At 38.0% G+C, this 57,671-nt stretch carries 58 protein-coding genes, 1 other RNA gene and 1 CRISPR repeat array (1 of these 60 running past the window's edge); of the genes, 20 read left to right on the top strand and 39 right to left on the bottom strand.

What is annotated here, in order from left to right; translation table 11 throughout:
• On the bottom strand, positions 1-518 hold a 518-nt coding region (locus tag VB711_RS12600), incomplete at its 3' end, for an Rpn family recombination-promoting nuclease/putative transposase (protein WP_323286407.1).
• 335 nt (positions 519-853) lie between these two features.
• Complete coding sequence (locus tag VB711_RS12605) at positions 854-1,213, bottom strand: rhodanese-like domain-containing protein (protein WP_323286408.1); 360 nt, start codon at positions 1,211-1,213, stop codon at positions 854-856.
• Between the two features lie 67 nt (positions 1,214-1,280).
• Between VB711_RS12605 and VB711_RS12610 the strand changes: the two genes are divergently transcribed.
• From VB711_RS12610 to cysE, 3 genes are all read left to right on the top strand, one after another.
• Positions 1,281-2,936, top strand: a complete 1,656-nt coding sequence (locus VB711_RS12610) for a DUF3352 domain-containing protein (RefSeq protein ID WP_323286410.1) — start codon at positions 1,281-1,283, stop codon at positions 2,934-2,936.
• Between the two features lie 250 nt (positions 2,937-3,186).
• Entirely contained in the window at positions 3,187-3,678 is a 492-nt protein-coding gene (locus VB711_RS12615) for a hypothetical protein (protein WP_323286497.1), read from the top strand.
• Between the two features lie 320 nt (positions 3,679-3,998).
• Complete coding sequence (gene cysE / locus VB711_RS12620) at positions 3,999-4,751, top strand: serine O-acetyltransferase (protein ID WP_323286411.1); 753 nt, start codon at positions 3,999-4,001, stop codon at positions 4,749-4,751.
• A gap of 312 nt (positions 4,752-5,063) precedes the next feature.
• Here the strand turns inward: cysE and guaA are convergent, their stop codons facing one another.
• The 7 genes from guaA to VB711_RS12655 all read right to left on the bottom strand — a co-directional run bounded on the left by guaA (position 5,064) and on the right by VB711_RS12655 (position 11,689).
• Positions 5,064-6,686 (bottom strand): glutamine-hydrolyzing GMP synthase, encoded by a 1,623-nt coding sequence (gene guaA, locus VB711_RS12625; protein ID WP_323286412.1) that lies wholly within the window; start codon positions 6,684-6,686, stop codon positions 5,064-5,066.
• A 207-nt stretch (positions 6,687-6,893) separates the two neighbouring features.
• Positions 6,894-8,000 (bottom strand): cobalt-precorrin-5B (C(1))-methyltransferase CbiD, encoded by a 1,107-nt coding sequence (gene cbiD / locus VB711_RS12630; RefSeq protein WP_323286413.1) that lies wholly within the window; start codon positions 7,998-8,000, stop codon positions 6,894-6,896.
• 10 nt (positions 8,001-8,010) lie between these two features.
• Entirely contained in the window at positions 8,011-8,310 is a 300-nt protein-coding gene (locus VB711_RS12635) for a hypothetical protein (protein WP_323286414.1), read from the bottom strand.
• A gap of 66 nt (positions 8,311-8,376) precedes the next feature.
• On the bottom strand, positions 8,377-8,970 hold the full coding sequence (locus VB711_RS12640; RefSeq protein WP_323286415.1) for a DUF3177 family protein: 594 nt from the start codon (positions 8,968-8,970) through the stop codon (positions 8,377-8,379).
• 304 nt (positions 8,971-9,274) lie between these two features.
• A complete protein-coding gene (locus VB711_RS12645) occupies positions 9,275-9,520 on the bottom strand; it encodes a Calvin cycle protein CP12 (RefSeq protein ID WP_323286416.1) in 246 nt (81 codons plus the stop codon).
• A 198-nt stretch (positions 9,521-9,718) separates the two neighbouring features.
• Entirely contained in the window at positions 9,719-10,438 is a 720-nt protein-coding gene (locus tag VB711_RS12650; RefSeq protein WP_323286417.1) for a Uma2 family endonuclease, read from the bottom strand.
• A 147-nt stretch (positions 10,439-10,585) separates the two neighbouring features.
• Positions 10,586-11,689 (bottom strand): metallophosphoesterase family protein, encoded by a 1,104-nt coding sequence (locus VB711_RS12655; RefSeq protein WP_323286418.1) that lies wholly within the window; start codon positions 11,687-11,689, stop codon positions 10,586-10,588.
• Between the two features lie 261 nt (positions 11,690-11,950).
• Here VB711_RS12655 and VB711_RS12660 point away from each other — a divergent pair, with 261 nt between their 5' ends.
• Positions 11,951-12,343: an SgcJ/EcaC family oxidoreductase gene (locus VB711_RS12660; RefSeq protein WP_323286419.1), complete on the top strand. Its 393-nt coding sequence runs from the start codon at positions 11,951-11,953 to the stop codon at positions 12,341-12,343.
• Positions 12,344-12,709: 366 nt separating this feature from the next.
• On the opposite strand, the gene VB711_RS12665 is transcribed toward VB711_RS12660, so the two are convergent.
• Positions 12,710-14,683 carry a DICT sensory domain-containing protein gene (locus VB711_RS12665; protein ID WP_323286420.1) on the bottom strand — a complete coding sequence of 658 codons (1,974 nt, stop codon included), beginning with the start codon at positions 14,681-14,683 and terminating at the stop codon, positions 12,710-12,712.
• A 309-nt stretch (positions 14,684-14,992) separates the two neighbouring features.
• Here VB711_RS12665 and VB711_RS12670 point away from each other — a divergent pair, with 309 nt between their 5' ends.
• Both VB711_RS12670 and VB711_RS12675 read left to right on the top strand, forming a co-directional pair.
• Positions 14,993-17,245 carry an amylo-alpha-1,6-glucosidase gene (locus VB711_RS12670; RefSeq protein ID WP_323286421.1) on the top strand — a complete coding sequence of 751 codons (2,253 nt, stop codon included), beginning with the start codon at positions 14,993-14,995 and terminating at the stop codon, positions 17,243-17,245.
• 97 nt (positions 17,246-17,342) lie between these two features.
• Positions 17,343-18,257: a PEP-CTERM sorting domain-containing protein gene (locus tag VB711_RS12675; RefSeq protein ID WP_323286422.1), complete on the top strand. Its 915-nt coding sequence runs from the start codon at positions 17,343-17,345 to the stop codon at positions 18,255-18,257.
• Positions 18,258-18,350: 93 nt separating this feature from the next.
• Here VB711_RS12675 and queF read toward each other — a convergent pair whose 3' ends face one another.
• The 5 genes from queF to VB711_RS12700 form a co-directional block, all read right to left on the bottom strand.
• Positions 18,351-18,767: a preQ(1) synthase gene (queF, locus tag VB711_RS12680; protein WP_323286423.1), complete on the bottom strand. Its 417-nt coding sequence runs from the start codon at positions 18,765-18,767 to the stop codon at positions 18,351-18,353.
• Positions 18,768-18,841: 74 nt separating this feature from the next.
• Positions 18,842-19,237, bottom strand: coding sequence for a hypothetical protein (locus tag VB711_RS12685; RefSeq protein WP_323286424.1), 396 nt, complete (start codon positions 19,235-19,237; stop codon positions 18,842-18,844).
• Positions 19,238-19,400: 163 nt separating this feature from the next.
• Positions 19,401-19,775, bottom strand: coding sequence for a hypothetical protein (locus tag VB711_RS12690; RefSeq protein WP_323286425.1), 375 nt, complete (start codon positions 19,773-19,775; stop codon positions 19,401-19,403).
• 24 nt (positions 19,776-19,799) lie between these two features.
• Positions 19,800-19,896, bottom strand: an RNA gene (ffs, locus tag VB711_RS12695) — signal recognition particle sRNA small type.
• Positions 19,897-19,933: 37 nt separating this feature from the next.
• Positions 19,934-20,200, bottom strand: a complete 267-nt coding sequence (locus VB711_RS12700; protein ID WP_323286426.1) for a YciI family protein — start codon at positions 20,198-20,200, stop codon at positions 19,934-19,936.
• Between the two features lie 97 nt (positions 20,201-20,297).
• Here VB711_RS12700 and VB711_RS12705 point away from each other — a divergent pair, with 97 nt between their 5' ends.
• The 3 genes from VB711_RS12705 to VB711_RS12715 all read left to right on the top strand — a co-directional run bounded on the left by VB711_RS12705 (position 20,298) and on the right by VB711_RS12715 (position 22,670).
• On the top strand, positions 20,298-20,789 hold the full coding sequence (locus VB711_RS12705; protein WP_323286427.1) for a hypothetical protein: 492 nt from the start codon (positions 20,298-20,300) through the stop codon (positions 20,787-20,789).
• Entirely contained in the window at positions 20,767-21,126 is a 360-nt protein-coding gene (locus tag VB711_RS12710; RefSeq protein WP_323286429.1) for a DUF5615 family PIN-like protein, read from the top strand. Before VB711_RS12705 ends, VB711_RS12710 begins: the two co-directional genes overlap by 23 nt.
• Positions 21,127-21,551: 425 nt before the next feature.
• The gene (locus VB711_RS12715) at positions 21,552-22,670 is read left to right on the top strand and encodes a peptidoglycan-binding protein (RefSeq protein WP_323286431.1); all 1,119 of its coding nucleotides are present in this window, start codon (positions 21,552-21,554) and stop codon (positions 22,668-22,670) included.
• 147 nt (positions 22,671-22,817) lie between these two features.
• On the opposite strand, the gene rsmD is transcribed toward VB711_RS12715, so the two are convergent.
• Positions 22,818-23,399 carry a 16S rRNA (guanine(966)-N(2))-methyltransferase RsmD gene (gene rsmD / locus VB711_RS12720; RefSeq protein WP_323286498.1) on the bottom strand — a complete coding sequence of 194 codons (582 nt, stop codon included), beginning with the start codon at positions 23,397-23,399 and terminating at the stop codon, positions 22,818-22,820.
• A 36-nt stretch (positions 23,400-23,435) separates the two neighbouring features.
• Positions 23,436-24,071, bottom strand: a complete 636-nt coding sequence (gene hisH / locus VB711_RS12725; protein WP_323286432.1) for an imidazole glycerol phosphate synthase subunit HisH — start codon at positions 24,069-24,071, stop codon at positions 23,436-23,438.
• A gap of 65 nt (positions 24,072-24,136) precedes the next feature.
• On the opposite strand from hisH, the gene VB711_RS12730 reads away from it, so the two are divergent.
• From VB711_RS12730 to VB711_RS12745, 3 genes are all read left to right on the top strand, one after another.
• A complete protein-coding gene (locus VB711_RS12730) occupies positions 24,137-24,688 on the top strand; it encodes a peptidase C15 (RefSeq protein ID WP_323286434.1) in 552 nt (183 codons plus the stop codon).
• A gap of 187 nt (positions 24,689-24,875) precedes the next feature.
• The gene (locus VB711_RS12735) at positions 24,876-26,243 is read left to right on the top strand and encodes a DUF3370 domain-containing protein (protein ID WP_323286435.1); all 1,368 of its coding nucleotides are present in this window, start codon (positions 24,876-24,878) and stop codon (positions 26,241-26,243) included.
• A 414-nt stretch (positions 26,244-26,657) separates the two neighbouring features.
• The gene (locus VB711_RS12745) at positions 26,658-27,392 is read left to right on the top strand and encodes an ABC transporter permease (RefSeq protein ID WP_323286436.1); all 735 of its coding nucleotides are present in this window, start codon (positions 26,658-26,660) and stop codon (positions 27,390-27,392) included.
• Between the two features lie 266 nt (positions 27,393-27,658).
• Here the strand turns inward: VB711_RS12745 and VB711_RS12750 are convergent, their stop codons facing one another.
• On the bottom strand, positions 27,659-28,210 hold the full coding sequence (locus VB711_RS12750) for a ferritin-like domain-containing protein (RefSeq protein WP_323286437.1): 552 nt from the start codon (positions 28,208-28,210) through the stop codon (positions 27,659-27,661).
• Positions 28,211-28,700: 490 nt separating this feature from the next.
• Between VB711_RS12750 and VB711_RS12755 the strand changes: the two genes are divergently transcribed.
• Positions 28,701-29,369 carry a HEAT repeat domain-containing protein gene (locus tag VB711_RS12755; protein ID WP_323286438.1) on the top strand — a complete coding sequence of 223 codons (669 nt, stop codon included), beginning with the start codon at positions 28,701-28,703 and terminating at the stop codon, positions 29,367-29,369.
• Between the two features lie 210 nt (positions 29,370-29,579).
• Positions 29,580-30,146: a phycobiliprotein lyase gene (locus VB711_RS12760; RefSeq protein ID WP_323286439.1), complete on the top strand. Its 567-nt coding sequence runs from the start codon at positions 29,580-29,582 to the stop codon at positions 30,144-30,146.
• Between the two features lie 307 nt (positions 30,147-30,453).
• A CRISPR array of direct repeats spans positions 30,454-32,958; the repeat unit is 37 nt; unit sequence GTTTCAATCCCTAATAGGGAGTAAGTGAAATTTCAAA.
• 212 nt (positions 32,959-33,170) lie between these two features.
• Here the strand turns inward: VB711_RS12760 and cas2 are convergent.
• The 15 genes from cas2 to VB711_RS12835 form a co-directional block, all read right to left on the bottom strand.
• Positions 33,171-33,458 (bottom strand): CRISPR-associated endonuclease Cas2, encoded by a 288-nt coding sequence (gene cas2, locus VB711_RS12765; protein ID WP_323286499.1) that lies wholly within the window; start codon positions 33,456-33,458, stop codon positions 33,171-33,173.
• 19 nt (positions 33,459-33,477) lie between these two features.
• Positions 33,478-34,479, bottom strand: a complete 1,002-nt coding sequence (gene cas1d / locus VB711_RS12770) for a type I-D CRISPR-associated endonuclease Cas1d (protein WP_323286440.1) — start codon at positions 34,477-34,479, stop codon at positions 33,478-33,480.
• A gap of 21 nt (positions 34,480-34,500) precedes the next feature.
• Positions 34,501-35,094 carry a CRISPR-associated protein Cas4 gene (cas4, locus tag VB711_RS12775; RefSeq protein WP_323286441.1) on the bottom strand — a complete coding sequence of 198 codons (594 nt, stop codon included), beginning with the start codon at positions 35,092-35,094 and terminating at the stop codon, positions 34,501-34,503.
• Complete coding sequence (gene cas6, locus VB711_RS12780) at positions 35,091-35,924, bottom strand: CRISPR-associated endoribonuclease Cas6 (RefSeq protein WP_323286442.1); 834 nt, start codon at positions 35,922-35,924, stop codon at positions 35,091-35,093. The genes cas4 and cas6 overlap by 4 nt, the downstream gene beginning before the upstream one ends.
• A 51-nt stretch (positions 35,925-35,975) precedes the next feature.
• On the bottom strand, positions 35,976-36,683 hold the full coding sequence (gene cas5d / locus VB711_RS12785) for a type I-D CRISPR-associated protein Cas5/Csc1 (protein WP_323286443.1): 708 nt from the start codon (positions 36,681-36,683) through the stop codon (positions 35,976-35,978).
• A 5-nt stretch (positions 36,684-36,688) separates the two neighbouring features.
• Positions 36,689-37,723 carry a type I-D CRISPR-associated protein Cas7/Csc2 gene (gene cas7d / locus VB711_RS12790; protein ID WP_323286444.1) on the bottom strand — a complete coding sequence of 345 codons (1,035 nt, stop codon included), beginning with the start codon at positions 37,721-37,723 and terminating at the stop codon, positions 36,689-36,691.
• A gap of 43 nt (positions 37,724-37,766) precedes the next feature.
• Complete coding sequence (locus VB711_RS12795) at positions 37,767-38,372, bottom strand: hypothetical protein (RefSeq protein ID WP_323286446.1); 606 nt, start codon at positions 38,370-38,372, stop codon at positions 37,767-37,769.
• A gap of 3 nt (positions 38,373-38,375) precedes the next feature.
• Positions 38,376-41,864 carry a type I-D CRISPR-associated protein Cas10d/Csc3 gene (cas10d, locus tag VB711_RS12800; RefSeq protein ID WP_323286447.1) on the bottom strand — a complete coding sequence of 1,163 codons (3,489 nt, stop codon included), beginning with the start codon at positions 41,862-41,864 and terminating at the stop codon, positions 38,376-38,378.
• Positions 41,865-41,945: 81 nt separating this feature from the next.
• Positions 41,946-44,141, bottom strand: a complete 2,196-nt coding sequence (gene cas3 / locus VB711_RS12805) for a type I-D CRISPR-associated helicase Cas3' (RefSeq protein WP_323286448.1) — start codon at positions 44,139-44,141, stop codon at positions 41,946-41,948.
• A 94-nt stretch (positions 44,142-44,235) separates the two neighbouring features.
• On the bottom strand, positions 44,236-44,676 hold the full coding sequence (gene hepT / locus VB711_RS12810; RefSeq protein ID WP_323286449.1) for a type VII toxin-antitoxin system HepT family RNase toxin: 441 nt from the start codon (positions 44,674-44,676) through the stop codon (positions 44,236-44,238).
• Positions 44,673-45,125 carry a type VII toxin-antitoxin system MntA family adenylyltransferase antitoxin gene (mntA, locus tag VB711_RS12815; RefSeq protein ID WP_323286450.1) on the bottom strand — a complete coding sequence of 151 codons (453 nt, stop codon included), beginning with the start codon at positions 45,123-45,125 and terminating at the stop codon, positions 44,673-44,675. The genes hepT and mntA overlap by 4 nt, the downstream gene beginning before the upstream one ends.
• 48 nt (positions 45,126-45,173) lie before the next feature.
• Positions 45,174-45,392 carry a DUF433 domain-containing protein gene (locus tag VB711_RS12820; protein ID WP_323286451.1) on the bottom strand — a complete coding sequence of 73 codons (219 nt, stop codon included), beginning with the start codon at positions 45,390-45,392 and terminating at the stop codon, positions 45,174-45,176.
• A gap of 86 nt (positions 45,393-45,478) precedes the next feature.
• The gene (locus tag VB711_RS12825) at positions 45,479-46,498 is read right to left on the bottom strand and encodes a PDDEXK nuclease domain-containing protein (protein ID WP_323286452.1); all 1,020 of its coding nucleotides are present in this window, start codon (positions 46,496-46,498) and stop codon (positions 45,479-45,481) included.
• Positions 46,491-46,700, bottom strand: coding sequence for a DUF433 domain-containing protein (locus VB711_RS12830; protein WP_323286453.1), 210 nt, complete (start codon positions 46,698-46,700; stop codon positions 46,491-46,493). Before VB711_RS12830 ends, VB711_RS12825 begins: the two co-directional genes overlap by 8 nt.
• A gap of 69 nt (positions 46,701-46,769) precedes the next feature.
• Complete coding sequence (locus VB711_RS12835) at positions 46,770-46,940, bottom strand: hypothetical protein (RefSeq protein ID WP_323286455.1); 171 nt, start codon at positions 46,938-46,940, stop codon at positions 46,770-46,772.
• Positions 46,941-47,409: 469 nt separating this feature from the next.
• On the opposite strand from VB711_RS12835, the gene VB711_RS12840 reads away from it, so the two are divergent.
• Complete coding sequence (locus VB711_RS12840; protein WP_323286456.1) at positions 47,410-48,276, top strand: WYL domain-containing protein; 867 nt, start codon at positions 47,410-47,412, stop codon at positions 48,274-48,276.
• Between the two features lie 156 nt (positions 48,277-48,432).
• Here the strand turns inward: VB711_RS12840 and VB711_RS12845 are convergent, their stop codons facing one another.
• Complete coding sequence (locus VB711_RS12845; RefSeq protein WP_323286457.1) at positions 48,433-48,975, bottom strand: DUF29 domain-containing protein; 543 nt, start codon at positions 48,973-48,975, stop codon at positions 48,433-48,435.
• A 33-nt stretch (positions 48,976-49,008) separates the two neighbouring features.
• Between VB711_RS12845 and VB711_RS12850 the strand changes: the two genes are divergently transcribed.
• The 4 genes from VB711_RS12850 to VB711_RS12865 all read left to right on the top strand — a co-directional run bounded on the left by VB711_RS12850 (position 49,009) and on the right by VB711_RS12865 (position 51,392).
• Entirely contained in the window at positions 49,009-49,200 is a 192-nt protein-coding gene (locus VB711_RS12850) for a hypothetical protein (RefSeq protein WP_323286458.1), read from the top strand.
• Between the two features lie 81 nt (positions 49,201-49,281).
• Positions 49,282-50,379: an AI-2E family transporter gene (locus tag VB711_RS12855; protein WP_323286460.1), complete on the top strand. Its 1,098-nt coding sequence runs from the start codon at positions 49,282-49,284 to the stop codon at positions 50,377-50,379.
• An 82-nt stretch (positions 50,380-50,461) separates the two neighbouring features.
• Positions 50,462-50,785 carry a hypothetical protein gene (locus VB711_RS12860; protein ID WP_323286461.1) on the top strand — a complete coding sequence of 108 codons (324 nt, stop codon included), beginning with the start codon at positions 50,462-50,464 and terminating at the stop codon, positions 50,783-50,785.
• A gap of 61 nt (positions 50,786-50,846) precedes the next feature.
• Positions 50,847-51,392 (top strand): GIY-YIG nuclease family protein, encoded by a 546-nt coding sequence (locus VB711_RS12865; protein WP_323286462.1) that lies wholly within the window; start codon positions 50,847-50,849, stop codon positions 51,390-51,392.
• 115 nt (positions 51,393-51,507) lie between these two features.
• Here VB711_RS12865 and VB711_RS12870 read toward each other — a convergent pair whose 3' ends face one another.
• Positions 51,508-51,849: a hypothetical protein gene (locus tag VB711_RS12870; protein WP_323286463.1), complete on the bottom strand. Its 342-nt coding sequence runs from the start codon at positions 51,847-51,849 to the stop codon at positions 51,508-51,510.
• Positions 51,850-52,044: 195 nt separating this feature from the next.
• Between VB711_RS12870 and VB711_RS12875 the strand changes: the two genes are divergently transcribed.
• Complete coding sequence (locus tag VB711_RS12875; protein WP_323286464.1) at positions 52,045-53,436, top strand: malic enzyme-like NAD(P)-binding protein; 1,392 nt, start codon at positions 52,045-52,047, stop codon at positions 53,434-53,436.
• 98 nt (positions 53,437-53,534) lie between these two features.
• Here the strand turns inward: VB711_RS12875 and VB711_RS12880 are convergent, their stop codons facing one another.
• From VB711_RS12880 to VB711_RS12895, 4 genes are all read right to left on the bottom strand, one after another.
• Positions 53,535-54,392, bottom strand: a complete 858-nt coding sequence (locus VB711_RS12880) for a hypothetical protein (protein WP_323286465.1) — start codon at positions 54,390-54,392, stop codon at positions 53,535-53,537.
• 3 nt (positions 54,393-54,395) lie between these two features.
• Complete coding sequence (locus tag VB711_RS12885) at positions 54,396-55,706, bottom strand: DUF3696 domain-containing protein (RefSeq protein WP_323286466.1); 1,311 nt, start codon at positions 55,704-55,706, stop codon at positions 54,396-54,398.
• Between the two features lie 2 nt (positions 55,707-55,708).
• A complete protein-coding gene (locus tag VB711_RS12890; protein WP_323286467.1) occupies positions 55,709-56,824 on the bottom strand; it encodes a DUF262 domain-containing protein in 1,116 nt (371 codons plus the stop codon).
• 322 nt (positions 56,825-57,146) lie between these two features.
• Positions 57,147-57,671 carry the 3' portion of an SDR family oxidoreductase gene (locus VB711_RS12895; protein WP_323286468.1) on the bottom strand. It continues 279 nt past the right edge of the window, so only the last 525 of its 804 coding nucleotides appear in the window; its start codon lies beyond the right edge, outside the window; the stop codon is at positions 57,147-57,149.

The following is a 57,671-nucleotide window of genomic DNA, read 5'->3' on the forward strand; positions in this document are numbered from 1 at the left end:
GAGTATACATTACTTTTTACTCTTCTATCTTCAATATTATCAATCTGTTTTGCTACTTCTGTTAAGGTTTGGATGCGGTTATCTGTTTTAGTCAAAACTGCCAGTGGTAATAGTCCTGGATATTGTTGAAATATTTCAGTTGGTTGCTCCCATAATCTAATTACATTAAACTCATGGGTGAGTTTACCTGCCTGAAAGTTGGTTTGAAATACTAAAGGTGAGTCACTTGGTGTTAGATAAATTACGAATTGCCAAATTTCTTTTTCGGGAAATTTACGGTGTAACCGGAGGCGATAGTCTGCCATGCGGAAGGGAAGGTCTGGATCTGGACGAGTTTGAAATTCTATGTGTAGTATAATTGAAATTGACTGTAAGAAGATGAGAGAATCGGCACGAATTGGCTCAACTGAGAGTTCTGACGGTTTGAGTTTTGTAAAATGAATCGGTGTGCCTAGTAGCCAGGTGGCAAAGTCGGTAGGAAATGTTTCGGCTAGGAATTTACAGGTGTTGTCGTACATTTTTAGGACTTACTTGCTGTACAAATTGTAGATGATATGTATAAAGGAAGTTGCCTAGTTTCAGGCTTTTGTCATTTCATAAGTAGTCGGACAAAATTAAATTCACTCGTTGAGAGAGGGAACAGGGAACAGAAAAATCAGTTGTGTAATTAATTATGTCCCATTCCATATTAGTGCGGTGCGTCAGATAGAGAAGGTCTGTTAGATGCTCAACTATCAGGTTTGACGCACCCTACAAGAGATAGTCATTTCATATTAGTGCGGTGCGTCAGATAGAGAAGGTCTGTTAGATGCTCAACTATCAGGTTTGACGCACCCTACAAGAGATAGTCCTATTAATATTGGGGAACTGTAGGATCAACTAATAAAGAGTATGCAGCAATGCCACCTACAATATTTTTAACATTTGTAAATCCTTGGTCTATTAGCCACTGGCACATCTGAGCAGAACGAATACCATGATGACATAATACCAGAGTTTCTGCATGGGGGTCAAAGCGATCGCTAATATTTTCATTCCATTGGGCAAATTCACTCAAAGGAAGATTGACAAAATTCTCAATTTTTGCTAATGCAAGTTCTTGCGGTTCACGAACATCCACCAATTGCAGTTGGGTGTCACCTGACGAAAGACGCTGTGCTAGTTCCTCGACGCTGATTTGGGGCATGGTTTGATTAAAAGATTTACTGAGCATGGAGTTTTTCTAAACAATCAAATCTATACTATTCATGTTGGCAGAAAAGCGATAAAATAGGTTGAATGTGAATAGAGAACGTTCTTTTTTTGGTTTTATTGTCGCTGGTGCGATCGCTCTGGTCTTAACTGGTATCATTGGTTTTTACTGGTTTTTCGTCAAAAGTCCAGTTAGTCTTGTCTTTCCTAATACTCAACCAAGGGCTGGGATTTTTGTATCAAAACTAGCTCCTGTGATGGTATCATTGCTGGTAAACCCTGACAAGTTGGAGTCACTAGATAAGAAAGGGGAAGTTTCTCAACTCAAGGCCAGTTTATTTACTAAAAGTACAATCAATTACCAAGAAGATATTAAACCTTGGTTAGGAAATGAAATTACATTGGCTGTAACTAGCCCAGACCTAGACCACGACCCGGAAAACGGTCTACAACCAGGATATTTGATGGCAGTGGCTACGGCAAAATCAGCAAAAAGCCGTGAGTTTTTAGAATTGCTATTTTCTCAAAGAGCTTTAGCTGGGTCAACTTTGGCTGTAGAAAGATACAAAGGTGTGAAGTTGATTTCTGATCAACCAGAAGCAGCTAAATTAACAAATATTCAAACTGGTTTGGCTGGTGCAGTTGTTGATAAATTTGTATTATTTGCCAATGACGTTCAAGTTTTACGAGGGGCAATTAACAACATTCAAGCCCCGGATTTAAATTTGAGTAGTGATCCAATTTATCAAAAAGCTCTTGAACAAATACCCAAAAGTTCTATGTCTGTAGCTTTTTTAAATCTGCCCCGCGTGGCACAATGGCAAGGGTTAGATTTTGCAGAAGCTACATATAACAACGAAATTATTGCTTTAATTTTAAATTCCCAAGGGTTGCTGGTTGAAAGCACATTTTTGACTAAATTGCAAGTACCACCTCCATTTTTACCGCTATCTAAACCTGTGGAGGCTTTAAAATATATTCCAGAATCGGCAAGTTTAGCGATCGCTGGGACAAATTTAAAGGATATAGGTAAAAGTGATTTAGGGCAACTGTGGAAGCAAGGAACGGGAACTATCTATGGTTCTGGGGAAGATACTCTTTCTCGGTGGTTCAAACCCTTGGTGGAACTACAAACAGCTTGGGGGTTAAATTTTGCAGAAGATATTTTTCCTTGGGTTAATGGTGAATATGCCCTAGCTTTGTTACCCAGTGGAGAAAAAACTAGCCTAGATTGGGTGTTTGTAGTGGAAAAAACGCCCCAAATATTAACAGGTATAGCAGATTTGAATGCGATCGCGATCGCTCAAGGCATTAATGTCACATCAGTGAATCTCAATCAACAGCAAATCTCCACCTGGACAGAGTTAACAGCCACCACTCAAGACAAAGCAGCCGTTACCGTAGATACAAAGATATTAGCAGCCCATACAACCAAAGATAATTATGAAATATTCACCTCGAACTTGGCAATATTAGATCAAATCCTCACAGGTCAGGCAAAATTCTTGAGCAATAATCCCGACTTCCAGGATAGTATCGCCCCAATTCCCCAACCAAATCAAGGTTATATATATCTTGATTGGAATCAAAGCCAACAAATGTTAGAACGTCAACTACCCCTGCTGAAATTCGTAGAAATGTTAGGAAAACCACTATTTAACAATCTGCGATCGCTTACAGTCAGTAACTATAGCACCGAACCAGGGACACTCAAAGGCGGTATTTTCTTCAAAATTGACCGCTAAGAGACTTCCAACTCAAAAAACATCCCGTCGTTGTGATGGCAGGGGGCAGGGGGCAGGGGGAAGAAAAGTCCCTTTGATTTGGTGAAATTAGATCATCTTTTTTGTGGAGTTCTCTAAAGAAGGTGACAGGGAAGAAATATATTTTCCCATTCTCACCTGACCTTTATTTTGCTACAATGGCTACAATATTGCCTTTTTCTTAATAAAGTTAGTTAATCATAATCAATCGAAAGTCTGTAGGAGTTCTATGATGAAATATTGTCACCTCTGGCTGCTGATTCCAGGTGGCTGGCTTTTGACTGCACTCATGCAGATGATCACTACACCCGCATTAGCACAAACGGCTAATTTTGGGACAATTAGTTTATCAGTAGGCTTTGAACCTTCACAGGGCAAGGTTTCTGGGTATATGGGTGGTTCTTATTCATTATCTACCATGAGCAACCGCGATCGCGATCAAAAAGCCTGTATTGGATTTGCAGATCCTAACCCAGACCACATCATGATCTTAGAAAAAGACTTTGAGAAGTTGAAAATTTTAGTAAACAGTGGTGGTTACGACACAACTTTATTTATCAAAGGACCCAACGAAGAGACAGTGCGTTGTGGTGATGATACGGGTAGAAGTAAAGACGCTAGTGTGAGCGATAAGGATTGGAAAAAAGGGACTTATCGCATTTGGGTGGGAACATTTAACCCTGGGGTAAAACATAACTACACTTTGACAATAGAGCAGAACTAAAATTGCTTTGAGGCAATAACCAACCCTTAAAATATGATAAATTATAGGATAGGGCGATACTTGTCCTATCCTAAAGTCCTTAGATTAGATAAATGCCATCATTCTAACAGTGAAGCAGAAACTAACTGGAAATCTTTAGGTAAATTTAACAAGACTTACGCACAGCATACAAAACATCGGGGTTGGAGATTGGGAAAGCCTACCACACCTTACCGCGTAGCTTGCTTTCCCCAGGGTAAGAAAGTCTCGCAATGACGAAAATACCTTAATCTTGTTGCGTAAGTTCTATTTGAGTAAGTTTAGTAAAGCGGTATATCTCGATGCTGTCTACATTGCGTGCCGATTTTCGCATTATCTTTGAACGTGACCCCGCTGCCCGGAATTGGCTAGAAGTTTTGTTTTGTTATCCAGGTTTGCAAGCCCTAACATTCTATCGGCTGGCTCACTGGTTGTCTAGCATTGGTCTTCCCCTAATCCCCCGTTTGATTTCTCACATAGCCCGGTTCTTAACTGGCATTGAAATTCACCCAGGGGCTACCATTGGTCAGGGTGTATTTATTGACCACGGAATGGGAGTAGTGATTGGTGAAACCGCCATTGTTGGAGACTATGCCCTAATTTACCAAGGCGTTACCCTGGGAGGTACAGGTAAAGAAAGCGGTAAGCGTCACCCCACTTTAGGCGAAAATGTTGTTGTGGGTGCAGGTGCAAAGGTGTTGGGAAATATCCAAATTGGCAACAGTGTCCGCATTGGTGCTGGTTCGGTTGTTTTAAGAGATGTTCCTTCTGATTGTACTGTTGTTGGCGTACCTGGCCGCATTATCTATCGTTCTGGAGTCCGGGTGTCTCCCCTCGAACACAACAACTTACCAGACTCAGAGGCTCAAGTTATTCGTGCCTTAGTTGACCGCATTGAAGCACTGGAAGAACAAATTCAATCTCTCCAAAATCCGACAAAAACTCCGATTTTAGTAGGTAAGTTCATGCAGGAAGATGAATTGCCCCAAGAACATATCTTCTGTAATCTCAGAGATAAAAAGCTTCAGGAATTTTTTGATGGTGCAGGAATATAGAATAGGGTTTGCTGTTCGTGTAGCGTGCCGTTAGGCATAAAAGTCCTTTCGTTAGGGCTAGGAGTCAGGAGTCAGGAGTCAGAAGTCAGGAGGAAGAATGAGAAGAAGAGAAGAATATAGTTTAATTTGGTCAAGTGATAGGTTTTTGGTAGTTTCAACGCTTATTACTTGCACCTGATTCACTTTTTTAACCTTTAAACTCTTGATATATCTAAGTTTTAGGTTTATTCAGCAAGCCCTAGAATATTTACGCCGTATTGTACTAATCGCTTTTGAGGGGCTGAAATTTTTATTCCGCGCCCCCAAGGGATATTATTCCCATTCAATAGTTCCAGGTGGTTTGGAAGTGATATCGTAAACTACGCGGTTGACTCCTTTGACTTCGTTAACAATACGGTTAGAAATAGCTTCTAATACGTCGTAAGGTACACGGGCCCAGTCTGCTGTCATTCCGTCTTCGCTGGTGACTATTCGGAGGACGATAGGGTAAGCGTAGGTACGTTGATCTCCCATGACACCAACACTGCGAATGGGTAGTAAAACCGCGAAAGCTTGCCAAAAACTATTATATAAGCCCCGTTGATTTACTTCTTGCCGCACAATTAGGTCAGCATCGCGTAAAATATTGAGACGTTCGGCGGTAACTTCGCCTAAAATCCGTATTGCTAAACCAGGTCCAGGAAAAGGTTGTCTTTGGACTATTTCTTCTGGTAATCCAATAGAACGTCCTACTTTGCGGACTTCATCTTTAAATAGTTTCCGTAAGGGTTCAACTAATTTAAATCTGAGGTCTTTAGGTAAACCACCGACGTTGTGATGGCTTTTAATTTTCACAGCTACACGTTCGCCGGTTTGAGGATCAACATTGGTGTTAGCGGATTCTATGACATCTGGATAGAGAGTTCCTTGGGCTAGGTAGTCAAAGTGACCAAGGTGTTTGGATGTTTCTTCAAAGACGCTGATAAATTCGTGACCGATACGGCGGCGTTTTTCTTCTGGATCTGTGATACCGGCGATGGAATTGATAAAGCGATCGCGCGCGTTAACATATTCAACAGGAATATGGAATTGTTCTTGGAATAACTTAACTAACCGTTCTGGTTCTAATTTCCGCATAAAACCTTGGTCGATAAAGACGCAAGTTAGCTGGTCTCCAATGGCTTTATGCAGCAAAAAGGCTAAAGTTGAAGAATCTACTCCCCCGGAAAGGGCTAGTAAAACTCGTTTTTCTCCGACTCTGGCACGAATTTCTCTGATTGACTCTTCGACAAAGGCCGCTGTTGTCCAGGTGGGTTCACATTCACAGATATGGTAGACAAAGTTGCGAATTAATGCTATTCCACCAAGAGAATGAACTACTTCTGGATGGAATTGTACACCATAAAGTTTTTTCTCATGGTCAGCGATCGCTGCACAGGGTGTATTTTCTGTGTGTGCTAACAATTCAAACCCTGGTGGCATTTGTTTTACTGAGTCTCCGTGACTCATCCACATGGTTGTCCCATCTTCGACGTTGGTTAACAAATCGGTGGGATCATCTATATATAATGATGCTTTACCGTATTCACCCCGTTCGGCTTGGACTACTTCTCCACCCAGTTGGTTAACCATTAACTGCATCCCGTAGCAAACGCCAAGGATGGGGATACCTAAATTCCAAATTTCTGGGTCACAATGGGGAGAGCGATCGCTATAAACTGAGTTTGGTCCACCGGAGAGGATGATTCCTTTGGGATTCAGTTGGCGTAGTTGTTCAGCATCAGTGCGATAAGAAAGGACTTCAGAATATACTTGAGTTTCGCGGATACGACGAGCGATTAATTCAGAGTATTGAGAACCAAAATCCAGAATAACTATAATTTGACGGTTTAGCGGCCTCAAATTTCCCTGTGTTTGAGGTGCTGGTTCGGTTAGTAGATTCACCGCTGTATTCATGATGACCTGTGTGTGTCGGTAAGGATAAATTATCAGTCTATGGTCTTAAACCATTACCAGATTATGGTAATAGATAGCTCTATAGACGCGATTTTTGCCGCGTCTGGGTAGCCAATCAATCTGACCTGGTATTACAAAAGAAAAATCTCTCTAAAGGAGGTAATGAAGAAAGTGTTATTTGATTTGTTTATGATAATTCATATTAAGTTAGCACAATTTTTCCATTAGGATACAACCAGTTTTACTTTTGACGATAATTTGGCGATCGCGATCAAACAGCAAAGAACCACAATTAGGGATTTCACTGTGATCGCTGTGACTTTTGATATATTCGCTCACACGGCTATCAATGGTTTCGGCGATCGTGTGATAAATTTTCTCAACCCAATTGCTACCAGTATTTTTGTCGAGCGATCGCAGGTGTTGGAGTGCAGCTTCGGCTGTGGGACTATCAAATATTGTTTGAATATCGTTTAAACCTAACCTAGCACAATGGGCTGTTAATATTTCCCTACGGCCATCAGCTAGGTGGTGATGGGTGTGAAAAATCCCCCCTGCTAATTTGATCAATTTACCGTGATAACCAAATAATAGAATTTCTTTAACACCCAATAAATGAGCTTCTACTAACATGGGTCCTAGCCAGTTGGCAGTTTTTACCAATTGTTCTGGGTTAATACCTAGTTTTTGGGCTAAATCCAAGCCATTTTCGCCAATACAAAAGACTAACGTTGTAAATTGACTGGCTTTATTTTGTAAGTCGGTGCGGAAAGCTGTTAATTGATCCGGTGTACTCAATGGTTGAGATATACCCGTTGTTCCGAGTAACGAGAGTCCTTCGACTACACCAAAAGCCGAGTTGGATGTCCGTACAGCGAGCGATCGCCCTTGAGGTAAAATGATAGTTACTTTGATTTTTTCCCCTGGTTCTAGCATCCGGGATAGGTTCTCTGTCAACAACCTGTGAGCGTAGGCATAAATGGCCGCCTTTCCCTCACCATTTAATTGCTTACCAATTCCCTCTCCACCTTCGATTCTAATTGTCTCTCCATCGCCCGTTACCCAGTCCACCATTGCCCAAATTGGTGTATTTTTGGTCAAATCGAGGTTATCTCCCGGATCACTGCGGGTAATCGCCAAAGCGTTATTTTCAGATAATCCGGCTACCTGTTCAATGGGAATTTCGGCTATTTGGTTTGGTTCAATTAAATCTACAGCTACCACGGTTACAGCTTGGTGATCACGTAACCAATGTAAAGCGGCTAAGGCAGCAGCACAAGCAAACACAGGTAAAGTATATCCAGAACGTGACATAAAATATTTTTCAAACGCCAACTTCTGCAAGCAAAACTTCCATAGCTTCCCTAGATATTGCTCTTTCAATATAACGGGGTGATTCTGGATTATAAGGACTAGCTATGCGATCAATGGCAATAATTTCTGCTTCATTGGGCAAAACTGGCACATCAGGATCAAAGGCAGTTGGGCGCATTAAAGAACTAGAAAACCCCTTGAAAATAGCAATTTTATCTTGTTCATCAGCGATATTGATAGTGACGATTAGGACTTCTTGAGGGCGTTTAATGGTGTATTGTTCTAGACGTTTACCTATGAAATTATTCATTTAGGACTACTATATATAATCTAAGCAGGGGAGACATAAAGATCAAGAAAATGTGAAGTTAATTCGTTAAGTTCGTGATGCGGAACGTCCTTGTTTACCTAATTTTACTAACACAAAATAGCTTAAATAAAGCACATAAATCACTAATCCAACTATTCCTAAAAACCCTAAAAATGCTGGTTTGCTGTTGGCATGAAAATAGTCCTTAAACATTAATGGTGTTTCTAACCAAACTCTACAATAAGGCGTTTTGAGGGCTTCTGTAGAAAAAGCGCAATTAACAAAAGGAGTGAAAGCGATCGCACTTAAAACACAATAAACGCTAACTGCCCATCGCCAGGAAGTAAAAATAAGTTTTAATAATCCACTAGATTGATATTCAATTTCATCATTGATATCTATCCAGAACCAAAGAGAAATAGGGATGAGGATGCGAGCCATTAAACCAGACATAAAACTCACTGCTAATCCACCAATCATCAAGTAAATTGTAATCCCTAATAAAGTTGCCACACGCCAGTAAATTATTAACAAACGTTGTATTGCTTCTGATTTTTGGACAAATGACCAAATTAGGAGGATAAGGGGAATAATTACTACAAATAATAATCCTAGTCGATAGTCCATCCAAACAAAAGGGCGAAACCAAATTTGTTCCATAAATTTTGTAAATTAATAGGGGATTGGTCTAGTAGACAAAAAGGCAAGCAACTTTGATATCTATAATTCTAATATTCAGTTAGTAGATATTGGTTGCTTGCTCAATAGTACCAATGCGTGGCAGTAAAATTTCCAAAAGCTGATTTGTAATAATAGTTTTATTTCTGCCGTGCTGTATTAGATGGATACAAAACACCAGAAATTATCGCAGCTGGCAAGGGGGTTAGGACATTGGTTTAAGCCATTCATGAACCTCTTTTCACAACAGGGTTTTACTCCTGACTCCTGACTCCTGCTACAATTTCTAGTCTTCGTAAAGCCGACACTCATCTGCATCTGGGTTAGCATCACAGTATTTTTCTAGAGAGTTCTTTGGTTTAACTTGACGCTGGTGAGAAGCCTCGGCTTGTAGTTCTTCAACTGCATCCCAAGCAGCAGCACACTCTGCGGAGTTAGTACCTGAAGTATCACAGACAACACGGGCTTCTTGGATCTCTTCTTCGATCTTTTCTTGGATGTTGGTTTCTACTTTTTCTTGGATGTTAGTCATTGATTTAATCTCGTTGTATGTTGTTTATACCAGTGTAGAAAAGTTGCAAAAATGGTAATTTTGACTCTATCGCCTACCATTCTAACCACTTAGCTGATAAGTTCATGTTAGAGCCTCATAATCTATCACTAATACAGTAAAATTCTTCACTTCTAGTAACTTACTCTTTATATTTTAAGATTTTGGGGTGTCATCCGATTACAGTATGTCTGGATTTTCCCCCAATTCTCTTAATCTAGCTGCTAAACGTGCATTTTTAGCGATCGCCGCTTCTGCCTGTTTAGCTGCCGCTTCTGCTGTCGATAAAACTACATTACCAGAGACATCGTAAAAACGAAGCCAGGGTGCAGTCTCTCTGTAGATTGTTCCTTCCCAAGTCCCCAACCAAAAACCTAACCGTTGACACCATAACCATCCCCGTTCGTCTGGGGTTAGAGGTTGATATTCTTGATTAGCATCTAAATGCCAACCTTGTAAGGAATTTGGGTCAAAGGGGTCATAGATAAAATAATCGGATGTGCGGAAAATCTGCTGATAAATATCTTTTTTGGTCGTTTTATCTACTTTTGCTGTAGATGGTGACATTAATTCAACAATTACATCAGGATAGCGTCCATTTTCTTCCCATACTACCCATCCTTGTCTGGGGGTAGTTCCATCGACGTTTAGCACAGCAAAAAAATCTGGTCCACGGAAATCTTGGTTACGAATTTGGGTGCTACTGTAATATATAAACATATTGCCCCCAGCAAAAAAGTCATTGCGATCAGCCCATGCTTGTTGCAATGAATCAATCAGGACATTCATCCCAATTCGGTGTCGATTTGATTCCAAGGGTTCACCATCATCAAATATTAGGTTTGTTGGTGGCTGGTGAGATTCCCAGTCCACAATGGCTAGATTGTTTTCGGTTGTCATTTTTCACCTTTTTGATCAAGCCTAAATTTTTATCGAAGGCATGAGTTAGGGAACTGAAAAAGAGTTCAGTGGCTTCAAATCAGGAGGGTTAATCCCTTCTGCCTTCTGCCTCCTTCATGATAGTCTAGTTTGTTGTCAGTATGGGAGTTACCTGATTAAAAGTGTACTGTTGTTATCAATTAATGTAGCACTACTACCGTGAGCTATCGCCCCATATTCTCGGATATAATGACGTACTTCTAGGGGAAATTGGGGATAGTCTAACATTCCATCTCCATCGGCTACTGTTGCCCAAAATTCCCGTAAACTGGGAGCTAGTTCTTGAGCTTGATTTAATGGTAGATTTAGGGGTGGTAAAGTCAGTAACTTGATAACAAAAGGTAAAGAGCGATCGCCCATCCACTGTTTTGAGGACTGTTGTAAGTTAGGGAAATCACTGACCGATTCAACCCGATGAGATAAAATTTCTAACCATTCTCTACCGAGGCGATCGCGGTGGAACTCTAACACTCTATAAGGATGGGGATAACTAACTAAAGAACCGGTAGTAATATCATAAATCCCTTCGGTTTCAGCCACATCTTGAACGTGTAAATGGCCAGTAAATACTAATTTTACCCCATATTTTCGCAATAATTGGCGAAGTTCCGGCGCATTTTCTAACATATAGCGATTTGCCATTGGGTGATTTGATTGATTTGGCAAATGCTCGACAACGTTGTGATGTATCATTAATAATACTAAATCATCACCAATCCCAGTTAATTCCCTTTCTAACCATAGGAGTTGTTGGTTATCCAAACGCCCGACTTGTTGATCTTGATGATCAAAAGAGTTAGAATTTAAACCAATTAATCGCACTCCTGGCAATAGTTGACAATTGTAATACATTTGCTCTGGATTTTCATAACCAAACTTGCGATAATAATAAGGAAATTCAGTAAAACCAATTGATTTTTCATTAGCATTTAGCACTGGAACATCATGATTTCCAGGGACAACATAAACAGGAAAAGGTAACTGAGATAACTTAGTTCGTAACCAATCATGGTTTTCTGGTTCACCGTGCTGGGTTAGGTCTCCAGGAATCAAAAGAAAGTCTAAATCTAGTTGTATTAAATGTTCTAGCACACTTTCCAAAGCTGGAATACTTACTTCTACGAGATGGAATCTGCTAGGATGATCCCAAATTGTGTGGGGAAGTGCAATGTGTAAATCGCTGACTATAGCAAAACGAAAATTAAGATTCATGAATTTAAGTAAATATTAAAGGTAGGGTGGAAATAATCTTTTTCTAAGAGTATAACTTTTAATTTGTCTAGCTGGGAATCGGTCATTATATTTAATATTGATATTTTTAGTTAAAATAGCACATTACTGATAGCCATTTTTAATTTATGATAATTTAGTCAAGTTACACAGAGGTTTGTTGTGAAACGTTATTATTGCGTTTTTCTATGTTTATTGTTGGTAAGTGCGTGTTCATCACCCTCAGTTTATGCGGATCAAACAATGAATTGCCAAGCCACTGATAAAAAGGCGATCGCTTCCCTGTTTGACCGTTGGAATGCCTCTCTTGCGACTCTTGATCCTGATAAAGTTGTAGCTAACTACTCGGATGATGCTGTGCTTTTACCTACTGTTTCCAATAAGCCCCGTTTGAATCACAGGCAAATTCGTGACTATTTTGTGGAATTTCTGAAGCAAAAGCCGCAAGGTAAGATTAACCAACGGGTGATTAAAATTGGCTGTAACACGGCTTCTGATGTTGGGCTTTATACTTTTACTCTGCGAGATAAAAAAGGAAAAACCACAGTTGTCAAAGCTCGTTATTCCTATATTTACGACTATCAAAATGGTCAATGGCTAATTGAGCATCATCATTCTTCAGCCTTGCCAGAGTAACTATTAACTCAAGTTGCTAGTTATCTAGTTGAGGTTGATCATTGGTAAGTAATTTTTTGTTTTAATCCAACACGGTTCAGTTGAGCCTGAAATTCTTTTTTAAACGAACCACAGAGGCACAGAGGACACAGAGAAATGAGAAGAACAAATTTTTGACTGAACTGTATTGTGTTTTAATCCTGTAAATCCTTTAATCCTGGACATCCTGTATCCCTTACGGGAGGCGTTAGCCATATCAGACATTTTCCCTAACTAGCAACTTACGTTATTAGGGGGCAGGGGGCAGGGAAGCAGGGGAAGCAGGGGAAGCAGGAGAGGAATAATTAATTTATTACCCATCACCCATCACCCATCACCAATCACCAATTAACCTTGAACAATAGGAATAGTGAAGTTAAATTTACTTCCTTGATCTTTCCCTGTTGATTCTGCCCAGATTTTACCACCCCAGCCGGTGACAATTTGGCGACAAATTGCTAGACCCAACCCAGTTCCACCGGCCGTTCGACGCAAAGCACCTTCTTCTTGATAAAAACGGTCAAAAACCACCTCTAAACGATTGGGTTCAATGCCCCTGCCAGTATCGGCTACAATCACCTCCACCATTTGATTTTGGTTTTGACTAGCCTTAATGGTAATTTCACCCTCAGACGGTGTAAATTTACAGGCATTGTCGATGAGTTTGGCTAGTACCTCCACCAACCAATCACCATCAGCTTTAATTAGAGGTAAGGTTGGATCAATTTGGGTTTTAACCAGGGGTGGCTTTTCACTAGACGATCGCGATCGCAATCGACTCAGCGCTAAATCTACACATTCTTGCAAACTCAAAGATTCTGGATGCCATTCTACCCGGCCACTTTCTAAATTAGAAAGGGTGAGGAAATCTTGTACCAATTTCCGCATTCTCTCGGAGTCAGAAAGAGCCGTACTCAACATTACCTGCTGCAATTCTAAGGGCATATCTGGCTCACTGGCCAGGCTTTCTAAACAAACTTGAATGGTAGATAGGGGGGTACGCAGTTCGTGACCAGTGATGGCAATTAAGTTACTGCGGGTGCGGTCTAGGGCTTCTAGTTGTTTATTTAACTCTTCTAAATTCGCAAAGGCTTCCGCTTGAATCAAAGATGCTCCCACTTGAATAGCGATCGCTTTCACCAAATCTAATTCTCCAGTTTGCCACTCATGGGACGGCAATTGGCTATAATGTAGTTCTACAATCCCCAACAGTCTTCCCTGAGAAAACACTGGTTCCATTACCCAAGAACGAATGGCGAACTTTTTCACAATCAAGGATAGTGCTGGTGAACTGATTACCCGATAGTCAGTTTGTGTATCTGAAACACACACTCCCTCACCCTGCTGCATAATTTCTTGAAACAGTGGATTGTGTTCTAAATCCCAGGTTTGTCCCCGGATAGACTTGACCCCAGGATTGAGAAATTCATGTTCAATGATTGCTTGGACTTCCGTAGCTTGCACCCGATAAATTAAACAGCGACAAGTTTGTAGATGTTCTCCCAGTTCTTCGGCTGCTACTTGCAAAACTGCGTGGGGATCTAGCGATCGCCTAATGGCCGTACTAATGGAATTTACTAACCGTTCCTTTCTGGCTAAAGCAGCGATCGAACGATAAGCCTTATGTAATTTGTATTGACTAGCTTGCAAATAAGTTACTAACCTTTGAACAAAGGGATCAGTATCAATATCACAGGCATATTCGTTATTAATTACTGTACCAAAGTGAAGTCTTTGTTGGCCAATTCCAAAGCGTTGACGAGCTTGATTAATTTTACCCACCAAATCTGGTCTATAAACCAAAATCCTGTTTAATAATAACTCGGCAGTTTTAACGCTAACCCCTCTTTCCGAAGTCCAAATGCCCTCAAATCTTCGCGCCGTATCCATATCCAGACTAGGACTAATCTCTAAAATTGGCTGATTTTTGGCAATAGAACCAACGCTTTCTCGACACACAAGACAAGTAGCATAATTATCAGCAATAACCACCAGATGCCATTCTTGGGTTAACGCATCATTTGGTTTAAAAGCTACTTTTTCATAATATTCCGAGCTATTAGCAAAATCCGTTTCTGGGGCAGATAGAACGTATATTTGGTTACTACGTTGGGAAAGTCGTTGATAGCGATGAGCTTCTTGGCGATAAAAACGCTCTCGTTGGAAACTAGCAATTATCAGGGGTTTATCCAGAGTTGCAGCCAAAACTTGGTCTTCCATTGCATGGGAGAGCGCCGTCAGTGAAGCTTTGAAATATAGTTGAGTCCGCAAGTACGGTAGTGACTGTAGTAAATCACCAAGCACGGAAGTCGAAATGCTCATGAATATCGTTAAAGGCCACTAAGCCCAATATACATTCTCAACCAACTTTCCTAGCAGGGAGGTATGGAGGAAAAAATAGTTGTTTATGAGTATTTGTAATTTATAGCATCTCTAAATGCTCATCAGCGAATAAACCCAATGAAAATCCCTAGATTCCAACCTTGACTTCAAGTTAATAACCGATAAATTAGGTGATGGGTGATGGGTAATGGGTAATAAATTAATTATTCCTCCCCTGCCTCCCCTGCCTCCCCTGCCTCCCCTGCTTCCCCTGCTTCCCCTTCCCCCTGCCCCCTGCCCCCAATCCCTATGACACCAGAAAAGATATTCTTGGATGGAAAAACTTTTATTACCGCAGAACAAGCGCCGATCGCTGAATGGCCTTGTGTAATTAGTGAGAGGCCACAGCCGACCCTGACAGCAAAAGATGATGATTTATTCTTAGTCACAGACACGATGGGGAATATTTCTGGTTGTTCCCTCCAGGATGGAAACCCTAATATGGGGCTGTTTTGCGCTGACACCAGATTTTTAAATCGCTTAGAATTGCAAATAGAGGGGCGATCGCCAGTCCTGCTCAGTGGTAGTGCTGACAAAGGATTTGCCATGACAGTTTTGTGTACTAATCCTAAAATTGATGGACATCTCACCCCGGACACCGTAGGTATTCGTCGGGAAATGGTACTCAATGGCGCACTTTTTGAAGAAATAGAAGTCACCAACTACAGCACCACTCACATTAGTTTTGAAATTAGTCTCAGTTTTGATGCTGATTTTGTCGATTTATTTGAAGTCCGGGGTTACAACAGAACAAAACGAGGTCAGCTTTTACGCTTTGTAGAACCCATAACTGATAGTGTTGCACCCCCAACTCCACACCATTCACTTCACGAACGAGAAGAATCTCTCACACTGGCTTATCAAGGCTTAGATGGGTCGGTGATGGAATCTCGCATCCAATTTCAATACCGACAACCAGACCATTTGCAAGGTTATACAGCAGTGTGGCGGCTAAAATTGGCTTCCCATGAAACCCAAAAACTGGGTTATCGGCTGAATATGTTTACCAATAATCAGTCTAGTTCTACTGTTAATGCGGCTATTACTTTAGGACAAGCAAAAGCAGCCGAATTGATGGAAGAACAAAACTGGGTACAACAAATTACCCGCATTAGTTCAGATAAAAGTCTTTTTAATCGCGTAATTGAAAGGGCTGAACAAGACTTGTATTTATTACGTCAATCTTTTGGCAAACATAAAACCGTTTCGGCTGGTGTACCTTGGTTTTCCACATTATTTGGACGAGATTCGATTATTACAGCTTCCCAAACTTTGATGTTAAACCCGCAAATCAGCAAAGAAACCTTAATGCTGTTAGCCGAATATCAAGGAAAAGTTGAGGATCAATGGCGGGAAGAAGAACCTGGTAAAATTTTGCATGAGTTACGGTTAGGGGAAATGGCGCGTTGTCAAGAAATTCCCCACACACCATACTATGGAACAGTGGATGCGACTCCGTTGTGGTTGATGCTCTATGCTGAATACTATGCTTGGACTCACGACATAGAAACCATAGAGCAACTTTGGCCTAATGCTTTGGCCGCAATGGATTGGATCGATCGCCATCTGCAAGAAACTGGCTATTTGAGCTATTATCGTCAATCAAAACGGGGTTTAACTAACCAAGGTTGGAAAGATTCTGGTGATTGTATTGTTAATCGTAAGGGTGAATTAGCTCAAGGGGCGATCGCTCTTTGTGAGGTACAAGCTTACGTTTACGCTGCTAAAATTCGACTAGCAGAAGTTGCCAAAAGCAAAAAACGCCTTGATTTGGTAGAACGTTGGCAAGAAGAAGCTAGAAGTCTCAAAACTAGATTTAACAAAGATTTTTGGCTAGAAGAAGAAGATTTTTATGCTTTGGCTTTAGATGGTGAAGGTCAGCAGGTAGATAGTATCACCTCTAATCCTGGTCATTGTTTATATTTGGGAATCTTCACCCCAGAAAAAGCCTACAGTGTGGCCGAACGGTTGCGAGCGCCTGATATGTTTAATGGTTGGGGGATTCGGACTTTAAGTAGTTTGTCTCCGGCTTATAATCCGATGGGTTATCACACCGGTTCGGTTTGGCCTCATGATAACTCACTCATTGCCATGGGATTGCGATCGCTCGGTTTAATTGACCAAGCCCTGGAACTATACCAAGGTTTATTCAATATGACTTCCCGACAGTCCTATCAACGCCCTCCAGAACTCTTTTGCGGTTACGAACTCAACGGAGACAACAACCCCATCAATTATCCTGTTGCTTGTACACCCCAAGCCTGGGCTACTGGTAGCATTTTCCAATTACTGCAAATGATGGTGAATTTAGTTCCTGATGCCCAAAATAACTGTCTACGGATCATTGATCCCGCCCTACCAGAATCAATTAATCGTCTATCATTGCATAATTTACGGGTAGGTTCGACAATTCTAGATTTGGAATTTGAACGTTCTGGCAATACTACAGCTTGTCGTGTGGCTAAAAAACGGGGTAATCTTCGTGTTGTTATTGAAGCCTAATCTCTTAGTCAGTTCTTAAAAAAATCTACACGCACTCTTGATATAACATTTTGTTTAAATGGGTATAATAAGTTTGCGTAGTATATTTTTAACAATCATGAGTAGATTAAACCACAAAAAAGTTATACCAAAACTAATTGGTATAGCAGCGATCGCCGCTATGGGAATACTTAATTCAGGAGTTGCCCAAGCCGCAGGATTCACCACGGAGATCCAATCATTCGATTTAAATTTTGACTTTGATACCCAAGGCAACGCTATTACCACTTCCAATGCCGGAAATCTTGCTGGTATTAGTAATCAGTGGGCAGAATGGGGTGTGAGTATTAGTGCCAATAGAAAAAATAACCCTAGCGTATCCGAGCCACTACTGTTATTTAACAGCAACCCCAATAGTTCCACAGGTGGCGATTCAGATTTAAGAACAGGAAGTACATGGGGAACTACAGTCCAAAATAATGTCTTGATTATTCAAGAAGACGGTTGGGTACAAAATAAAGTAGGTCAAGAAGTCAGGAACGCCAACGATCCTGATGATGAAGCTGGTGGTGGTTCGATCAACTTTAATTTTGATAGTCCTGTCAACTTCAAAGAGTTCTCACTCCTAGATATGGATGATGACCAAAATAGCCGAGGAGAGTATTTAGATATCTTCCTCTGGGATAAAAATAACAATAAATTTGAGATTGATGCTCTGTCTTTAGTCCAAGGAATACAAAATTTGTATCCTGATGCTATAGATGGCTACCAACAAAGCTATACCCAAGATGGTGTCACCATCACCCAAAATAGCAAGGTCAGAGGTGATAATTCTCTATACACCTTTAATACCAGTTATATAGATATTGCTAGAGTAGAATATCGCTATCCTGGTAGTGGAGCGATCGCTGGCATACAATGGGATAAGCAAGTTACTGTTCCTAAAGAAATTCCTGAACCAAGTGCTGGTTTAGGTCTTTTACTCGTTGGCGGTTTATTTTTCCGCTCTGCTCGTAAACGTCAAAATTCCTAATTAGAATTATCAGCAATTTGAAATGATCAACCCCCGGATATTTCAAAAAACTCCGGGGTTTTATTTGGCTATTTGTGTTTTCTATTTTCGCCATCAGGAGTATTTTTGATGCTTTACTTCCACCACAGTATGGACATTTCCGCGAGGGGTAAAGTCTGTTTTCACTGTCACTTCTAAGGGATCACAAGCCGCAACAAAATCATCTAAAATTTGATTAGCTGTTTCTTCGTGGGAAATATAGCGATCGCGATAACTATTAATATACAGTTTTAACGCTTTTAATTCCACCACTTTTTGGTCAGGGATGTAAGAAATATAAATAGTGGCAAAGTCAGGATAGCCAGAAAACGGACATTTACAAGTAAATTCTGGCAAAGTAATGTTAATGTCGTATCTCCTACCCACACGCGGATTAGGAAAGGTAATTAATTCTCCTTCCGCAATCTCACGTTCGCCATATTTCATTTCTTGAGTTGTTAAAGATACAGTTTCCGGTGAAAGGTTACTCATAAATTATTAGGTATCAGGTGACAGGGAATAGGGAACAGGAAATTATTCTTCCCTTTTCCCATTGTGGAACGTTCTTAGACTTGTTCCCAATCAGGACAATTGACATCATCCCAACCGTGGGGGTGCATAGCACAAACTAATAAGTTACCACTATACACTTGACCGTGATAATTACTACAACCAATGCAAGCAGCGTGTTGTTCTGGTGTGGCTTCAACCGGATAAGGAAAACCCATATCCCCATCTCCTAGTATGTCTTCCAGTTCCCAATAGGCTTCAAAAATTGGGTCAGTAACATCCTGTAAATACTGGTCAAATTCAGTAGCAATGGAACCTTGTACTTGCCCAGTAATTTCTTCCGTTAGCTCAAAAAAAGCGTCTACCATCTCATTCATTCCCAGGATGAATCGCTCTACTTCCTCAGCGACAGTTTCGATTATCTTCAAAAAATCTTTTTCCCACTGTTCCATAAAATTAACGCCCTTATTTACTACTAACAGGGCGCTGATTGCTACTGAGCTACAACTACTAGATTTAACAATGGGGAAATGCACGTTAAACTTAAATTTGGGTATAGCGCCATTACCCAAGTGCTAACCATTGTTAATCCCTCAGTCAAAAAACTACTATTTACTAATCTTGCTGTAGTTTTTTTAACTCTTGTTGTAGTTTCTCTACTTGTTGGCGTAGCTCATCAACATTCTCGGTTTGTTTCGTAGTTGGTTCTTCGTCTACCTCTAGTATTTCGATGCGACGAGGTTCCGAAGGGGATGTTTTTTCTGGCGTTTGTGCAGATGATTGGGGCTGTTGGGCTTGGTTCATCATATCTTCGACAAACCGACGAGCTTCTTCTGTAGTCATCTCACCTTTTGCTACCATATCGTCTGCCAATTTTTGGACTTGCGATCGCAGTTCGGCTAATTTCCCCCCTGCTTTTTCGCTGGCATAAGAGGCTAACCCAACACCGAGGTAAAAAGCTTTTTGAACGATATCTCCAAAACCAGGCATTGCCCTAAGCACTCCTAAAAATGGGGCGACCCGGAGACTACGCCTACCACAAGCATCCCGTATTGCTGCTACCTTCCGGTCCTGACAAGATTTGGGCGTTGAAGTCGCATAGATCCAGGTCTTCTATAAGCATAACATCAAATTTCAGTAATTGTGTGTTATTCCACAACAATTTTCCATTCATAAAGTTGGTAATCGACACAGCCGTTTTGTACCAAGGGATCACCTGCAATTATAGCCTGTGCTTCATCCATTGATGCTGCCTCAAATAGCATCATTCCGCCTCCTTTTTGGGACCAGTACCCGGTTCGGGCTTTGTGTCCTTTGGTAATTAATTCTTGGACGTAGGCTTTATGGGCGGGTACATATTGGTCAAAGGTAGGTTTTTCAACTCTACCAGTTTCAATTTTGACAAACCAAGGCATATCAATTTTGGATTTTAGATTTTGGATTGAGAATAACTGAGAAATGTTAGGTACGATAGCGTACACTAGAGTAAGCAAGCTACGAGGAGCTTGTGCATTGCACTCAGCACACCGTAGAAATCGCTACCCACCAAAATCTACCAGTTGGTTTTACCGTAATGGGTTGATGATAGAATTAATAACAATGTTGGTTAGAGGTGTTGTAATGTCACTTCAAGAACTGCAAGAGCAGGTATTTAGATTATCTGTGAGTGATCGTCTTTCTCTGATAGATGTCCTGGTTAAATCTTTACAACCTATTGGACAGATTGAAGACTGGCAATTTCTAGTATCACGCACTCACCCCTGGCGGCGACAACTTTACATTAAAGGACGTAAACTTCTGGCCTCAACTATTTGGCAAGACATGATAGCAAATAAAATGTCACCAGATCAGGTAGCAGAAAATTGGGATTTACCTTTAGCCGCTATTTATGAAGTTATAAATTACTGTGAGAGTCATCAACAATTGTTGAAGTTAGAAGCAGATGAAGAGCGGTATAGATTAGAAATAAAAGGAGTATCTTTTGAGCCTAAGACTGCTGCTTGATGAAGATTCCCAAGCAAAATATCTGATTAATTTGCTTCAAGCCGCAAATCATGATCTGCTCACCGTTAATGAAGCGGGTTTAGGTAGTCGTCCAGATGTGATCGTTTTAGATTATGCGAGACAAAATCAGCGTGTGTTGTTAACTCGTAACTGTGATGATTTTGAAGAACTTCATCAGCTTAACCCAGTTCATTTAGGCATTTTAGCAATTTATCAAAATCCAGGATCTTTTAAAAATATGACTTATCAAGCGATCGTCAAAGCAATTTCTAATCTTGAAGCAACTGGCTATCTGCTTGAAAATCAATTTGTTATTCTTAATCAGTGGAATTATTAGGGTTAATATTACAATCTTAACAAACTACTAAAATCTTTAAACATTAAATTAGGACTTACGCACTGTACAAAATGCAGATGATATGTATAAACTATTTTGTAGTAGTAGTCTGTAGGGTGCGTCAGACAGAATAATTTAGGCTAGAATCACTAACTTTCAGATTCTGGCGCACCTGACTTCATCTAAATTACTGCGGTGCGTCAGATATAAAAAATCTGTTGTTTGCTAAATTATCGGGTCTGACGTGGTTGGTGAGCTTGCCGAACCACACCCTACAAGAGATAAAATTCGTCATCCTTATGTAATATATTTTATCAATGCGTAACTCCTATAAATATACTCATATCTGATAATTTATAAATTGTAGAGAAAGTTGTCTCAGAAATAGAGATACTTTGTTTTTCGAGGGATAAAATCAGGAGTGCATGATGGCTACCAAATTAATTTTAAATGCCAATGAGGTTCTTAGACTAGGTTCTAAGGGGTCAAAAGTCCGGCAGTTACAGGAAATTTTGCAAGCACTAAATCTAAATCCAGGTCCAATAGATGGTGATTTTGGTCAAAGGACTTTGGCCTCTGTTAACAGGTTTCAACAACAACAGGGTCTTACTCGCGATGGGGTAGTTGGACCAAGAACTCAAAATGCTCTGAATAAATCTATTGAACAAGTAACACAAGAAACTATACAATCTGATTCAAAACCTATAATTCAAAAACCAGATATTTCCAGCGATTCATCGAACAAATTACAAGTTTTAGGAGTGCAGATGCTAACAGGAAACGAAATTCTCAGACTAGGTTCTAAGGGGTCAAAAGTCCGGCAATTACAGGAAATTTTGAAAGCACTAAATCTAGATCCGGGTCAAATAGATGGTGATTTTGGTCAAAAGACTTTGGCCTCTGTTAAAAGGTTTCAACAACAACAGGGTCTTACTCCTGATGGGGTAGTGGGACCAAGAACTCAAAATGCCCTGAATCAATTTATTCAAAACTCTGATCAAAAGACAGAAACCGTAAAATCTAATCCCTCTTCTATATCTTCTACATCTTCTACTCTTTACGGTGGTAAGTCTGGTAAAATACCCCTGCCTGGAGTTGTGTTAATTAAAAAATTTGAGGGTTTTGATCCCAATGCTTATCCTGATCCTCTGTCTGGGGGTAAACCTATCACTATTGGTTGGGGATCTACTCGCAAAAAAGATGGGAGTGAGTGGAAAATTGGTGATAGAATCACAAGAGAGATGGCTGACGAACTGTTAATGTTGCAGTTAGAAAATAGTTATTTGCCACCACTAGAAAAAATTCCGGTTTGGCAAGAATTAAATGTTAACCAACGAGGAGCTTTATTGAGTTTTGCTTACAATTTGGGTGCTAATTTCTATGGAAATCGTAATTTTACAAGCATGACGAGAGTTTTAAGAGATAAACAGTGGAATGAGATTGAAGAGACTTTTCTTAAATACAGAAATCCTGGAACTTCTGTTGAGGCAGGGTTAAGGAGGAGAAGACAAGAGGAAGCTAAACTGTTTCTTACACCTGTATAGTAAGCCTTGGCGACTGGAAGTCGCGGCTATACAAACAAAACCCACCTCCGTGGGTTTCAAACTATTGATTTTTCATCGTTTAAAACTTGTAGAAGCCTTGGCGACTGGAAGTCGCGGCTATAGAGGCAAAACCCACCTCCGTGGGTTTCAAACTATTGATTTTTCATCGTTCAAAACTTGTACACTGTAGAAAGTGACTGCTGTGTTACCGTAAACTTTTTGACGGCAGATTTCCCAATTAGCGATCGCTGGTGGTGTCCAACCATAAGGACTATGTTCTGCGGCGATTTCTCCATCAGGTGCTAAAAGTTGATCCAGAGCGATCGCTTGTAAAACTTCCTCATACAATCCACTTTGATAGGGTGGATCAAAATAAATTCTGTCAAATTGCTGGCCTGATAGTTTTTTTAACTGCTGGGTGACGTTTCCCCGCAATATTTCAAATTTTTGCTCGCTACTCGCTACCTGCTGCCAATTTTCTTGAATTATGGCACAGGCTCGACTTGATTGTTCAATTCCGACAACTAAACTAGCTCCCCTACATAAAGCCTCCGCACCCATTGAACCGCTACCAGTGCATAGATCCAACCAACGACAACCAACAATCGTTCCCTGCCAAATATTAAACACAGCTTGTCTAACTCTCGAACTGGTAGGTCTAGTTTCTTTTCCTGGCAGAGTTTTTAGCAGTCGATTCCCGTAAATTCTCAGACTCATTATTGATTGAATATTGGTAGCTGATACCCGATAGAATGCAAAGATTTATTAAGCTGGAATTTTTTCACGGACTTGAGCAACAAAATTAGATAAAATTTGCAGTCCGATGTTAGATGATTTTTCGGGATGGAATTGCACCGCCATTAAATTATCGTGAGCGATCGCTGCTGTCACGGTTTGATTACCATGAGTAACTGTGGCTGCCCGAATCTGTGTTTCAATGGGGTCAACATAGTAGGAATGGACAAAATAAACCCAAGGTTGAGATGGTAAATGCTCCCATAAAGTGCTTTTAGGTTGATTGAGTTCCAGTTGATTCCAACCGATATGGGGAATAGTAATATCGGGTTCGGGAATAAATCGCCGGACTTTTCCGCGCACAATTCCTAGTCCTGGTTGAGTTCCTTCGGCGCTGGATTCAAACAAAATTTGTAATCCTAGACAAATACCTAAGAAGGGTTTACCGGAAGCGATCGCATCTTTAATCGGTTGTTCTAAACCACGGGATCTCAGGTGTTGCATCGCTGGATCAAATGCTCCCACCCCAGGCAAAACTACCGCATCTGCTTGAGCTAATTCCTTGGCACAATAGGTGACTTTAGGAGTTGCTCCAGCTTTTTCTAGTCCTTTACAGACTGAGTGCAAATTTCCCATGTCGTAATCTACGACTGCAATTACTGGCATTTACCTGCTCCTTGTGAATTTATTAGGGAGGGCTTTTATAATTCTAATCATAATTAACAATTATTATGCAGAAAAAAATACTATTAACTTCTTTTCACACTTGGTTGAGTGATCAACAGTCAAATTCTTCTGATGATCTGTTACTCGAATTAGCCAAAATGGCTTCAGTTACCCATGATTTACATTTTCTGCATCGACTACCTGTTGATGTTGCGCTTGCTAGTTCTCAAGTCATTGCCAAAATCAATCAACTCGAACCCGATTACATCATCTGTTGTGGGATGGCTGCCAGTCGTCAACAATTAAGTGTGGAGGTGATTGCCAGTATCTTATCTGGAGAATCTACGGATAAGGAATTGATAGATCAGCCAGAGATTTTTTTGCAAACAACCGTTGATATAAAACAATTAGTGGCAGGAACATCAGCAGTTGAGATTAGTTACGACTGTGGTAAGTTTGTGTGTAATGGACTTTATTACTCTGTTTTAGACTACTTACGCCAATCTCAATCCTCAACACCTGCCATTTTTATTCACGTTCCCATTCTGCATCCAGAAAACTTGATAGGCATGATTGCTGATTTTGTTTTAATGATCAACAACCTGGCACTTCTCTAAGATGTTCAGCGTCTGTTTTACTATTTTAGGCGTTGCAGATTTTAGGGATGGAAATGATTTTGCATACATTCAAAACCTTTATGGAGACGTTCCATGGAACGTCTCTACACCCAAAAATCAAAAATCATACTCTAATTCAGCGACGATTTATCATTTTGAAGTTTCAAGGTTGAATTTTTAATTGCTTATGCTGCCATTTTTCCTGAATTTTACTCTCGCTCAAGTAACTCCTCCTACCCCACCCCAGGAAGTAGTACAACCACAACAGATGCGTTCTTTACCAGGAAATTTAGACTCGGTTCCAGTTTTTAATAGCAATAGCCCGGAATTGGTGCTAAATGAGGGGATTTTACTATCAACTTTCCCAGGATTGGGGAAAAAAGTACCAACAGCACATTTAAATTTTCCTTTTCAGGGTCGGTTTGATGTTTTTGCTCACCATATTGCCAAAGCTGTACCACCGGAGAATCTAAAATCTTTGTATTTGGGGATAATTTTATCTAATCCTGGTTCGCAACCGGTGAAGGTGAATATATTGCATGGGGCTAGTTATTTAAGTCAACCAGATGCACCATTTATTGAATCCCCATCTTTTAGCGAAAATATTTTGGGGAAAGTGTTTGCAGGGCCTGGCGATCGCGCTATGTTAGATGTACTCAGAGCTAAACGACAGGATATTTTTCCTCCTCAAATTGTCATTCCCCCAGGGGAAAGTCGAATGTTATTAAATCTCCCCATTCCCGTTGCAGAACTGACACCCCCTCTCAATGGTCGTTCTACATATATGCGTCTCTGGAGTGATGGTACTATTTATGCAGCTAGTTTGGCGATGTTTGCTCGTAATAATACAGATGGTAGTGAGCGATCGCCTAATTTATCTGAGTGGCAAAATTTACTAGATAACGGTGAATTATCTACTCCCAGAGATAAAGTTCCTACCCCGTTGGAGGAAAGTGGTAAGCCGAAAATTTACGGTCGGGTGGCTGGTGTAGCGAAGGGTTCTCAGTGGCAAGCTTATATAGTAGATCGTCCCCAAGCCGAGTATTTGACAATTCCCCAACCTGGTCAAGCTTTTTCCTACCCGTTAAGCACCTTACATGGTGGTACTTTTGGCACGGGACAAATTCAAAGTGCAGAGATGTTAGTCCGTTATCCAGATACAGCTTACCGCGCTCATGGTAATTATGGCATTGAATATAGTTTGAGATTGCCACTTTACAATAATACTCAAAGTCGGCAAACTGTAAGTATATCTGTACAAACTCCCATCAAAGAAGATCAATTAAGTAAATCAGGATTACGCTTTTTTACAACACCACAGCGTCAAGTGTTTTTTAGGGGAACAGTGCGGGTACGTTATCAAGATGATCAAGGTTTACCACAAACTAAGTTTGTGCATTTAGTCCAAAAGAGAGGTCAACCAGGAGAACCACTGGTATTATTGAATTTGAAAGAGGGCGATCGCTCGATTGTACAAGTAGACTTTCTTTATCCCCCAGATGCCTCACCACCGCAAGTTTTAACTGTTTCCACCATTTCTGATCCTCCGCAATAAGGGAATTATCCATGATTGCAACCCCCAGATATATTTCCCCTGATGAATATCTCCAAGGGGAAGAAACCAGCCTGATCAAACATGAATACAGACATCTATTTTCGTTGAGATGTGATTCATTTACCCAACAAAATAAATGTATTTGATTTCGATCTGGTATCAGACTAAAATTATCCTGATTGAGTGTTCTGACTAAAAGTAATTTCTAGGACTTACCCAAAAAACCTCTCAAACTCTCATTCCTCCGTGTCCTCTGCGTCCTCTGCGGTTCGTATTTATTCCGTAACCCGTGCGTAAGTCCTATATTCTAGACGATTTAACATAAAATCAAATATGAACATAAGTAAATCTAAATATTACCCAAAACCGGGTCTACCGTGGCAGTCCGTTTTCTCAATTATTATATTTGTGTTCATGTACCTGCCGATTTTGGTACTGGGCTTTTATAGTTTCAATAATTCCCCCTACAGCGTAACTTGGAAAAACTTTACCTTGGAATGGTATGCCATATTATTCACCGATGAACGGATTTTATCAGCCTTGAGTAATAGTTTGTTTGTAGCCTTTTTCGCTGTTTCTATTTCCTCAGTTTTGGGAACTTTGATGGCTGTAGGGTTAGCGCGTTATGAATTTCCGGGGAAGTCCTTATACCAGGGAATAGCTTATTTACCATTATTAATTCCCGATATAGCGATCGCTGTTTCCACCCTAGTATGTTTAGCAGCCTTTGCCATGCCCCTGAGTGTATGGACAATTATCTCGGCTCATGTAGTTTTTTGTCTCTCTTATATCGCCTTAGTAGTTTCTTCTCGACTCAATAACCTAGATCCTCACTTAGAAGAAGCCGCACTAGATTTAGGTGCAACACCGGTTCAAGCCTTCATCCAAGTTTTACTACCACAATTAATGCCTGGGATTTTATCTGGATGTTTACTAGCCTTCGTCCTCAGTTTAGATGACTTTCTCATCTCCAGTTTTACAGCCGGTAGCGGCTCAAATACCCTACCAATGGAAATTTTTAGCCGTATCAGAACCGGAGTCAAACCCGATATTAATGCTCTGAGTGTAGTATTAATCATTTCCACAGCGATCGTCGCCATCATTGCCGAATTGATTCGCATTTCTGGAGAAACCAAAAAAAGCCCATAAACCACCCCCCTCCGCGTGGGAGCTACGGTGTACACACAAGTGATCTGATTACCCAAAACAAGCCCTGGCGATTAGAAATCACGGCTACACAAACAAAGTCCACCTGCGTGGACTGAAGAAAAACTACTTATTTTTAACCCACGGAGGTGGGTTTTGCCTGTGTAGTTGCGGTTTCTAACCGCCGATTTAATCTTGATAAGACTTGTGTGTACACGGTAGCTCCGCGTGGGAGAGGGGTTAGAGAGGTTAATCTAATTCACATTAAACTAACGAGATTTAGCCGTAGTCTTCCCTCCAGATGAAGTCACTTCCTGGAGTAGCCGGGGCATCAACTGTTCCAATCTTTGCGCTGTCTGCTCCTCTTGCTCCAAGTTTTGCTGTAACCATTGCACGACTTGGTTTTGTCCCATTTGTTCAGCAACTTTAATTAAACCACGATAACAAGCAATTTCTAATTGCTCAACCTTATACTGTCCCCCAACTAGCCCTAAGTCCACAATTTTGGGACTGTCGGCAGCTAACAGCATTAATTTTTGACCATCACTAATTAATCCAGCCGCAGCATCACAAGTAACCCGTTGCGGTTGCTGTCCCAAAGCATTGAAAATCTGCTCTAAATTCCTAATTTGTTGTTCGGTTTCCTGAATATGTGTCTCAATTAGTGATCTCAATTCTTGATGTTGGCAACTTTGGTGCATCATCTGCTGCGCTTCCAAAAAGCGATTTTCAGCATCGTACATCGCACCAATTTCGTAGATGAATTTATCTTGCAAATTGGTGATTCTTTTTGTGCCTGGACGATCAGTAAGTTGAACCATTGTGACTCTCCTGAAGATTGGACGCTGTAGTTTACAGTCGTACCTTCTAACCGTATAACTAGGTTTTTATTTTCTCTTCATACCTAAGATAGAGTTAAATATTATAAAAACAGGAGTCAGGAGTCAGGAGTCAGGAGTCAGAAGGCAGAAGGCAGAAGGCAGGAGGCAGAAAGAGAGAAAGAATACTTAGGGCTTGCTGATAGCGTAGCGTGCCGTTAGGCATATAAACCCAAAAGCCTGATAAATCAAAGGCTTGAAGCTCATAAAAAAGACGGTAGGTGCAACATTATAGCATATTGTGTCTGAAAAACCTTGCACTTTTGTGGGCAGCCAGAGATGAAAAAATGTTTTTAACTGTCCTCCTGACTCCTAGCCCTAATGAAAAGACTTTTTCATCAAACCCTATATATCATCTGTATTTTGTACAGTGCGTAAGTTCTAAAGTATTTAAGTTAAAGTAAAGATAAGTTAACAAAATACTTTAAACTCAATGACTGCTCTCAGCTTAGATATAATCTCTACACAGTTAGAAAGTCCTAACTTGCGCGATCGCATGGTAGCTCTTGCTAATTTGCGCCATATTTCCCCGGAAGATGCCGTACCTTTGATTAAAAAGGTCTTAGATGATGAATCTTTACAACTGCGATCGATGGCAGTATTTGCTTTAGGCATCAAGCAAACACCAGAATGTTATCCAATTTTGGTGAGAATTTTAGAAACTGACCCAGATTATGGAATCCGGGCTGATGCTGCTGGTGCTTTAGGCTATTTGGGTGATAATAGAGCCGTTGAACCATTATCACGGGCATTTTATGAGGATACGGACTGGTTAGTACGCTTTAGTGCTGCCGTATCTTTAGGTAATATCAAAGATATCCGCGCCCATGCTATTCTCATTCAGGCTTTAGATAGCCCGGAAATAGTCATCCAACAAGCTGCTATCTCGGCTTTAGGAGAAATCAAAGATATTGAATCTGTAGATCATATCCTGCGTTTTGCCCAAGCAGAAGATTGGTTAGTGAGGCAACGTTTAGCAGAATCTCTAGGTAATTTACAGACTCCCAAAAGCATTTCCGCTTTGAAATATCTAGCAAAAGACCCCCATCCCAACGTTGCTGAAGCTGCGAAGATCTCACTCACCAAACTTGAAGCGGCATAATAGCATATCTAGGACTTACGCACCCTACAACAGATAAAATCCATAATTCTTATCTTATGTAATAGATTCTGTCAATGCGTAAATCCTAAAATCAATAAAAATTACCTATTTTTGAAGTAGCTCACAAATGATTTAGGATTGCAATATAAACGGCTCCTGCTATTTTTTAATAAAAGTGGGATTTGTAATATTTTGATGTAAGGCAATTTCATGAATATTGAAGAATTTTTTGAGTTAAGTGCTGGTAAATGGTTTTCTCACCGCACCAGTCACCATTTAGCGTTTAAGCAATCTGAAGACGGCAAATCAGACCTGGTGATTGAAATGTTAGCCGCAGACCATCCAGAGGTGATTCAATTGTGTGAACAGTATGAAGTTCTCCCTAGTTCAGCTTCTTGTGGTGCGAGAGTTACCTGGAACGGCACAATGGAATGGGACGAAGAAAAGCATACTGGTTCTACTGTGTTAGTAACAGTTCCAGACGTGGATAGTCCCCATGAAGGTAAGTTACTCCGAGAAATGGGTTATGCAGAGAAAGCCCCTGTTGCTGGTCGATATAAAATGGGTAGTGATGACGCTTTGACTCTGATTACTGAGTATGAAACGATGTCATCTGAAGAACGTCTATGGTTTGCGAGTCCAAATTTAAGGATGCGGGTAAGTATCCTCAAGCGATTTGGGGGTTTTAGTATGGCTTCTTTTACTTCAGAAATTCGCATGGGTGGTACTACACCAGTCGCCAAGTCTACTGAAGAGGCTAATTCTGTTATGGGTTAAAATGAGAAAAGATGATAAGTCTCTACTCAGAACTTAAATAATTATCGTAGGGACAATTCATGAATTGTCCCTACACTGTTTTTAGTTTATGCACATTTAATTACCTGAGATATCTAATGGTTAAAACCTTTTTTCTCCCTGCTTTATCTCCAGGGCAATTTGTAACGCTAATCTACTTGTTCTAGAATGTAGAATCAATGAAGTTTAATAAACATTATAACATATAGCCCTCCTAATTTTCGGTTCTTGAGTGTGAGTAAGTGAAATTTCAAAGGCAAAAGCCGCCCCAGTGGGACGAACACATTAGAGTTTCATCCCTAATAGGGAGTAAGTGAAATTTCAATTTGAATAAATTAGAAGAATTGGAGGAAATTTAAATGGTTTCAATCCCTAATAGGGAGTAAGTGAAATTTCAACTGCCAGACACGAAAAGCTGGGCGGTGGTGCTTGGGTTTCAATCCCTAATAGGGAGTAAGTGAAATTTCAACGAACAATTCTGGATATTGCGATCGCTGACTCTCTGTTTCAATCCCTAATAGGGAGTAAGTGAAATTTCAACTTTGATTTTGCAAGCTTTCACAACAATCACACCCATTAGGTTTCAATCCCTAATAGGGAGTAAGTGAAATTTCAACGGGAAGTAGTTGTATTTCCTGGGATGCTTGCGAAGTTTCAATCCCTAATAGGGAGTAAGTGAAATTTCAACCTAAGTTTGTTTACTTCGTACCAAATTCCACACCTTGTTTCAATCCCTAATAGGGAGTAAGTGAAATTTCAACTTTGCCTCCCTCTTTGTTTTAATCTTGGTGATTTTCTTGTTTCAATCCCTAATAGGGAGTAAGTGAAATTTCAACCTTTTAGATTATGGGTAACTGCTGTGCAAACTCGTTGTTTCAATCCCTAATAGGGAGTAAGTGAAATTTCAACACGATACTTGCAAAAGAATTGCCGAACTAAATGCGGTTTCAATCCCTAATAGGGAGTAAGTGAAATTTCAACTTTTGTGCTTCTGGGGTTTTATCAGAGATAGAACTGGTTTCAATCCCTAATAGGGAGTAAGTGAAATTTCAACCAGATGGTAAACCCCTTAACGCCACTGGTTTAGGGCGGTTTCAATCCCTAATAGGGAGTAAGTGAAATTTCAACAGGCATCGACACCACGCGCGCAGCCAACAAAAACGCGAGGTTTCAATCCCTAATAGGGAGTAAGTGAAATTTCAACACACTCCCAATCAATTAAATTCTGATTTTCAACTAACGTTTCAATCCCTAATAGGGAGTAAGTGAAATTTCAACCCGATTATTGCTATGTCTAGGGTATTTCCGATAAGTTTCAATCCCTAATAGGGAGTAAGTGAAATTTCAAATTTTTGCAGGATATTGGAAAATCATTTATTTCTCGTTTCAATCCCTAATAGGGAGTAAGTGAAATTTCAAAACCTATATCATCGACCTCATTGTGGTCTGATTTCTGTTTCAATCCCTAATAGGGAGTAAGTGAAATTTCAAATGTCGTTGCAAAATGGTATAAACTGCGTCAAAGAAGTTTCAATCCCTAATAGGGAGTAAGTGAAATTTCAAAGTACACTTTTTGTTTCCCGTAAAATTTAGAGCCAAGTTTCAATCCCTAATAGGGAGTAAGTGAAATTTCAAACACATTTAGTTTTGCGGTCTACAAAAAGGCAACTATGGAGTTTCAATCCCTAATAGGGAGTAAGTGAAATTTCAAAAAACATCACAATCACTCTAAACTCGGCAACACTGACGTTTCAATCCCTAATAGGGAGTAAGTGAAATTTCAAATCAAAGCGATCGCAAGCAGAAACTCAAGCTAGGCAGGTTTCAATCCCTAATAGGGAGTAAGTGAAATTTCAAATGAAGAAATAATACCAGTTACAGGAATATTTATGGGTTTCAATCCCTAATAGGGAGTAAGTGAAATTTCAAAGAAAATACACCTCGTAAAAGAGGAAGCAGAGTGTAGTTTCAATCCCTAATAGGGAGTAAGTGAAATTTCAAATCGATTTCTACATCCATCGGTTTAGCTCCAACTGGTTTCAATCCCTAATAGGGAGTAAGTGAAATTTCAAAACCTGATCAGTGCCTATCTACTGGCTTTATCGGAGTTTCAATCCCTAATAGGGAGTAAGTGAAATTTCAAAAAATGAGTTTGATTCGTTGTTGGAGGCAAGGGCATGTTTCAATCCCTAATAGGGAGTAAGTGAAATTTCAAATCCCAGACTTTAGTAAATCAATTAAAGTCGTATAGGTTTCAATCCCTAATAGGGAGTAAGTGAAATTTCAAAGATGGTGCTATTACTGAACTTGAGTTGGTTAAGCGTTTCAATCCCTAATAGGGAGTAAGTGAAATTTCAAATCCCGTTTCAGTTGAAGTCAGGGAGTTTATTTAAATGGTTAGTTTCAATCCCTAATAGGGAGTAAGTGAAATTTCAAATCTTCTTAGTTTGGGCTATATATGCCCCTTGAAGGTTTCAATCCCTAATAGGGAGTAAGTGAAATTTCAAATTCCTAAAAGGTTAATAGATCCAACGACTAAAGCCGTTTCAATCCCTAATAGGGAGTAAGTGAAATTTCAAATGTCAACGTGAAAAGCAATTATGGGAGAGAAGAAGTTTCAATCCCTAATAGGGAGTAAGTGAAATTTCAAACATTGCAAATTGAGAATGATGCGCTAACAGCAAAAGTTTCAATCCCTAATAGGGAGTAAGTGAAATTTCAAACACCATCTTGTCTTGGTCGGGTAAGTAAGGCGTAGTTTCAATCCCTAATAGGGAGTAAGTGAAATTTCAAAAGCGGTAGGCTGAAAAGCTATATATATGTAGTTTTCAAGGTTCAGTAACGCGGACGATCTAATGATAGTTCATTTGAGGAATTGTGTCAAGGGGGAAAAAAGCTGAAACCCAGTCTGGATAAGGGGCGCGGATGGTTGGATAGGAAGAAATTCTGAAAAGCCTTACATAAATATGATTCCAGCCATTTTTTAAGAACCTGCTAAATGAACACCTACCCATCCGCGCATTCCGCGAAAAAAATCGTATTGTCACGGACTGGTTCACCACCTATGCGTTCAACCTTACCAAAACAGCACGCGCATAGAAAATAAAAGCGAATGCTATCGGTATCTGGCTTAATCAGTTTATTGAGGCGCGATCGCAGTTTAGCATATTGAGTATTATTTAATTCACACTCAAAAATACTGTATTGCACCCATTGTCCATAGGATTTGAGAATATTATGGATTTTGGTACGGCGTTTATCCTCAGATATGTCGTAAGAAACAACTACATTCACCATTTATTCACCTTTTCCTCTATTTCAAAACCAGGGGTGGATACTTATCAGTTTCATCCATTAAGTATTTTGCCAGTAATCTGGCTTGCAGTTCAAAGGCTTCTTGGTAAGTACATTTACGACCCATGACAGGATGCTTAAAATCTGATTGTTTTTTCTGCTCATATAACTTCAAAAAGGTTTTGCGTCCTTCTGGAGTTAGAGAAACGGCATTACTTAATGGTTCAGTGACAAAATCTCCCGGTGTCAAAAATTGCTTATTCAATGCAGATAACACCACCGCATCTACTACCAAAGGACGAAATTCTTCCATGACATCCAGGGCTAAAGATGGTCTACCATAGCGATCGCAATGCAGGTATCCTAAATAAGGGTCAAAACCAACAATATTAACAGCACTTTGCACATCATGGCGTAATAACGAATAACCAAAACTGAGTAAGGAATTGACTGGATCTGTAGGTGGACGACGAACACGTTTTTTAAACTCAAAATTTTCGTTGCGAATTAGTTGATTAAAACAACCAAAATAAGCGCCACTACCAGCACCTTCTAAACCACGCAAAGAGGGAATATTGTGAGTTGAATCAATGGGAGAAATTGCTTGTTCAATGCGGGTAATATATGCAGATAAATCAATTGTTGATTCACGTTGACGACGCGCCAAAGTTTGACGGTAGTTTTTTAATTTACCTCTCACAAAACCTTGGACAATATGAATAGCCTTCGGTGATTCTCCAGCAGCTTGCCATTGGGCTTTACGAACGAAGATGTTTTTAGTTACTTCTGGTTCTAATCTTCCTAAATAATGACCTTTTTCGTTGATAAATGTGAGGGGAATATGGCGTTCAAGTAGCTCAGAAATAGCAGCCGGAGAAATTGTTGCTCTTCCAAATACTACCACACCATCAATTTTTAGCAATGGCACATCTAAAATCGTTTTTTTCTCGAATTTAACGTGAAGACGTTCATCTGCTTTGCCGATAAAAGCATCATCTTGTGTAACGTAAACAGTTCCCATAAATAATCCTTGAATGTACAATTAATTAGCTTCTTGATAACGCTCAACCTTGTCAGATGCTTGAGGTAAACATCGTGAATAGAGACTACATCCTTGACAACGATTTGTTTTAATAGCCTTTGGCATTGCACCTGTGAATAGTAGTTTTTGCACTGCTTCAATAGTAGCGATCGTACTTTGTCGTAATTCCTGATTAATTTCAACTAATTGCCGTTGATGAGAGTGTGCATAATAGATATAGCCATTGGTGATAGTTCGTCCTGTCATTTCTTCTAAACACAATGCTTGAGCGCAAACTTGTAATTCATCATTATCCCATTCACCTTTACGTCCCCGTTTATATTCAACTGGGTAAAATTCGCCATTTTCAGCTTCAATTAAATCAGATTTACCGATAAGTTGGTATTGATCTGATTTCAGCCAAATTGCCCGTATCTGCCAAATTTCTTCCCGTTGTCCTTCTCCAACTGTATGAACTCGTTCGTGTAAACTTGTGCCTTCAATTGTGTATTGATTATCAATAAATTCTCCAGCACAATGAATCCGCCAACAACGATGAGGACAATAGGAATATTGGTTTAAGGCAGCGATAGAAATATATTCGTTTTCTGTCATGATTTTAAACTTTTAATTCTTCTAACTATTCCCATTCCCATGGTAGTTTTACGTCCTAAACCTGCATATAAAGCAAAATCTGCTAAAGTATTAATTTGCTTAATTGCCATTGTTTCAACATTTCCTAATATTCGATAGCCAATTTCACCAACACAACCAATAAATTTATTGTCGTAATTACTGGTTACTCTAGTGTTAATTTGAAAAGAACTAGGATAAATTGATTCTAGGGAAAAATCGGTAAATTCAATACCGCTATATTTATTCCAGCGATTAAGCAGACTATTAAATACAGATTCCTTTGTCGGGAGGACATTATCAAATCCGCCTTGACGAAAAGCTACAGGTGATGCGAAGATGAAATTGATATTTCGTTCTGTTTCACTTGCTTGTTCATAAAGTTGGTTATAAGTACAGACATTAGCCCATGGTTGATTAGATTGGCGTGTACCTTGAATGCTAGTAATAAATAAATTAGCTGAACCCAAATGCCAAGGGTGTTCCGGGTTAAGATTCAACCACAAAGGTGTTAGTTGACTAAATAAATTGTCATCTAATAAAGTGATTTTCCACCAACAAGAACTACCAGCCGGAATTGCTTCTGAATGACAAAATTGCAAAGTTTGATGATGAGATTTATGTTTTTGTTGTACCTGTAAAGGTGAAAGGGTAAAGGCTTTATCTGCATCTGATTGGTGTAAGTAGTCTCCCAAGGTTTTATCAACAGAACTCACTAGGGTGAGAAACAGCGCGTGATAGTGTCTACCTGTAAGAAATTCTGGGTAGATAGGAGACTGGGGAGTGATGTTAAGAACGAGACTGTATGGCATGATTAATAATTGAAATTCAAAGTATGGTGGGCATTGCCCACCAATTACACTTTAAGCACGAAAACGGTATTGCATTTGTTTTGGAAGTTTTACATCTTTGACATCATCAAAATAGTAATATTCCCCTTGCATTTGCACATTTTGAATCAAACTAACTGGAGGCATATTCACCACATCATAACTAATCACTTGATTAGTAAACATGACATCCAATGGATTTAAAGGATAAGTGCAGGTAAATAAACCAGTTTTAGTTTTTGGTTGTGGTAGTTTTTCAACTGTTAATTCAGCCTTACTCATCCATTTACCTAAGCGAATCCATTTTGGTAATTTAATGTCTTTCTGAGAGATAAGAAAAAACTCAAATTGACTTTCCGGTGCAACTTCTTTTGCTCTCCCAAAACTAGGAATATTCTTTTGGGTTTTCTCCATTTCTACATGGTAGTTATTATTTGCATACTTCCATGTATTGAGAATAGATGTATGATTCAAAGAACGAGCCGGAGTGATATAGATTCCTTGTTCATTTAAAGGAGTTAGATGTTGTTCATATTTTGGCACTTGTTCGGGGCAGAAATAGCGATAAGAATCGTCTTCAGCAACGGTTGTTGAGTAAATTTGACTATCAACTAAACCAACTGCATAACAGAGGGCATAATTATGAATTATTGGCTCTGTTTCGTAAAGTCTGCCGATTTCACGGGTGGCAAAATAGAGGCTGTCATGTAGTTCTAATTGACAACGGTAGATAATTGTCATGGCTGTTACTTAGTCTTAGCAGCAGTTTTCTTTTTGCTGATATGTTTGTTGGCATATTCTTTAGCTTCATTATCAGCTTTTTGCAAAATTGATTTAATACCTGCTTCGTTATTTGTGAGGTTTTTAACTTCATTAATTAGAGGTGTAAAAGCATCACCAATAAAGTCTGTATGTACAATAAACTCATCTGCCATTAAGTTCTCAATTGCACTTTTAGCAGCACTAATTACATCATCTTCATCCAAGGGATCTGGTGATTTGAGCATATTATTAGCCTTCATTTGATCATATATTGCCTGAGTCCAACGCAGGTTACTGGTAATTTCTCCATCAGCAAATACAACACCGATTAATTCATTTCTAATTCGACCTGTGCGGGTTGTTTGTGCGCCATAGTGACGAGTTCTCAGAATGTTATTAAAAACATAAAGGAAACTTGCTTCTGTCGGGTCTTTGAGTGTGACAATACTGGGGAAGAAAACCTGTGGTCTAATGTGGTCTTGTTGGTTAATTCTGGCTGTAACTTTACCTATTTCACCGTCTAATTTACCATCTGATTTTTTTTCTCCTTTTGCAGCCATCGTCCCATTCTCATAAGGAGCATTGAGAGTAAAAGTTTCATGAGACTCATCAAAAGCGGTAATAGAAAATGCAGTATCTACCACAACTTTTGATTTTTCAGAACCAGAATCACCAATAGCAAAACCGTAAATAATACAATCAGGATTATCCATTGCAAAATTAACGTTATATTCACATTCTTCTGCTGTCATAAATTCATATTTTCGTAATAATTCTCTACCAACTAATCTTTCTGGTGTGGACTGTTTACGTTTGAACATTGAAAGACGACTAATGGTGTTTTTGTTTTCAGGTTTAACTCCAGCCCTTACCCTTGCTTTATTCAATTCGCTATCTGTTTGGAATAATGGATAAGATTCAGTAACACGAATGGTTAAAAAGTGGGCATATTTTCCCATCGGTTTGTAAGGAATTTCTGATTGAAATAATTTAGCGTCAACGGTTTTTAAAAGTGCCATGATTTTCTCCTTGAAGTTAATTTTTAATAGCAATGAAAGCAAATTAAATGAGAGTTTGAACGAGAATCCGCATTAAGGGATCTAAGTCATCAGGAACGCGATAGCTATCAAGTCCTTGATCGAGATGTTTATTAGTGCGATCAAGTTGAGCAAATTCCCATATTTTGCCAGTAGTAACTGAACCAATAATGTGAGTTTGCTGTTGATTTTCTTGCCATTTATCTAGGGCAATTAATTCCGCAAAAAGCTGAGTCATACCATAATCTAAATCCTCCTTTTTAGCTTCGATTACTAAGAGATTATTTCGATTTTTTATCAGATAATCAAAGTAACCTTGTAGTTGTTCGCTGACCTTAATTTGATACTCAATTCTCACCTCAGATTTAGTATAGTGAACTAAATCTAAAATTATTGGAGAAATTAATACTTCTCTGCGACTTGTCTCATTAGCTAAATCAAAGTATGGAAGAATTTCATCAAGTCGTTCTTGTAATTCTTTTAATCGATCTAGGTTTTCTGGGTATTGGGGTAAATTCAAACGTTTTCGAGTAAATGTATAGCCAAATTCTTTAGCAAAATCTTGAGGAGAAATGTGCATCTCAAAATATTTGCTAAAAGTATAAGACTGAGTAGGATCTAGAATACTCATAATCTAATTTTCCTCAGTTTCAATCTCAGTAATTTCATCAGGTTCATCTTGAGGACGTGCTTTACGTTCTTCATCATCTGCTAAACGATAAAGAAATTCACAGGTATCTCGAATGAGATTCAATTGACGACCCACTAAACGTGCGCGATCGCCAGCAAATGATTTTTCAAAAACTTCTACAACAAAGTATCTGGCAAAATCTAAAATTGCTTCTCTTTCCTCATCACGGTGAGCTATAACCCAACGCCCCTCTGCTGTTGAGTTCCGTACTCTCTCCATCAGTTTGAAAATTTTTGCTGCAACAGTATCAACTAATTGAAAACATTCTTTGTCAGCTTTGATAATAGTATCGGCTGCTTCATCAATTGGTTTCAAGATTGCATTTGATTTAATTGGTTTTCCTTTGCTAGATTTAGCTCGATAAAAACGGCGATAAAGTTCCGTTAATTTCTTTGGATGATTCAAAGTTGATTTGTCTTCCACAATTAATTTCTCCTCATTAAAATCAAATTTTGTATAAGGGTCAAAACAAGGGTAAAAATGATAAGCATAAAGCTTGACCTTATTAATGCTTGGAGCATCAATTTTTTGCTTACGTACCCACTCATTCAAGTAAGCAAAAATATAAAGTGGACTTGTTTCAAAATCTTTTGCAAGTTCGGCAAATTTACCCCAGTTAGCATCATATCCCGTCTTTCCTTGTCTAGCATTCACATCTAAATGAATAGCGTAAGCTGCTGTTAACAGATTTAATGGTGATGGATAGTTTTGATTGGTGTTTTTGTCTTTCCAACCTTCTAAGATATAGTCAAGACGAAAACGCTCCTCTTTCAATAAAACTCTAAATGCTTGCGGCGCACTGTCAAGAAATACGCTTTGTTCAAATTCTGCACCGTCATTAAATGGGGGAATTGGAGATTCAGAAACCACTGTTTTTACATCTAGAATCATCGGAAATGCTAAAGATAACCAAGCTGGCATTATCCAAGACTCTGTATCTGTTGGTTTTTTATCTTTACCTCTCACTTCTGGGGGTAAAGCCATAAAATAAAATGTTAGAGGCTGTTTTTCTGGATAAGAAATTTTGAAAGTGCGATCATTTATTTTTTCCGTGTTTTCATCAAGGTAGAATATATCAACATTTTGATAACGTTCCAGTTCAAAGTTAGCTGTCAAATCCTTACTAATAAAATGATTACGAACTCCAGTATCAAAGCGGGTTTGTTTGATATTATCATAGGCTTTATGTAAAAATGCGTTAGTTTCTGGAGTGCAGTAATAGGTAGGATAAAAGTATAGATACCTATATTTGGCATCCTCAAATCTACCTCCTGTGGCTTGCGTTTGACTCATTAAAATCTGTCGTAACATGATTTCAATGCCAGCGATACTGGAAATATTACGTTTCGCGTTAGAACCTCCTAACATTTGCTTATTAGTATAAACTTGAGGAGCAAATAAAACTGCTGATTCCATCTGTTCTGTCACTGTATATGAAGAGTGAGAAATAGAACAGATTAATTGTTTACCTCTCCCATTTTTCTTGGCTGCTTTATAAAATTCAAACTCATCTAAAAATTTGTTAGGTAGTAAGCAATTTTCTCCTGTTTCTGGGAGCATGACAACCTTTGTCACCCAAACTCGTAAATCATGCCAACCATCCGGTAATTCATACTGATTAGCAATAGGTTTAATAAGTTGAGCAATATGGGTAATTACTTCTCCACACACTGGACTAATATCTTCAATACCAGGATGTTTTTGTAGGTATTTTGCAGCTAGAAAATACCATTCATAGGGAACACCACCTGTATTTCCTTTTAGTTTGTGTGCTTTTAAAGTTTCATTAATTCGTTGAATTTCCCTAATTATTGGTATATTTTCAGATAAATTCCAGAGTTCAGCAACTTTACAAATTAAATCTTCTGGTACTAAATCTATTGCTGGTATTTCTGGTAATGTGTTATTTTTTTTACGTTCATTTTGTCTTTGTTTGCGTGCATCCTCAATCTTTTTAACTTTTTCTCCCCAAATCTTACGACTAACTAAATCACAAAATTCAGCAATTTGATCTATCCGAATATCATCATTAAACTTAAAGTCATAAGCAGATGATAAAATATTTTGTTGCTGAAATTTGATTAAATTATCACTACGATCTTTAGAGACAGGCTTTTTACCATCTTTCAAGATTCGTTTGGTGGCTTTCAATCCAACTTCCATTAATTCTGGAGTATCGAAAAATAGACTATAGTAATCAGCATATTTCATGCCTTTACCATCACGACTAAATCCTGTTTGTCTGGCTTTAAGTTCACCAGCACAAAGTAATTTTATCTTCTCAACAACTCTTTCTGGTATACTTTCAATTTTTACAGGTAGAGCATTACGATCTGTTAAGTAAATGACACCTGTTGGTAGGTAAAGCAATGGTTCATAATATATATTATCTCCTGTATTAAAATCTGTATGTGCTTCAATCAGTGCGTTATTTACAACATTAGTTAACACACCACGATTTTCTGCAATACTGTGATAACTCAGTTTTAATTGTCTATTACTAAGTTGACCAACTATATTGTTAATACCTGATTTTAAGGCATCTTGTGGGTGTTTAATGATAGAGGCTAACCTATCAGCAAGACAAGCTAAGGCAGCAAGACATACTAATTTATCACCTTTTAATTTTGGTTTTAATTCGCTATGTTCTGAAAAATTCCAGTTTGTATCCCATCTTCTTTGTGTGTTATAAGCAGTACAGAGTATATCATCAACATACTCTCGATATTTCTGGTTATCTTGAGGATTAATTAGATAGTCCAGTTTAATTTCACGAATAATCACATCAATAATTTCTCGATGTTCTAATATGGATAAATCACGAATTTTCAGATTTCTATTTTTCTGAATATCTTTATACTTATTTGGCATTTTGGGAAATCTATCATAATCAAACTTCTCAAAATCATGTAGAATAAAAGATGCAATTAATAAGCGTCTCTCTGTTTCGTGAACTACTCTTTTAACTGTAGTATTTAACTTTTTTAGACGTTGTTCAATTAAATTTGCAGGAAATAAACCATTGAGTAAGTGAGTATTGAGAGATTGATCACCTGCATTGCGTCTGTCTAAAGTTTCTCCTTGTTCTGCTAGTTCCTGTTCTTTTTCGTCTATCCATTTACCGCCTTTAGCAGTGACACCAATAGCGACTCGCAACAAATTTGGTAAAACTTCGTTAGCCAAATCTGCCATGATTTCATCATCAGGATTTTGGTCTAAAATAGCCTCTTTTAAAAGCTTGAGTGTGAGTAATTCACGCTCAATAGTAACATCCCGGCTAGTAGTACCAAAGCCAAAACCTAAATCTTCATCTTCATCATCATTTTCAGATTCTAAATAATCTTCATCTAACTCCTCTTGTAAATCTGTTTCTTCTGAAGAACTGAATAATTCCAGTTGTTCTGCATTTTTATTTTCGCGTTTTTTAGTCATGTTAAAATCCCCCCGTTAAATTAACTTAAATTGCTAGAATTGAGGAAAAAAAAGGAAGCTTTGATAAAATTTATGGCACTTTTAACAAATCCATGCTTCACCCCCTGAACTCTTGAAGCGATAAGCAAGGGTATCTAAAAGTAAAGCTGACTGACCAAAAGCTACAGAGTAAGCAGCAGCATCATCTCTACCAGCTTCATCAATGGGATAGATTTGAAAGTGCATTGGTAGCTGTAGACATTTTTTTGCCTCGTCTACTTGCATCCGAATAACGTAGCTAACTAAACCTCTTTGCTTTAAACGCTTGTTGATTGCAAAAATCCAGCGTGTAGGAGGTTCTTGCATTACCTGAACCCCTAATAAAACTTGTACTTTTGCTGAATCGGCGATCGCTCCCAAGTCTCCTGAATACGTAAACCGCCAATTTAATCTTTCTTCCCTGTAATCTTTTAACTCCATAAATGCTAGACAGTGTTCAAATCTTCCCTTGGGAATTGGTTGATTTATGCGTTCTGCTGTTTCTCTTAACCGTCGCATAAACTCTGCTTCTGTCATTGGATCAATGTCTAAATTACTCAAAATTCCCGGTAATTCATAAGTTTTAAACCTGTCAGCAATATTTTTTTCTGTCAAATCATATAAACCACATTGCAAGCCACTAGAACCTCGAAAACTAGAAGCATCTTCAGCAATTGGATTTCCTGTTTTATTCCCAGAAAGTTCTTGCCATTCTTCCTTCCATTTTTTAATACAACCTCTGACTTTACCTAAGTTAGTTCCAAATACCTGTTGACAATCTTTTGTAAATGCTTCCCGACTAGCTGCATATTCTGATCTAATTGTTTTATGATTTAATCCTTGGCTGCTACTAAGTAGAACTGATTGCACACCTGCCCATCTTCGATAATAGGCTCGAAAATTATTAATCTGGCGATATTTATCTCGAATTTGGTTATGAAAATAAGGACGATCATAAATGCCGTTATATTCTAATGGTGGCTTATCTCCCTTGAATAGTTTTTCTACTAAAAACTTAGGTGTTAGAGCATAAGCAGTAAATGTATCAAAATTAATTTTATTGCCATTTTCCTCATAGCTATCATGTCTTCCTAACCTGCCTAATCTTTGAATAAAACTTCCCGCATCTGCTGATTCAAATATGAGAAAATTAATTTTAAAATCAACACCTACATCAATTGTGCTTGTTCCCAATACTAAATCAGCACTTAGAGATTTTTCTTTATCTGTCTTACCTGTTAAACTTGTATTTTCCTCAACTCTTTTAAAGGGCTGTAAAAAATCTCTAAATAATGGAGTGAGACGCTTAACTGCTGCAATAGAGTTAAGAATAATTGCACCTTTAGTATTGGGATATTTTTGAAAATGCTCTAGAATAATGTGGCGATTATCCCAAAGCCAAGTTTCACAAACTTTGTAAGTAGATTCTAATTCAATAAACATCAAATCAATTTGTCTTGATACTTGTCTCCATCCATCTTTTTGTAATTTTTGACTCTGCTCTAAAGTATCTGGAAACTGATATTTATTTTTTGCACAAGGATCAATAACTTTAGGGTTAAATCCTGCTTTCTCCAAAAGTTCAATTAGTTGTTCATCCGGTGTAGCAGAAAGAAATAGGAACTTTTTACGCCGATTAGTATGACGGATCAATAGCATTGTATTAATAACGCTGGCAATCTGTGGAGCAGAGAAAACATGAAATTCATCGAAGATAAATAAATCAAATTTGGTATCAAGAGGACTCCATAATTTGTTAGGGCTGTCTTTCGGGGTTAAGTAGGCGTGCTGATGAAGATAGTGAAAAATATCAGGATTAGTTTGGATAATTTCAGATTCATGAATGCGAGTAGCGATTGCTTCCCATTTTTTAATGCCTTCACTTTCAGCATAAATTTCTAATTCTGCTCCACTTAGTCTTGAAATACGTGGTTCATTATTTGGCTGGAATTGTTCAATATATTTATTAACTTGTGCTTCTTGATCACGGGCAAGTTCATTAGTTGGATAAAGTGCAATAGTATAACAAAATCCTTCTGGTGTGTCTCCTTGCAATGATTGTAAGTAAGCAACTAAAGTTTTACCATCACCCGTCATTGCAACATCAATTACCACATCAATATCTGGATTTTGCAAAGCTTTTAATGTTTCAACTTGATGCCAAACAAGATTAAATCCATCTGGTAATTCTACTCCTTCAGGCGTGGGGACTATTTGAGAATAAACTGGTTTGAGTTGAATACTGTAGTTTTCTGACATACCCTTAATAACTCTTGTGAATTTATGGTTAATTTATGTCACTATTGATTAGTGAAAATTTTTTATTTATTTTCTGGTCTTTTAATCTTCTTCATTAGCTATTTTCTTCCAATGTCATTAAATAAGTGTTGATTTGTCTAACGTAAAGTGGATATTGCTGTAACGCAAAACTAATTGCCTTGAAAACCTGATTCGGATCTATATCATCATATTCATGAACCAAACGATTTCTTAATCCTGATGATGGTGCAATCTGGTTTGCTAATTCTGAAGTAAGAATTTGATATTTACCCAATTCAATGAAACCATCAAAATTAGTGTACGACTTTCCAGATGTGAGTTTTGACAATATATGATCATTGATATCTATTGCAGCTTGAGTCATTAATTGCAATAATCTTTCTGTAATTAATTGCTGTTCAAAACTACTCAGATAATCATCTAAACTAATACCTTCAAATTTTTTGAGGTAATCAAGATAACGACCTATCAACTCCAGTCTGGTTTCAATAATCACAAATTCTATATTGTTCATACTCCCCATCTTTGTAAAAAGTTTTCAATGTTTTCTAATTTGTTTTTTTCAATCTTTTTAATTTCCATATTACTCAATAATACTCTTTGTTGAAATTTCTCAAACTCATTTGCTTGTTCTTCATATACAGCAATTCCATCACGAGCCACAAAATGTGCTATAAGTTTTGAACAATGATTAAGTTCGACAATATCAATTTTGTCAGAATTTATTTTAAATATTTCTCCCAAAATTCCAGGTATTGTAAATGACGCTAATGGATTATCTTGAATGTATAAACTATATTTTTCTTCATCATATAAAACAGCAAAGTCCCAGTCGCTATTGACAGTAATGTTACCTGTTGCTCTAGAACCAAACAGAACTAACATTTTTAAGTAAGGTATTTTCTCAGGAATTTGTGACGATAATTCTTGAATTTCTGTAATTGTGGGAGTATTGTTTTGCATTTTATCATTCTCCATTTTTGTGATTAAAAATTACAATAAAGGTTGAACTTATTCATGACCAACTAACCTCCGTTCATAAATTAAACAGGCTTGCACATCTTCCCGTTCTAAGCAGGGATATGCTTCTAATAAAGTTTCGATAGTATCTCCTGCTGCTAACATTCCTAAAATATGTTCAACAGCTAGACGACGACCACGAATTATTGGTTTATCTCCAAAAATTTGGGGGTTAAATGTGATTCTGTCTAGTAATTTTTGTTCTTTCATGGTTTACTGAGTTAGTGAAAAAATCTTTGGTGTAGATGCTAATAATTTTAGTCTAAAAAATCAGCAGGTATCAAAAATATAAATATTTATTCAATTCCTTCTAATAATCTAGCAACCTGTTCTGGATCAGGCAACTGATTTTTTAACTCTTGAGGCAAAGTTGAAACAACTTTATAAGTCGCTATACCAATAGGTTTGTTCGACTCTCTCAACGCATACTCAACAATAGTTTTATCCTTAGATTTACAAAGGATAATCCCAATTGATAAATTTTCATCTGGTAGTCGAGATAAATCATCTAAAGCTGCTAAATAAAACTGCATTTTACCCACATATTCAGGTACAAACTCGCCTGTTTTCAACTCAATCGCAACTAAACATTTTAATTGACGGTGATACAATAACAAATCAATAAAAAATTCCTCATCTCCAACTTCTAAGCGATACTGACTACCAACAAAGGTAAACATTCCACCCATTTCTTTTAAAAATAACTCAACTCTAGATAAAATAGATTGTTCTAGCTGCCTTTCGCTATGTTGATCAGATAATTCTAAAAAATCAAAAGTATATTCATCCTTAACTGCCAGCTTTGCTTGATTACGAATTTCTTCTGATAGTATTTGGTCGAAATTAGTCTGATTTAACAAAATCTTTTCATAAGTTTTATTGTCAATTTGGTGAATTAAAACATTTTTTGTCCAGCCAAACTTGCGAGTCATTCTCATATAAAATTCACGTTCTAAGTCATCTTTGCATTTCTCTAAAATGACTAAATTATGAGTCCAACCAATTTCTGCCACCAATGGTGTCAGTTTTTCTTTAGAGTGGTAAGTGAGATAAAAATCTCGCATTCTCCAGATATTTCGGGCTGAAAATCCACTAATTCCTGGAAACTCTGCTTGTAAATCTTTCGCTAAGTTTTCTACTACCGATTTACCCCAATTATGATTTTGCTGTTGATTAAAAATCATTTCTCCAATTGCCCAATAAAGGTTAATCATTTCTCGATTAACTGCCTTTAATGCCTCATACTGGGCTGAACGAATCAGTTGTTTTACTTCCATAAGTAGATTTGTATAATCGTTGGAAATCGGGTTACTCATTTTCTTTACCGTAGGCAATACACGCTAAAATGTCATCTCTTTCTATACTGGGATACGCTTCAAGAATTGTTTGAATTGTTTCTCCACCTGCAAGCAAGTCCAAAATCAGTGATACCCAGATACGATGACCTTTAATGCAAGGTTTACCAAAACAAATATTTCGGTCAATGGAAATTCTGGACAGCAAATTATCATCGGTCATGTTTATTAGCTACTATTTTCAAGTAACGGGGAGTAGCAGGAACTACCCCCAATATGCAAGAAATTGTTTTTAAGCGATCGCTGTTGACTTAATTACCAGTTTATATTCATACTGTTGACCCTGAATACGGCGTTTATCAAACTTATAACCGCGTTTCTTGAGGACGTGCATAGTTGCAGAAAATCGGTGGCTAATTTTTTCCACCAGTTCTTCTGTAGAATGCCAGCAAGAATCTGACATAAATTGAAGCATACGATCTGGGAGATTCTCTTTCACAAGAAATTACCTCAATAAGTTTGCGCCGAAATATCCATATCAGTGCTAACCTATGAGATACCACTCAACATAGGTGAACTGAAACAGTTTTGTTTCGGTTCCTTTAACATAGCATTTTTTCTTGTCTATAGTAAAGAAGTGAATGTAAAATAAAAAATTTTCCATTAGCTTTTCCCAAGATGTATACTAGAGAAGCCTTGAAACTAAACCCTAATCCCATGAGGGATTGAAATTATAGGAAAGATGTGATCAAGGCTTTAATACACTCATTAATCCCTATGAGGGATTGTAGTCCAGAGCTAGACTCTGGCTTTTTTGTATCTGCATAGAGAGTAACCTTGTTTTTTCCTCATTTCATTTATCTATTCTCCTGGTATACAGATACAATAACTGTAAATATCAATCATGTCAAGACTGTAATTACATTTTTTAAATGTCTAGGAAAAAAGAGACAATTACACTGTCGATTCCCTCTGGTACAAAAGAACAACTGGAAGAAATCGCCCGAAAATTGCGTATCTTCTGGGGTAAGTCCCCCAGCGTGTCTGGATTACTGGTAGCGATCGCCCAACAAACACCAGAGGCAAGAAAACTGTTCTCTCTCACCCCAGAACAAGCTACTGCACTTCAGCAAGCCTCCAGAATCTTGATTGATACAGGTTACATTGGCGAAGCCCAAACCCTGCTAAACTTGTTATTAGAGCATGGTAATCTGGAAATACCGCTACAACAAGCACTGATCCGTCTGGTTAATCAACCTAGTGACCCTTGGCGGATTCAGATAGATCAACTCTCTCAAAGAAACCAACCCTTTAAAATACTCTATGGCAATACTCAAGAACAGAATTTAGCCTTTACAGTCCGTTATGCCGAAATATCCTCTGAAGAAAAAGGCTTTTACCTAAATATTTGGTGTGAAGAAACAGCAGATATCCAAAATACTTATTTTCCCGAACTTATTCACAATCGTTGTCTACGTCTAGATCGGATTCAGTCCATTGAAGCAATAAACGGACAATGGCGACATGAAGGCCTAGATTATCTAAAAGTGTACTTACACTTGTACAAAGGTCTGATCAAAGCCTATGAAGCAAAAACCAACGACATCAGCAATGAAGTTATTGGAGAGGTGCGCCAGGTTGTGAGACGAGTATCCAATCCCTTCTGGTTGGTTCGAGAAGTTCTGCGCTATGGGGATGAGTGCGAAATTGTTTCACCGGAAAATGTGCGATCGCTGATCAAGCAAAAACTCATAACTCTTTGTCAACATTATGATTTGACCTGTGAGTTGAACCCATAAACTACCCCAAAAAATTTGGGACGAGTATTAAACCCGTCCCTTTACTCAATTTCTAACCTGGTTTTAACATATTAACAAAACCCTATACAAACTTACTAGCGATCGCCCTGCCATCATCCGCATTCAATTCTTGCTTTTAGAAAATAAATCTAAATTCTAATTTGGTAAAAAATCTTGATTTAAGGTTTCAGTAATCCCGTAGGGTGACTCCATAGGAAACAACGTAATTTCGATCCCAGTTTCATCTGATGCCAAATTTCTAGCATCTTGATAACAATCGTGAAATACTTGTTCACAATATACTTTAAGACTAGGGCTATCACGAAAGGATTTTTGTAACCTTTGACGATGTTCACGAATTGTAAATTTCCAGTTATTGCTTCGTTTTACAGATTGATATTGCCATTTTAATAAGTGCATTAAAAGTATGGTCAGATTGCTTTCTAAAGCGTGCTTTTGATTTCTGCCCATATCTTCAATTTCATTGATGAGATTCTCTAGATCCAGTTTTGTTAAACTCTGTTCTTTGAGTAATCGGATTGTATTTTCAATCCAAAGCATAAAGTCTTGGTCATAGAGAGATAAATCAGGGCGATCGCTAATATTTACATAATTTTCTGCTTGAGGATCTGTTTCTAGATTTAATATTTCCATTTTCTTTACCTCACCAGTTGGATTGTAGTTTACAACATTGACCATTACAATTAGATCCTGGCAACCTATCGGACTGATATGGAAAATCAACTAGGATTTTTACTGAAACTACTGCTAATATCGGCTTTGCTGTCTTCTTTGATTAAATATGCAGGTCCGAGTTTATTGATTTCAGCGACTACAACCAACGCCCTGATCATGGTTTTGTTACCAACCGTCATTTTAGCGATCGCACTACTATCGCGGTTTTCAGGACAAAAACAAAATTAACCAGATCATTTAGACATTAGCCAAATAAAATCAGCTAATCTAATACAACATGATATCTTAGCAAACTTTGGGAGCTAGATTGTGAATCTCGGTCAATGGATAGGCTTGATTACCTTACTTTTATCGTTATATATCTTATGGCAAATTCGCCAAGTTTTGCTACTGATATTCGCTGCTGTTGTCCTAGCTACCACTTTAAACCGTCTAGCACGACGTTTACAAGGTTTTGGCATGAGTCGTGGATTAGCCGTTTTCTTGTCCGTGACCATCCTTTTTGCTGGTATAATTGGCTTTTTCTGGTTAATTGTTCCACCTTTTGTTCACCAATTTCAAGAACTAACCTATCGAGTTCCTCAAGGTTTTGAGCGTCTTAATAGTTGGATTGATGAACAGCGCACCCACATTCCTGATCAATTACTTGCGTTTATTCCAGATATTAATAGTTTAATCGAAGAAGCGCAACCTCTAATTAATCGAGCATTAGGTAACTCTTTTGCCTTTGTTTCTAGTTCCTTAGAAATTGTTCTTAAAATTTTATTAGTTCTGGTTTTAACAGGGATGTTTTTGGCAAATCCTGATGCTTATCAAAAAGTATTTGTGCGGTTATTTCCCTCCTTTTATCGGCAACGAGTAGCAGGAATTTTAGATCAATGTGAAGTTTCTCTAGAAGGATGGGTAACAGGTGCTTCTATTGGTGTTCTGGCTGTAGGATTGATGAGTATGATTGGCTTGTCAATTTTGCGCGTTAAGGCAGCATTAGCATTGGGAGTTTTAGCAGGATTTATGAATTTAATTCCTAACGTTGGTCCAACTATGAGCGTTGTTCCAGCATTAGCGATCGCTCTTTTAGATGCCCCCTGGAAAATGGTTGCTGTCTTGATTCTCTACTTTTTTATTCAACAAGCAGAAAGCAATTTTCTTACCCCTGTAATCATGGCTCAACAAGTCTCATTACTTCCCGCAGTTACCTTAGTTTCTCAACTATTTTTCGTTACCTTTTTTGGCTTTTTAGGATTATTTTTAGCACTTCCTTTAACTGTTGTCGCTAAAATTTGGGTACAAGAAATATTGATTAAGGATGTATTGGATCAATGGGGAAAAAATGAAGAATATGATTCTGACTCTCTAATTTTATCTGATTCTCATATTCACGAAACAGGGAAAGGAGAACAAAGTTAAGATTATTATACTCCTCTTTGGCAATCACAGAATTTAGATTAGCAGAAACAAGAATCTCAATTACACAAAAGTAGGCAACACCATGAATTTAAAAATCGTTCAAAACTTTGATAGTAGCTTTACTCTAGAACCAGAAGCTAAATCTATCCTTTACAAATTATTGCAAAATGAAACCTTTTTAAACCAAATTTGTCAAAATCTAAACTGTCAAGCCATTGAATTTACAGAATTACTTTTCCAACCAGTACCCTACAGTTTAACTACACCTAAAGGAATGCCGTCTGAATTTGAACAATATCATCAATCTGATGAATACGCAATTATTAATGTACCCCCTAATTTCATGTTTAACGCCAAAATTTTCAAACCTAGCCGTCTCTGTGCAATTTATCGTAAAATCAGGTAAATTGCTGTAATAAGTTCCACTCTATACGATCTAAAAAAAATATCAATTCGAGATTTTGATTATGACAACGGAAAATAATATACCCACATTAGCAGATTTAGAATACTTTCCTTACATTGATGATGAAGGACAATTAACCGCGCAATTTCAAGGCAAAATAGGAGTATATGCTATTTTTGACAAAGATAAAAATCTCCAATTTGTCGGATATTCTCGTGATGTTTATCTCAGTTTAAAACAGCATTTGGTTCGACAGCCACAACAATGTTATTGGGTGAAATTTCAAACTATTGAACGTCCCAACCGTACCATTTTAGAAACCATTGAAAAAGCCTGGATTGCAGAAAATGGTAGTCTTCCTATGGGGAATGGAGAAAATAAACCAATATGGACTGATCCGATTAATACTAAATTAATGATGACATCAGAAGAACAGGATAAATATCAAAATCCCATGAATGATGAATTAGTACAAATGAAAATTTTAAAAAATGTAGCACGACGTGTAGAAACAGAAATTTTAGCTGTATTAGCAGACCGGGGTTTAAAAATGCAAATTCGCTTTAACCCTAAATTAAAAGATGAAGGATTACTAGATTTAAAGTAAGGAGTCAGGAGTCAGGAGTCAGGAGTCAGGAGTCAGGAAGGAGAGAAGATTTGTTTTAATCATCAATCACGATCACGGATTTAATGGATTACACCGATGACACGGATTTGGAGTGTCAAAAAGGTATACGTCCAGTAGTAAACATTTTATATCCTGCTGAAATCGAAATTAGAGATAGAAAGAACTGCCATAAACTCATAGGATTGAGGATGGCACTACTACTCATAAACACAAAGATAACACCAGCACTAACAGCTATCCATCCCAGATTTTTCATGTTTCTGGGAAAGAAAATCAACATGATTATACCAATAGTTAGGGCAAGTACGGAAGTATCGGCTGCTATTCCTCGCCACCAGTATGGGTAAACGTTGGTTGTAAAAAAGATGTTTTTTCCGACAAGGTAAATGCCTAATAAAAGTAAGCTAAGTCCGATAATTCTGAGTATAAACCTCATAATTACAGTAATTTATAGATTTGGTGATAGTTTAGCATAGTACAGAACTTGTAAATAAAAAGATACTTAACTTCTTAGAGAAATAAAGGATCTGAGTCCTGATATTTTTTGATAAAAATTCCAGATTTTATGTTAGAAATAGGTTTTTACTCGGCAATTCAATATAAAATCTAAAACTTAAAATAGCAAAGCACAATGACAAACTTAACTCCTAATTCTAGTTTTAGTGTAACCCTGCGGTTACAGATTCCCAATCGGGTGGGGATGTTGGCTTCTGTAACCCAAGCGATCGCTCTCGGTGGTGGTAATTTGGGACAAATTGATTTAATTGAACAAAATCTCCAAGAATCTATCCGTGATATCACTGTGGATGCTGCCAGCACAGAACACGCGGAAACCATTGTTCAAGCAGTGAAGGCATTACCAGATATTAAGGTAATGAATGTTTACGATCGCACTTTTAATTTACATCGTGGTGGCAAAATCAGTATTACCAGTAGAATCCCTCTAAAAAGTGTGTCGGATTTGGCAATGGCGTACACTCCAGGGGTGGGGAGAATTTGTACAGCGATCGCTCAAAATCCAGAGGAAGTTTACAATCTAACAATTAAACGCAACACTGTGGCTATTGTCACCGATGGTAGTGCTGTGTTGGGGTTGGGAAATTTGGGACCCAGTGCGGCTTTACCAGTGATGGAAGGTAAGGCGATGTTATTTAAGGAATTTGCTGGGTTAGATGCTTTCCCGATTTGTTTGGATACTCAAGATACAGAGGAAATTATCAAAGCGGTGAAATATATCGCCCCGGTATTTGGCGGTGTGAATTTAGAAGATATTGCTGCACCCAGATGTTTTGAAATTGAAGAAAGACTGAAAAAGGAATTAGATATCCCGGTTTTTCACGATGATCAAAATGGGACAGCGATCGTCACTTTAGCAGCTTTATATAATTCCTTGAAGGTGGTAAATAAATCCATTGCAGACATCCGCATTGTGATTAATGGGGCTGGTGCGGCCGGTGTAGCGATCGCTCGTTTACTCCGTAAAGCGGGAGCAGAAAAAATCTGGATGTGCGATTCTAAAGGGATTATTTCCACCAGTCGCACCGATTTGACAGCAGAAAAACAGGAATTTGCGGTGAAAGCCCAAGGTACCTTAGCAGGTGCAATGCAAGGTGCAGATGTGTTTATTGGTGTCAGCGCACCGGGAGTTTTAACACCAGAGATGGTACAAGGTATGGCGAAAGATGCAATTATATTTGCCATGGCTAATCCTATCCCTGAAATTCAGCCGGAATTGGTCAGCAAGAGCGTTGCTGTTATCGCCACGGGGCGGAGTGACTACCCTAACCAAATTAACAACGTCCTGGCGTTTCCTGGGGTGTTTCGTGGGGCTTTAGATTGTCGGGCTAAGACCATTACCACGGGAATGTGTTTGGAAGCGGCGAGTGCGATCGCTTCTTTAATCAAACCTTCGGACTTGAATCGCCAATTTATCATTCCTTCTGTCTTTGACAAGCGAGTTGCTACTGCTGTTGCTGCTGCTGTTCAACAAGCCGCACGACAAGAAGGTATTGCTCACAGTTAATATTTAATTAATTGTTGTGGGATGGGCATACTATGGCTAACGCCACGCTATCAACCAGATTAGTACAAGTCTTGCCCGTCCCTGCACAAATTGATTAACTAAACATCTATAGTTTTATCTGAATCGCTTTTAGAATAATTAATATTTCCGTTTAAATCAGCTTCTCCAAGATGATTTTTACCAGTTTTATCAAAAACTTCCAAATGAGAAGCTTGACCATAATGTAAATTATCTACATACCAATGGCGTTCTGTATTTAATTCAAAGTAAATAACTCTTCCTTGGCATTTATTTACTGTTTTTTTAAATCTTGTGGTATCTCGTAAAATTGTCTGTTTATCCGTTGGTGATTTTGTGCTATCAAAAGAATATTCTAATTGACTTAAATTTAGTTTATGTTCTAACCAACATTCCAATGCTAATTTACTGTCTATACCATCTAAACATATCAGATTGATTTCATCATTATTTTTAATAATAGTAATTAGACAATTATCATTAATATGAGGGTGCGCCGTTCTAAAACTAGAATTTGGAAAATTAATTAGTAAATATGCACTGTCAGAATTTTGCAATTTTCTTTCCGTAACTTCAGCTAATGAAGTATCACCCACATCTTTGTAATTATTATCACTAATTAAACAATCAAATAAATCCTTTGAAGAATGTAATTTTTCATTACGCCATTCTTGGGGATTTGATTTATTAAAAACTATGTTTTGAAAAGCTATTTTTAAAGATTTATCTTTAAGTAAATTAAGACTGGTATGGAAATTAGAACCTCTAATCGCTTCATAATTAATAAATATAGGACTTTCTTCTTTGTAAAGCTTCTTATCTTGAATTTTTTCATTGATTAACACAAAAATAGCCATGAAAACTTTCACAGCATCTCGAAATTCTACCTCGTTAATATACTGACCCTCTAGAGACACCTCATTGATAAATATTTCCATTTTTTACATCCCGAAAAGTCGTGCAAAATCTTTATCCATTTGGTCAAAGAATCCTTCTGGCCATTCTTCAATTCCTCCATTGGCTTGTACAGGAATTTGCACAACTGGCTGTTCTGGATTTTGTTGAAAATATAAGATACTTAAATCTTCATGAGTAATAATATCATCAAGAACAGCGATTCGCAAGGCATTTAAAATATGATCACTATGGGATTCAATAAAAACTTGTACACCACAACTACTCACTTTAGCTAAAAATTTGGCTAGTCGTGATTGTGCTTTGGGATGTAAATGTGCTTCAGGATTTTCTACTATTAATATTTCTCCTTCTTTAGCAATCAAACCTGAAACAACAATAGGTAAAATGTAACTATATCCAAATCCCACATTAGCTGGTCTAAAACGGTCTTTTGATGTGCTAGTATTAAATAAAAGTTCGAGTATATTACTTTGAGAACTGGGAACTTCAACTTTTGCACCATTAAATATTTCGTTAAGCCATTCTTCGGTTTGGGTAGCTAGTGTTTTTGCATCTTCACCTAAGCATAATTTATCATTAACTAAGTCATCTCTTTTTTTATAGAGTAAGTTAACTGTAAATTCACCTTTTGCACCCACGTTGGGAAATTTGTTAATAGTAGATTTTAAATAAAATTCTTGAGGACCTAAACGGTCTGCGGATATATAATGAATATGATTGAAGTTAAAATACAATCGTAAACGAAAGGGAGCTAGTTCATCTTTTAGACACCTTGAAGCTATTCCATTTTCTAGAACATCATCAGTTGAAAAATGACTTTTAGGCATTAAGTTAGCTATAGTGGATGTACCTTTTTGTTTAACTTTATACGTTTCAATTACACAATCATAATCACATATATGATATCTAAAATTATTATAATTAACATTAATTTCAATTGATTTTTTTAGGAGATATAATTGTATTTCTTCTATTTGAGCGTTCATGTCATCATCTATATTTTCTTTTAGAGAATATTCAAAAAATCCTTTTACTATTTCAACAACGTCATCAAATTTTTGAGTATAATAATATTTGAATTTTATATGTTCAGTTATTGAATTATTTCTATTTCTAACATCATTAAAACTATTTAAATTTACACAACTACCATTCAACAAAATTTGATCAGTATTTTCATTATGATCAATAGATTGTCGCATTAATAGCAAAGACTGAAGCAAAGTTGACTTACCACAACCATTGATTCCTGTAAGCAGTGTTAATTGTCCTAATGGAAAAGAAGTTCTTTCTTTAAAGCATTTAAAATTTTCTAATTCAATTTGAGTTAGCATATCTATATATTCCCTAAAATTTCTTGTGCGAGTTTAAATCTAGCAATTACCTTAGTTCTGCTACTCGTAGCATATCTAACAGCATCAAGATATTCTTGATTTTCTAGCAATTTATCAAAATTATCTTGAATATTTTTTTTATTATCTGCTAGAAAATGATCAGTATTTACAGAAAAGAAATAAGAAACAGATTCAAAAATAGCAATATTGATTCTACCTCTCCTCTGTGCTGCGGGTAATCGAAAATTTCTCTTACCAAAAAACTCAAAGGTCAAATTCATAACTCTCTTAAAATCATTTTTTAATAAACCTATCTTTTCATCTGACATCAAATTAAGTTTTTTCATAGCATTTTCTACAAAATCACTTAAATCTCCCTGATATTCTGTTTCATAATCAAAAATTTTAAAAGCTAGATAGCGCAAAATAACTTCTCTATCTTTCATTCTTCTAGGAGATATTCCATTATCAATAGCTCTTTTAAAATAGTCCGTTTCTGATAATTCTTTGATCAGTTTAGTAGATTTTCCTGAAAATATACAATTTCTGACTTCTTGACGTTCAAGATTTGTTCCACCTGTATTAATTCTATTAAAGATATCATACACAACTTTAGCTTGGACAGAAGGTTTAATAAGATATATATTAAGTTTTTTATCTTCTATTCTTGTTTGATAATCACCTGGTAACTCTTTAAGTTCAGAGAAAATATATCCATTCAAATTAGTTAACGCTTCTAAACCTGTTAACTTAAATTCATCATTAATAAATTGATGTAAGGTAGATGTTCTCTGTAAACCGTCTACTATAATGTACTTACCTTCTATAGTTTGATTAACATACCAAGGAGGTATAGGAAAGTTAAGGATAACTGATTCAATAAATTTACTTCTTTTGTCTAGTGTCCAAACTAGATTACGTTGAAACTCAGGATCAACTATCAGTTTTCCATTATCATATTTTCTCATTAACTCGAAAACTGTTTGCGGTTCTTCTCTAATATCAATATCTGCTTTAGTTGGATCATAAGGATATAACCCTCCACTATCACCTCTATCCTCTTCAGCAGTATCTTCATCTTTCTCAATTACATCATTATCTTGTAATTGATCATACATATTTTTACTCCTTTCTTATCTAAAAAACCTAATTAATTTTTCGGATATTTTGTAGCCTGTAGGGTGCGTCAGACAGAATAATTTAGGCTGAAATAACTAATTTTAAGTTTCTGACGCACCTTATTTCATCTAACTAGCAACTTACGTTAATCATTTAATTATGACATCTTCAAAAATAATAAAAATGTTTCTCGTTAGTTCTAATGAATTAATTATACAGCAACTTTCACTTATTTCAATAGATTATATTGTAGAAACAATTCATAAATTGTCTCCACACTGAATTTATCTACTTTTGTGGAACTCTTGTTTATTCTACTAGCTAACTTGATTTTTGCATTGCCCACTGCATCAAACCTGGAAAAAATTGATAAAGCGTGGAAAACATCGCCCCTGAACCAACTACTACTTCATTTTTACGATATTTCACCACATCCCAAATCGCCTTGGCTACATCTTCCGGCTGACTAGCAACGGAGGTATTTAATAAATTGCTCATTTTTTGACGAGATTCCTGGGCTGTATTTTCATCTCTGCCTCGAAATTGCGCCCTTTCCATAAAATTACTATTTGTGACACTCGGTTGCACTGCACATACATGAATCCCCTTTGGCTGTAATTCCAATCGCAGGGTATCAGTTAACCCGGTTACAGCATATTTACTGGCACAGTAGGCAGTCATGTTCGGTAAAGGCATTTTACCACCAAAAGATCCCACATTCACTATTGTTCCGTGACCTTGTTGTGAAAAATGGGGGATTATTGCCTGAATAGCGTAGACGTAAGCCCAAAAATTAGTATCCATCAATTGTTGCCAATCGTCCAAGGTGGTATTTTCCATTGGACC

Origin of the sequence: Cronbergia sp. UHCC 0137 (assembly GCF_034932285.1) — a bacterium.
In the GTDB taxonomy this organism is placed as follows: Bacteria; Cyanobacteriota; Cyanobacteriia; order Cyanobacteriales; family Nostocaceae; genus Cronbergia.

Bases quoted from the DNA above. Each gene is read 5' to 3' on its own strand.
- VB711_RS12605 (WP_323286408.1), bottom strand. From the start codon at position 1,213: ATGCTCAGTAAATCTTTTAATCAAACCATGCCCCAAATCAGCGTCGAG.
- VB711_RS12615 (WP_323286497.1), top strand. From the start codon at position 3,187: ATGAAATATTGTCACCTCTGGCTGCTGATTCCAGGTGGCTGGCTTTTG.
- cysE (WP_323286411.1), top strand. From the start codon at position 3,999: ATGCTGTCTACATTGCGTGCCGATTTTCGCATTATCTTTGAACGTGAC.
- guaA (WP_323286412.1), bottom strand. From the start codon at position 6,686: ATGAATACAGCGGTGAATCTACTAACCGAACCAGCACCTCAAACACAG.
- cbiD (WP_323286413.1), bottom strand. From the start codon at position 8,000: ATGTCACGTTCTGGATATACTTTACCTGTGTTTGCTTGTGCTGCTGCC.
- VB711_RS12635 (WP_323286414.1), bottom strand. From the start codon at position 8,310: ATGAATAATTTCATAGGTAAACGTCTAGAACAATACACCATTAAACGC.
- VB711_RS12640 (WP_323286415.1), bottom strand. From the start codon at position 8,970: ATGGAACAAATTTGGTTTCGCCCTTTTGTTTGGATGGACTATCGACTA.
- VB711_RS12645 (WP_323286416.1), bottom strand. From the start codon at position 9,520: ATGACTAACATCCAAGAAAAAGTAGAAACCAACATCCAAGAAAAGATC.
- VB711_RS12650 (WP_323286417.1), bottom strand. From the start codon at position 10,438: ATGACAACCGAAAACAATCTAGCCATTGTGGACTGGGAATCTCACCAG.
- VB711_RS12655 (WP_323286418.1), bottom strand. From the start codon at position 11,689: ATGAATCTTAATTTTCGTTTTGCTATAGTCAGCGATTTACACATTGCA.
- VB711_RS12660 (WP_323286419.1), top strand. From the start codon at position 11,951: ATGAATTGCCAAGCCACTGATAAAAAGGCGATCGCTTCCCTGTTTGAC.
- VB711_RS12665 (WP_323286420.1), bottom strand. From the start codon at position 14,683: ATGAGCATTTCGACTTCCGTGCTTGGTGATTTACTACAGTCACTACCG.
- VB711_RS12670 (WP_323286421.1), top strand. From the start codon at position 14,993: ATGACACCAGAAAAGATATTCTTGGATGGAAAAACTTTTATTACCGCA.
- VB711_RS12675 (WP_323286422.1), top strand. From the start codon at position 17,343: ATGAGTAGATTAAACCACAAAAAAGTTATACCAAAACTAATTGGTATA.
- queF (WP_323286423.1), bottom strand. From the start codon at position 18,767: ATGAGTAACCTTTCACCGGAAACTGTATCTTTAACAACTCAAGAAATG.
- VB711_RS12685 (WP_323286424.1), bottom strand. From the start codon at position 19,237: ATGGAACAGTGGGAAAAAGATTTTTTGAAGATAATCGAAACTGTCGCT.
- VB711_RS12690 (WP_323286425.1), bottom strand. From the start codon at position 19,775: ATGCCTGGTTTTGGAGATATCGTTCAAAAAGCTTTTTACCTCGGTGTT.
- VB711_RS12700 (WP_323286426.1), bottom strand. From the start codon at position 20,200: ATGCCTTGGTTTGTCAAAATTGAAACTGGTAGAGTTGAAAAACCTACC.
- VB711_RS12715 (WP_323286431.1), top strand. From the start codon at position 21,552: ATGATGGCTACCAAATTAATTTTAAATGCCAATGAGGTTCTTAGACTA.
- hisH (WP_323286432.1), bottom strand. From the start codon at position 24,071: ATGCCAGTAATTGCAGTCGTAGATTACGACATGGGAAATTTGCACTCA.
- VB711_RS12730 (WP_323286434.1), top strand. From the start codon at position 24,137: ATGCAGAAAAAAATACTATTAACTTCTTTTCACACTTGGTTGAGTGAT.
- VB711_RS12735 (WP_323286435.1), top strand. From the start codon at position 24,876: ATGCTGCCATTTTTCCTGAATTTTACTCTCGCTCAAGTAACTCCTCCT.
- VB711_RS12745 (WP_323286436.1), top strand. From the start codon at position 26,658: ATGTACCTGCCGATTTTGGTACTGGGCTTTTATAGTTTCAATAATTCC.
- VB711_RS12750 (WP_323286437.1), bottom strand. From the start codon at position 28,210: ATGGTTCAACTTACTGATCGTCCAGGCACAAAAAGAATCACCAATTTG.
- VB711_RS12755 (WP_323286438.1), top strand. From the start codon at position 28,701: ATGACTGCTCTCAGCTTAGATATAATCTCTACACAGTTAGAAAGTCCT.
- VB711_RS12760 (WP_323286439.1), top strand. From the start codon at position 29,580: ATGAATATTGAAGAATTTTTTGAGTTAAGTGCTGGTAAATGGTTTTCT.
- cas1d (WP_323286440.1), bottom strand. From the start codon at position 34,479: ATGGGAACTGTTTACGTTACACAAGATGATGCTTTTATCGGCAAAGCA.
- cas4 (WP_323286441.1), bottom strand. From the start codon at position 35,094: ATGACAGAAAACGAATATATTTCTATCGCTGCCTTAAACCAATATTCC.
- cas6 (WP_323286442.1), bottom strand. From the start codon at position 35,924: ATGCCATACAGTCTCGTTCTTAACATCACTCCCCAGTCTCCTATCTAC.
- cas5d (WP_323286443.1), bottom strand. From the start codon at position 36,683: ATGACAATTATCTACCGTTGTCAATTAGAACTACATGACAGCCTCTAT.
- cas7d (WP_323286444.1), bottom strand. From the start codon at position 37,723: ATGGCACTTTTAAAAACCGTTGACGCTAAATTATTTCAATCAGAAATT.
- VB711_RS12795 (WP_323286446.1), bottom strand. From the start codon at position 38,372: ATGAGTATTCTAGATCCTACTCAGTCTTATACTTTTAGCAAATATTTT.
- cas10d (WP_323286447.1), bottom strand. From the start codon at position 41,864: ATGACTAAAAAACGCGAAAATAAAAATGCAGAACAACTGGAATTATTC.
- cas3 (WP_323286448.1), bottom strand. From the start codon at position 44,141: ATGTCAGAAAACTACAGTATTCAACTCAAACCAGTTTATTCTCAAATA.
- hepT (WP_323286449.1), bottom strand. From the start codon at position 44,676: ATGAACAATATAGAATTTGTGATTATTGAAACCAGACTGGAGTTGATA.
- mntA (WP_323286450.1), bottom strand. From the start codon at position 45,125: ATGCAAAACAATACTCCCACAATTACAGAAATTCAAGAATTATCGTCA.
- VB711_RS12820 (WP_323286451.1), bottom strand. From the start codon at position 45,392: ATGAAAGAACAAAAATTACTAGACAGAATCACATTTAACCCCCAAATT.
- VB711_RS12825 (WP_323286452.1), bottom strand. From the start codon at position 46,498: ATGAGTAACCCGATTTCCAACGATTATACAAATCTACTTATGGAAGTA.
- VB711_RS12830 (WP_323286453.1), bottom strand. From the start codon at position 46,700: ATGACCGATGATAATTTGCTGTCCAGAATTTCCATTGACCGAAATATT.
- VB711_RS12835 (WP_323286455.1), bottom strand. From the start codon at position 46,940: ATGTCAGATTCTTGCTGGCATTCTACAGAAGAACTGGTGGAAAAAATT.
- VB711_RS12840 (WP_323286456.1), top strand. From the start codon at position 47,410: ATGTCTAGGAAAAAAGAGACAATTACACTGTCGATTCCCTCTGGTACA.
- VB711_RS12845 (WP_323286457.1), bottom strand. From the start codon at position 48,975: ATGGTCAATGTTGTAAACTACAATCCAACTGGTGAGGTAAAGAAAATG.
- VB711_RS12850 (WP_323286458.1), top strand. From the start codon at position 49,009: ATGGAAAATCAACTAGGATTTTTACTGAAACTACTGCTAATATCGGCT.
- VB711_RS12860 (WP_323286461.1), top strand. From the start codon at position 50,462: ATGAATTTAAAAATCGTTCAAAACTTTGATAGTAGCTTTACTCTAGAA.
- VB711_RS12865 (WP_323286462.1), top strand. From the start codon at position 50,847: ATGACAACGGAAAATAATATACCCACATTAGCAGATTTAGAATACTTT.
- VB711_RS12870 (WP_323286463.1), bottom strand. From the start codon at position 51,849: ATGAGGTTTATACTCAGAATTATCGGACTTAGCTTACTTTTATTAGGC.
- VB711_RS12875 (WP_323286464.1), top strand. From the start codon at position 52,045: ATGACAAACTTAACTCCTAATTCTAGTTTTAGTGTAACCCTGCGGTTA.
- VB711_RS12880 (WP_323286465.1), bottom strand. From the start codon at position 54,392: ATGGAAATATTTATCAATGAGGTGTCTCTAGAGGGTCAGTATATTAAC.
- VB711_RS12885 (WP_323286466.1), bottom strand. From the start codon at position 55,706: ATGCTAACTCAAATTGAATTAGAAAATTTTAAATGCTTTAAAGAAAGA.
- VB711_RS12890 (WP_323286467.1), bottom strand. From the start codon at position 56,824: ATGTATGATCAATTACAAGATAATGATGTAATTGAGAAAGATGAAGAT.